The following is a 55,584-nucleotide window of genomic DNA, read 5'->3' on the forward strand; positions in this document are numbered from 1 at the left end:
TCGCTGTGGCAGCTGGCGGCCCACAATGCTGAGTATGCACAGTTAATGGAATCGATACTCGCGCGCTGGCATGACGCGCTGGTGGCTATTCTCACCGCGGGCGCGCAGGAAGGCGTGTTTCGCCACCTCAACGCCGCGCGTTTCGCAAGACAGCTGGACGCGATGCTGTTCGGCTACAGCGATCATCTCTACACGCTGCCTTCTGATGCGGCGCTCCGCCAGGCGCAGGAGGATATTGATGACTTTATCGGGCAGAATTTGCTGGTGTAGCGGTGCTGGTCGCTTTCCATAAGCGGGCCTGAGGATTGTGAAAATTCAGTAAACATACCCTTTCACACTCAGGCCTTTGTCACAAAACGGAAAACTCATTGTCCGTCTTTTCTGTGCGGCTTCATTCCGGCGATAATTGTTAAATCTTTGTATACAAAAGCGCTATGACAACAGAGCGCAGCATTAATGCGTGAAACGCATCGGCCAATGCGTTTATTACGCTTATTAAGTCGTTATTTCTGTTCCAGTCTTCAGAAAGAGGCGCAATCACAAGCGTCAATGACAAATGGAGACATCAATGCATTCCGCTACCTCACCTGTAAACACCCGTTCCCGGATCGGCGCTATTTTGCGCGTCACGTCCGGCAACTTTCTGGAGCAGTTTGATTTTTTCCTGTTCGGCTTTTATGCCACCTATATCGCGCACACGTTCTTCCCGGCGAGCAGCGAATTCGCCTCGCTGATGATGACGTTTGCGGTGTTTGGCGCAGGCTTTCTGATGCGCCCCATCGGCGCGATCGTGCTGGGCGCGTACATCGATAAAGTGGGCCGCCGCAAAGGGCTGATCATGACGCTCTCCATTATGGCGGCGGGCACCTTTCTGATTGTGCTGATCCCGTCTTATGAGGTCATCGGGCTGTGGGCGCCGCTGTTCGTGCTGATTGGTCGCCTGTTGCAGGGCTTTTCAGCGGGTGCCGAGCTTGGCGGCGTGTCGGTGTATCTCGCGGAAATCGCGACGCCGGGCCGCAAAGGGTTTTACACCAGCTGGCAGTCGGGCAGCCAGCAGGTCGCCATTATGGTGGCGGCGGCGATGGGCTTTGCCCTCAACGCGGTGCTGGATCAGTCGGCTATCAGTAGCTGGGGCTGGCGACTCCCGTTCCTCTTCGGCTGCCTGATTGTGCCGTTTATTTTCGTGCTGCGCCGCAAACTTGAAGAGACGCAGGAGTTCAGCGCGCGCCGTCACCATCTCGACATGAAACAGGTGTTCCGCATGCTGCTGACCCACTGGCCGGTGGTGATTGCGGGCATGATGATGGTGGCAATGACCACCACGGCGTTCTATCTCATTACCGTCTATGCACCTACCTTTGGCAAAAAAGTGCTGATGCTGAGCGCCTCCGACAGCCTGCTGGTGACGCTGCTGGTGGCGATTTCCAACTTTTTCTGGCTGCCGGTGGGCGGCGCGCTCTCTGACCGCTTCGGGCGTAAACCGGTGCTGATTGCCATGACGCTGCTGGCGCTGGCTACCGCGTATCCGGCGCTGATGATGCTGGCCGCGTCACCAGGCTTTTCCATGATGCTGGGCGTGCTGCTGTGGCTCTCTTTTCTGTATGGCCTGTACAACGGCGCGATGATCCCGGCGCTTACCGAAATCATGCCCGCCGAGGTGCGCGTCGCAGGCTTCTCGCTCGCCTACAGCCTGGCAACGGCGATTTTCGGCGGCTTTACGCCGGTGATTTCCACGGCGCTGATTGAGTACACCGGCGACAAAGCCTCGCCCGGCTACTGGATGAGCTTCGCCGCGCTCTGCGCGCTGCTGGCGACGCTGTACCTATACCGCCGCAGCACCATGACATTACAGACCGCAGGACGCCGCCATGCATAAGAGAATGACTACATGGATAGCCGCGCTGACGCTCTCGTCGCTAAGCAGCGTGGCGCTGGCGCAGGAGATCACGGTGATGATTTCAGGCGGCTTTAAGGCCGCGCTGGAACAGCTCCGCCCGGCGTATGAAACGCAGAGCGGCAACCAGATTGTGATCGTGCCCGGCCCGTCGATGGGCAAAACGCCGCAGGCAATCCCGAACCGGCTGGCGCGCGGTGAGAAGGCGGACGTGGTGATCATGGTGGGCGACGCCCTGACGAGCCTTGAAAAAGCGGGGCGTACCGCGCCGGGGTCGCGCACGGAGCTTGCGGATTCGCCCATTGGTATGGTGGTGAAACAGGGCGCGCCGGTGCCTGCGATAAACACCCCGGAAGCGCTGCGCCAGACGCTGCTGGCAGCGCGTTCCATCGCGTATTCCGACAGCGCCAGCGGCCGCTATGTCAGTACGGCATTGTTTAAGAAGCTGGGGATCGAGGCGCAGGTGGAGACCCGCGCGCGGATGGTGGAACGTATTCCGGTGGCGTCAGAAGTGGCGAAAGGAAAGTATGCCGTGGGGTTTCAGCAGGTCAGCGAACTGCTGCCGGAGCCGGGCGTGACGTTTGTCGGCGAATTGCCTGACAGCGTGCAGTACATCACCCGTTTTGCGGGCGCGGTAACGAACAACGCGGCGCATGCCGCCGAAGGCCGCGCGTTGCTGGCGTTTCTGGGGTCACCCGACGCGCAAAAGGTGATACACGCCACGGGGATGCGGTCGGTCGTGCAAAAAGCGCCGGTCAGGCTGGCGGATACTGTTCAGTGATGAGCTTTTCAAGTTCCGCCGCCACGTAAGACTGAATACGCCCGCTGCGGCGTATCAGCCCCACGCTGCGCGTGACGACCGGATCGACCAGACGCAGCGGCACCAGAACGGAGTGCCCGGCGGCGGGCATTGACATCGCAGGGACCGCGGCGATGCCGATGCCCGCTTCCACCATGCCAAGCACCGTTGTGACATGGCGGGTTTCGCAGATGCTCGGCCGTTCCGGGGTGATGTGCCCGAGCGCCTGGTCGAGCAGGGTACGGTTCCCGGAGACTTTATCCAGACTGATGTAATCCTGCTGAAAATAGTCCTGCCAGGTGAGCTGCCCTTTTTTCGCCAGCGGATGATCGCGCCGACAGGCCGCCACGTAAACATCCTCCACCAGCGGGACAAACTCAATATTCGGCGGCAGGTTTCTGCCAAAACAGATGCCGAAATCAGCCTGCCCGCTACTGACGGCGTCGATAACATTGCCGACGCTGCTGTCGATGAGTTTGATGCGCACGCGCGGGTAGCGCGCCTGAAACTGGCGGATGATGTCCGGCATAAAGTAATACGCGCCCGACGGCACCGTCGCGACGGTCACAAGCCCCGTGCGCTCCTGGCTTGCCTGCTGGATATCCGCCAGCACCGCTTCGACATTCGCCAGCAACTGTTCTGAGCGCTCGGCAAAACTCTGCCCGTAGAGCGTCAGCGCCACGCGTCGGGTAGTGCGATCAAAGAGCCGCGCGCCGAGCGCCGTCTCCAGCTTTTCAATCCGGCGGCTCAGCGCCGATTGCGACAGGCAGATGGACTCCGCCGCGAGCCGGAAACTGCCGTATTCCATTAATGCGCGAAACGCATAGATATCGTTCAGGTCAAAGTTCACAGGCATGGCAGCGGCATCCTTTCAGCGTCTCATAACGGCATTATAAAGCGGCGTTTATCATTCACGCCTTTTATCATAGATGACGCGCGGGCGTTTCTGAAAGCGGGTACCGGGAAGTGAGAAACCTCAGCCAGATTATCGCTTACAAATGCTGCGCCTCGACGCCCTGGAGAATTTCTTTAATCTCGAAGAAATCATTCCAGAACGGGGTGTCGCGAAGCGCTTCAGTAAAACCCTGCCAGACGGCATGGCTTTCGGCCTCCCAGATCCAGATATCGGAGATCCGCGCGGAGTAAAATTCGGTATCGAAACAGCGAAGCCTTAGCGTGCCCTCATATTGTGTGAGTAAAGGCGTAAGATGTGTGGCGATATTACGCTGGCGCGCTTCGGCGCTGGCGTCAAGCCAGCTGCGGTTGGCTTTCACCAGCATAAACAGCGTGACGGTCTCTGTTGCGGTATTCATAACGTTCTCCCTGAAAACTATTAATGCTTGTAGATGTGGTGTTGAGATGACGCCGTTATGATATCGGGACACGTTATATTCAGGGACTCGCGTTTATGCATGCCATTCAACCGCCGCTCACACCGCGTAAAGCGCCGCGCCAGGCGCGTTCACGCGCGCTGGTGGAGGCGATTGTCGAGGCGACCGCTCGCATTTTCGAGCGTGAGGGCGCGGCGGCCTGCACCACGAATGCCGTCGCGGAAACCGCAGGCGTCAGCATCGGTTCGCTGTATCAGTATTTCCCGAATCGCCACGCCTTAACCGCGGCGCTGGTGGCGCGCGAACATGAATCTCTGCTCACGGCCATGCACACTGCCGCCGCCCGGCCAGAGCTGGCAGACCGTCTTGATGACATGATTAACGCTGCCGTGGATTATGAGTTCTCGCGACCCGCACTTGCACGCACGCTGGATTTACAGGAGGCGGCACCGGAGTTTCAGGCACATCAGCAGGCGATGCTGGCCGCACTTCACTGCTGCGTCGCAACGGCGCTTGAAGAGAGTGAAACAAGAGCATGGGATGTCATCGCGCTGGCGCAGGGCATGATCGCGATGGCCGTCGCGCGAGGCGAGGATGACCCGGCTTCGCTGAAGCGCCGCATTCACCGCGCCGCCTTTGGCTATCTCGGCTGGCCTGTGCCTGATTAAGTACTAAATAAAGGAGAAAACATGATAGTCAGAACCTGGCATGGCTGTGTGCCGCTGGAACACGCCGACGGCTTCGCCGCGCATTTGCAGAAAACCGGTGTGGAGCATTCGCAGCGTACCGCCGGGAACCGCGGCGCGTTTGTCCGCCAGGAGACGCAGGGCGACTGGGCGCATTTTTTCCTGGCAACGTACTGGGAGGATCTGAATGCCGTTAAGGCGTTTGCGGGCGAGGATTATCAGGTGGCGGTAACGTACCCTGACGATGAACAGTTCGGCCTGCTCTCCGATCCGTGGGTCTTTCAGCATGAAGTCGAAACTATTTCGGCGCTGTAATCCCTCGGTTCACCACGTCGTATCTGTAAGCGATTAACGGCCGTTAACCGGCGAGACCGCAATAAAATGGCTGGCGAGCATGCCATTCTCAAGACGGTGCACCATCAGCGCAGGGGGATCGCAGACTTCAGGCACGTGCGCGCCGCCCAGCCATAACGGGTTCGCCGGGCAGACCGAACCGCAGATGTACGCCGGAATACCGGCCAGCATTCCCGCCGCCGGGCGGTGAACGTGCCCTGTGGCAATCGCGAGCGGTTTTGCCGGGTGATGCCGCAGCAGCGCGCCGAGCGCCTGCGCGTCGCGGCACGCCGCCGCATCCATCGACGGAATGCCGCTCACAAAGACATGATGATGCAGAAAAAGCAGCGTCTGTCGCCCGCCTGCCTCATCCAACTGACGCGCCAGCCAGTCGAGATGTGCGCCCACGCTGCCCGCCGTACTGCCTTCCACAGTGGAATCCAGCCCAATCATGCGAAGCGCTGGCGTATCGATCACTGCATTCAACGGCCCTTGCTGCGCCAGCGAAGGCCAGACCGCGCGCATGGCGGTGCGGTCATCAGAATTTCCCGGCAGGATCATCGTCCGACATGACAGTGTTTCCAGCCGCGCCGCAATGGCGGCATAGCCCTCGCGCCAGCCATCGTCGATGAGATCGCCGCTTATCACCAGCACATCGGGTTCGAACGGCTTAAGCCACGCCAGCGCGTTGTCAAAACGCGCCAGATGGTCGTTATCCGGTGCGGCGTGAATATCTGAAAGCTGCGCGATTATCATGAATTGCTCTTCTGTCTTATCGGTTTGGCCGTGAAATGATGATAGAAGAGGGAGGGGAAGTGTACACAAAAGAAAAAAGCCAGCCGGAGTGAGAGACGGGCTGGCTTTTAAAAGAAGGAATGCAACGTCAGGATCAGATGTCGTCTACGGTATGGTCGACAACGATTTCCAGCGTCTTGCGGATTACATCGGCCATCACCACATCATCGGTGGTTTCCAGCACGCCGATCAGCTGCAAAATAATCGCTTTATGGGTCAGGTGACCATCTGTGGCGAGAATATTGCTCACAACAGCGCCCAGCAGGGCAGATTCCTGCGCCAGCATATCACCGGCGTTACGGAAGTATTCAGACAGTGCCGTGTCGGGCAGATCTGCCTGCAAATCAATAGGTTTAAGCATCACCTGGCTCATGTACTGGCACCGTGTTTAGGTTGAAAGTTGCTGAATGTAGTCAGTGTTTTTTACTACCATCCGGCGAGGCACTCTCGCCAAACAGTGAATGGACGTTATCGCCGCTCCATTCTTTACGCTCACGCGTGCCATTACGCCGTCCGGACACCGTGGTCGCGCTGATCTCTGCAATGACACGGGCAATAGCCTCGCGCCGGTGAGGATCAGACTCACTGGTTTCCATTGAGCGCAGACGCGCAATCAGAACCCGCATATTGATCGGGCCTTTTTCTCTCAGAAGAGACAGTACTGCCTCTCCGATGATTTCATCTGTCAGTTGATCTTTTTCACTTCTGTTCATAAATGCGTCTCTGAATGCCGCATGTCCCGCGCCACACGCGCGGGATACAACTTCTTTCCGGTGGCGTCCTGCCACTGAAAATTGTCAGGCTGTGCTAAGGCCTGCAATATCCCTCCGCCACTATTGTCTTAATCATCAGGAAACGGTTCGGTGAAAGAACGCCCTGGTGTTAGCGATCGAAAAGCAGACCGATCAGCGTTTGATAATGACTTTCTTCTTCAACGCTGGACGCCATTTCAAGACGACTAAGCAATTTGGTGCAAATACTTTTTTTATTCAGGAGACGACCATCGCGCAGAATCTCTACAACGATTTGCCCTAAGGTTTCTTGCTGAGTCGGCAGAGCCGCTTTATCAAAGTATCGGGCAATGGCATTAGCTGTATCCGGAATGTAACCGTTCTGACGCATATGTCACTCCTGTTAAAATTTCGTAACTACGCAAGGAATAGTTAGCAGTATACTAATTACGTGAATCTTGTACACCGTTATTGTATAGGTTAGCGATCTTTTTTTGCGCAAATAATAACTACTTCATTAATTTCATGTGGTTACAGTGAAAATTATTTTTATCGTTTAGTCTGAAATTGTACTGGTTATGCATTTTCAGATGCAAATTACGCAAAACAGCTTGTACAAGGCTGACGAAACGTAAGCATTTTGTGAAAACCTGTACAGAAACCCACCTGATTATCTGTCGATAAAACCCTTATCTGGCTAATTAGCTGTCTCTTTATAAACAATCACTGCAAGACGCCCGACAGGTCATCTGTTAAGGTGGCTGCTTATTCACCTATTCACAGGATGCATGATGCTCACAACCATAATTTATCGCAGCCATATCTGCGACGACGTTCCGGTCACCGTACTGGAAGAGATGGTGAATGCGGCGAACAACAAAAACGGCCAGGCCGACGTGACCGGCATTCTGCTTTTCAATGGCCGCCACTTCTTTCAGTTGTTAGAAGGGCCGGAAGAGAATGTGAAAGCGATCTATCGCGCCATCTGCGCCGATACGCGCCATTACAATCTGGTGGAGCTGCTGTGCGACTACGCGCCGTCGCGCCGCTTTGGTAAATCGGGCATGGAACTCTTTGATTTACGCGATTATGAGCGCGACGAAGTGCTCCAGCATGTGCTGAATAAAGGCACGTCGAAATACCAGCTGGTGTACGGCGACCGCGCGCTGCAGTTTTTCCAGACGTTTGTCGAGGCCACTGAAAAAGAAAACTATTTTGAGATCCCGCCGGGCGACAGCTGGGATTTCATTACCGAAGACGACGGCGTTCAGGCGCCCGCGTCTGTCAGCGCGCGCACCGATTGTACCTTCGCGTTTCAGCCGATTATCGACCCGCTCTCCCGCGAAGTGGTCTCACTCGAAGCGCTGCTGCGTACCCCTGACGGCGCGCCGCCGCAAACCTTTTTTGAAGGGCTGGAAGGCGAGGCGCTGTATGAAGCCGATCTGAAAAGCAAAAAAATCGCGTTTGAAATCGCCGGCGCGCTGAATATTGGCCAGCAGACACTGTGCGTAAACCTTCACCCTATGACGCTGGTGAAAATTCCGGGCGCGGTGGAGTTCCTGTTGCAGGCCATCCACGCCAACGGGCTGGTGCCGGACCAGGTGATTGTTGAATTCACTGAAAGCGAAGTGATTTCGCGCCTTGATGAGTTCACCGGCGCGATTCGCCAGCTCAAAGCGGCGGGCCTGCGCGTGGCGATTGACCACTTCGGCGCCGGTTTCGCCGGGCTGCTGCTGCTGGCGCAGTTCCAGCCGGACCGCATCAAAATTAACCGCGAGCTTATCCGCGACGTGCATAAAAGCGGCCCACGGCAGGCGATTGTGCAGGCGCTGATCAAATGCTGCGCGTCGCTGGAGATCGCGATTTCCGCGGTGGGCGTGGAGAAAGCCGAGGAGTGGATGTGGCTCGAATCCGCAGGCATTACCCTCTTCCAGGGGCATCTATTCGCAAAACCGGCGCTCGGCGGTATTCCCGCCGTGGCCTGGCCTGAAAAAAAATTCGGTCTGTAACGGTTTGACCTTCTCTCTGGCGCATGTCACAGCCACATGCGCCATCTCTCTGTGATTTAATGCATTTTATGTACACTTTTTTGTTGCCCGCAGCACGTTGAATTCATACCCTTATCAACCAGACGGCTCTTAAATTAACTTCACGGTTGTACAATTATTAAAAATTGTACAAGCTAAGGAGAGTTAAATTTTTGAGAGATTCCTGTGTCGGTTTTGATCGTGAGTGAAGATCCTATGGCGTTTTACAGCATTGGCGAGATAGCAGAACGGTGCGGGATCAACCCCGTGACGCTACGCGCCTGGCAGCGGCGCTATGGCCTGCTAAAACCCCAACGCAGCGAAGGCGGCCATCGCCAGTTTGATGAAGACGACATTCAGCGTATCGAAGAGATTAAACGCTGGATCAAAAGCGGCGTGCCGGTTGGCAAAGTCAAAGCGCTGCTGGATAAAGACGTTGTGGTGGCACCGGAAGCGTGGAATGTGGTGCAGGAAGAGATGATGGGCGTGGTGCGCCAGGCGCGTCCGGCGACGCTGCGCGCCAAAATTACCGCGCTGGTGCGCGAAAACGCGGTTGACGGGCTTATCGATAACGTCTTTCTGCCGGTACGCCGCCGGTTAAGCCTCGATCAATACACAGCGCCATCGATGCGCAGCCTGATGGATGGCGCCCTTATCGAATACGCCACGCTGTTTCTTGCCGAAGCGCGCAAAAAAACCACCAAAGAAGCGCTGCTGATGGGCTGGGGAAAAGTCGATCGCGCCCGCCTGTGGCTGGAAGCCTGCCGCCTGGCGCAGCAGGGCTGGCATATTGACCTGCTGGCCGAACCGCTCGATCTGCCGCACCCGGAACTCTTTCCTAACCAGCACTTTTTCGTCTGGACTGACGAGCCGCTCAACGCTGAGCAGCAGGAGCGCGCCGCACACTGGAAAGCTCAGGGTTTCGCGATCACCTTTTTAACCGATTCGAAGCCAGAATAACGTAGCCGGTTCACGTTATGTCTGCGCTTCACTGAACAGCAAAAAGCCCGGCACTGGCCGGGCTTTTTATTCACCTGGGCGTGAATCAGAAGGTTTCCCAGCTTCCAGCGCCTTCGGCGACGAGCGTTCTTGTGGACGTGATTGCCGGTTTAACCAGCGGTTTTTTCACAATGGCGTCGCCCAGTTTGAAGCGCGAGATAAGCTGCGACAGTTCGCCCGCCTGTTGTTCTAGCGACGCGGCGGCGGCAGAAGATTCCTGCACCAGAGCGGCGTTCTGCTGGGTGGTGGAATCCAGCTCGCTGACGGCCTTGCTTATCTGGTCGATACCCCGGCTCTGCTCATCCGACGCGTGGGAGATTTCCGTCATGATCCCGCTCACGCCCTCCACGGAGGAGACGATATCTTTCATCGTTTCACCCGCCTGATTAACCATCGCGGAGCCGGAGCTGACGCGGTTAACCGATTCCTGTATCAGGCTTTCAATCTCTTTGGCCGCCTGCGCGCTGCGGCTCGCCAGGGTTCTCACTTCACCGGCGACCACCGCGAACCCACGTCCCTGTTCGCCGGCGCGTGCGGCTTCCACCGCGGCGTTAAGCGCCAGAATATTGGTCTGGAAGGAGATGCCATTGATAACCGTGATGATATCTTTGATCTTGTTGGAGCTGTCGGTAATGTTCTGCATGGTTTCAACCACATCCCAGACAATTTGCCCGCCGCTGCGTGCGTTTTGCGCGGCGGTATGCGCCAGCGTGCTCGCCTCGCGGGCGTTATCGGCGTTGCGTTTTACGGTCGAGGTTAACTCTTCCATGCTGGCCGCCGTTTCCACCACGGCCGCCGACTGCTCTTCGGTACGCGACGCCAGATCGGTATTGCCGATGGAAATCTGTGAAGACGCTGAGGCGACATACACCACCGACTCTTTAATCTGGGTAATCAGCTCGCGCAGTCTCAGGTTCATGGTCGCCATCGCGGCGCTCAGGCGGCCAAGCTCATCTGTAGAATTCGCTTCAATCTCCGCTGTCAGATCGCCTGCGGCGATACGCTCGGCAACGCTCAGGTTATAGCGGATTTGCGACGTCATCTGACGGGTAATCAGCCAGGCGATAAACAGGCCGATAACGACGGAACAGAGCGCGACAATCAGCACGATATAGATAACATGAGCGATTTTGGCACTGCTTTTATCCGCCTGAAGCTGCGCGAGTTCTGCGGTGGCGCTATTGAGTTTGTCGGCGAAGGCGGTCATGTTGTCCGCGCCGCCTTTCGCGTTTTTCAGCGCGAGGCTGTAGGCGTCAACGGCGCTGGCAAGCGTATTGAAAGCTGACTGCAGCGCGGTAACGGAACCCGCGAGAGGGGAGGTAGTGTCACTGTTCATGCTGGCGAGTAAAGCAAGCGCCTGCTGTGTGTCAGTCGTAAATTGCTGCTGCCCGCTGACGCCGCGTGATGAAACGATAACGCCTGCGTCTGAGCGAATTTTTTCCAGTATGTAGAGCATATTGGCGCTGCTTTTTGTCAGCGTCTCGCTATTACGCAACGTTTTCGTGACCTCATCAAAAACGGGCTGTTGGGTCGCGGCCAGTACGTTTTTGCTCTGCTCAATGCTGGCGCTTTCAAGGCTGATAAAATTACTGCGCGCCTCGCTGTATTCTTTTACCCGTGAGCCCAGCGCCTTAAATAACACACCGGCATCTTGTTCCCAGTTGAACTTATCGCCTTCCTTGATTTTTTCCGCCATTTTATTAATGGCGTTCAGGTTTTCCTGTGCCGCTTTTTCGTCATGTGACAACTGATAAATCAGGCGGTTGCGCCTGGCGGTGTTCAGGTCGTTATTGATTAGATTAACCAATTGTTCTTTATGGGCATGCTCGCTGATAGCCGAAAGCTGTTTAATATTAATGGCCGAAGAGATGATGATAACGCCAACTAATACTGAAAAACCGCCAAATAATTTCGCTGCTACGGAAAGATTTTTAAAAATACCTGGTTTGCCTGTCATTGTTGATTCCTCAGCTGCTCACATACTGTTGTCACCCGTGCTGACACCGCCTTCAGGCACGCCGGAAACGTTCGCGTGCTTATAACGCGTCGGGTCAATTATTTTTTGTTTAATCCATAAGGGTTATCGGCAGGGTATTATTTTTTATTCAGGATATATCTTTAATCTTTTTTACGTTTCAAATAAATCAATGGGTTGGTGATTTTTGTTGGCTTTCAGTTTGTGACGAGACTAACAATTACTGACCGGTGCGGTGTTATTTTTTAATGCTTTCTACAATAACCATAAGCCTGCTCAGAATATTATCTGGTGGCGACTTTATTAGCAGACTAATTCAGCGGAGCTGGTGCCAGCTAAAAAGCTTTTGAGGACAAGTGGCGCTGTGCATGACGGGTAAACTGGAGGCTCCTTCATTAACCATTCGGGATGGATATGTCTTTTACTCATATGCGCATCGCAAGGCCAGTCACCAGCCTGGAAACCTCGTACCGGCTCTGGTCGCACGGGCTGGGCCTGGCGCGGCTGGCGGAATTTACCGATCACGCGGGCTTCAGCGGTATTATGCTGGGGCGTAAGGATTTACCCTGGCATCTTGAATTTACGGTCTGTCTCGATAGTCCTGTTATACCGTCGCCCGGTCATGAAGACCTCCTGGTGCTCTATTACCCCGACCACGACGAATGGCAGCGCGTATGCCGCACGCTTGAAGAGGTTGGGTTTATGCGCACGCCGTCTTTTAACCCTTACTGGGATATGAACGGGCAAACCTGGATGGACCATGATGGTTATCGTGTAGTGGTGCAAAATCAGGCGTGGTAATGCGTAGTCCGGCGTTCTGGCCGACCTACCAGAATAAGTAAATCCTGATAAAGATCATGCTCTGCGGGGCGCGGAAGGCTACACTGCTTCTGCGCTTTTTTGCGCGTAATAACAATAAATTAATCCCGGTCAGTAAGGGAATGCAGGGGGTAAAATGAAATATACCGCGTTACTGACGCTCGCCATGTTTTGCATATACAGTGGCAATGCGTTATCGGCCGCACCTGCGTCAGCAGATCAGACGCCGGATCAGAGTTATCAGGAAACTATCAAAGCCTTACCCGCGCTTAAGCCTATTACCTTTAAAGCGGCGCATGAAACGCATCAGGTGCTGGTATTTATTGATAACCAGTGCGTGTATTGCACCAATGTCGTTAAAAACATTAATACCTATACCGATGCGGGTCTGACGATGTCTTTTTTAACCATCGCGCCTGGCGCTATCCGGGATTCCGTTATAACGGATATGGCCCGGGTGTGGTGCGCCACGGATAAACAGAAAAGCCTGAAGAATGCGATGGTGGGGTTTTTACCGGATAATGACGCCACGCCGGAATGTGAAAACCTGATCAAAGCGCAATCCGCTTTCGCGATTAAAAATGGCGTTGAAGTGACGCCAACCATGGTGGTGCTGGATAACCCGCCGCAGGTATTTCTGGGCTCTCTGACGGCTGAAACAATTCTGGCCCGTCTCTCCGCGCCGTCGCATAAATAATTATTTACCGCGGCGTCTCACAGGGCGCCGCGTACAGGCTAAAGCCGTAAGGCCATGGCGCAGCGGCTGTCACGCGTAAAGCCGTGCGCGGCTTCTTCCTTAAGCAGGCGTGCCAGATAGTCTGGCATGTCGGCGTCTGAAATGACGCTAAACCCCAGCCGCGCATAAAAGGGCTGGTTCCACGGCACGTTTCGGAAAGTCGTAAGCGTTAATGCACTTAGCTGCTTTGCCCGTGCATGGCAAATAGCGTCTGCCATCAGCCTTTTCCCAAGTCCCATTCCCTGACAGTCTCGCATCACCGCTACGCCCAGAATATGCAGCGCGCCGTCAATATAGTCGCCGTTAATAAACCCGACGGGAGCGTCATTCGCATTGACCACCACGGCGGAATAGCCCTGCTCACAAAGCCTGTGGTGTAAATCCTCAGGCTGAGCGCTATCAGATGCTACCCAGGCGAGCGCCGGGATCGTCTCAAAGACGCTGTCTGCCGAGCGCTCAATGGCCGCGAGACTGGCAATATCGCGTGTTGCGGTCTTTCTGATGCGAAATGTCATTTCTGGCTCCCTGTTATGCCGTATCCATATTTCGCCCGCGGGCGAAGCATCGTTTTTTCATCACTTTACACTGCAACGACATTCCGTGATGGAGAAAGCTCATGATAGCCGTTTTATTTGAAGCGCAGGCGCTGCCGGAGGCGCAGCAGCGTTATTTTGAACTCGCCGCCGCCCTTAAACCGCTGCTGGCGGATGCGCCGGGTTTTATTGACCTTGAGCGCTTTCAGAGTCTCACCGCGCCTGACAGAATTCTCTCACTCTCCTGGTGGGAAAGCGAAGCGGCGGTGCGCGCGTGGAAAGGTAACCTGATGCATCAGGCCGCGCAGCAGGAAGGCCGGGAACATATTTTCGCCCATTACCGTATCCGCGTGGCGCAGGTGCTTCGCGACTATTCCTCTGAGACAAAGGATAACTCACATGTATGATATCCACGTGATCATCAGTTACACGCCGGGCGCGCTGGCAACGCTCGGGACGCTGCTCGGTAAAAATGGCGTCGGCCTTGAAGGCGGCGGCGTCTTTTCACTGGCGCAGGAAAGCCATGCGCATTTTCTGGTGGAAGAGGGCGAAACGGCACGGCGCGTGTTGCAGGACGCCGGGTTTACGGTGCACAGCGTCACTCGTCCGCTTATCCGTAAACTGTCGCAGGCGCGGCCGGGCGAGCTTGGCGAGATAGCCCGCGCGCTCGCCGACGGCGGCGTGAATATTCTTGTGCAGTACAGCGACCACGCAAACCGGTTGATTCTTCTCACCGATAACCCTGAACAGGCGGAAAAGGTAACCAGACCATGGGCAATCCCGGACGACACTCCCTGACAGACGCCGACACCGCGCCAGACCTTGAACAGGCAATGTCGGGCGTCGCGGCGGCGATGGCCGATCCGTCGCGCGTCGCGATGCTTTGCGCGCTGATGGATGGCAGGGCGTGGACCGCGACAGAGCTTAGCGCGGTGGCGGATATCGCGCCGTCCACCACGAGCGCGCATCTCGCGCGGCTGCTCAGCCACGGTCTGGTGGTTTGCCTTTCTCAGGGGCGGCACCGCTACTACCGACTGGCGGGGCATGAGATCGCCGGGCTGCTGGAGACGCTGATGGGCGTTTCCATGAGCCCGCGCCGCCAGCCTGCGACCAGCACGCCCGGGCATTTACGTCATGCGCGCACCTGCTATGACCATCTGGCGGGCGAACTCGCCGTACAGCTCTACGCGTTTATGCTGGAGGAAAAATGGCTGTCACCGGACGGCGAGGCGCTCACCGAACGCGGGCGCGAGCGCTTTACGGCGCTTGGCGTGCCGCTTAATCCGAAACCCCGGCGCAAAGCGTGCTGCCCGTGTCTCGACTGGAGCGAACGGCGTTATCACCTGGGCGGTGATGCCGGTGCGGCGCTACTGACGCTCTTTTTGCAGGAAGGCTGGCTTCTGAGAATGCCAGGCTACCGGGAAGTGACTATCACTGCCGCCGGGCGCGCTGCGCTGCACCGCGTCTTCGCCATTCATAGTGCGGTAACAGTCTGAAAACCGCGCGATAATTCATCGTGCCGTCATGCAAACACTATACTTATCATCCCTGGACCATCGCGAAATGAGGAACCACTGATGAGCACGATCAAGACGCAGGACGGCACGCAGATCTATTACAAAGACTGGGGCGCAGGCAAACCGGTGCTGTTCAGCCACGGCTGGCCGCTGGATGCAGACATGTGGGATAGCCAGATGAATTTCCTGGCGGAGCGCGGCTACCGCGTGATTGCGTTTGACCGTCGCGGCTTCGGGCGTTCCGATCAGCCGTGGAACGGCTATGACTACGACACCTTTGCATCAGACATTAATGACCTCATTGAGGCGCTGGATCTTCACGATGTCACGCTGGTGGGCTTCTCCATGGGTGGCGGCGATGTGGCGCGCTATATCGGCAACTACGGCACGTCGCGCATTGCAGCGCTGGTGCTGCTGGGCGCCGTGACGCCCGTGTTCGGTAAAATCGGCGATTATAGCCAGGGCGTGGATCTCTCTGTTTTCGAAGGCATCCGCGACGGCCTGCGTAAAGACCGCGCGCAGTTTATCAGCGATTTCGCCGCAACGTTCTACGGCACCAACGCGGGCCAGACGGTGTCTGAAGGCGTGCTGACCCAGACGCTGAATATCGCGCTGCTGGCCTCGCTGAAAGGGACTATCGACTGCGTCACCGCATTTTCGGAAACTGACTTCCGCGGCGATCTGCAAAAAGTGGATGTGCCGACGCTGGTTATCCACGGCAGCAACGACCAGGTCGTGCCGTTTGAATCCACCGGTAAGGTGGCGGCGGAGATGATTGAGAACGCGGAACTGAAAGTGTATGACAACGGCCCGCACGGCTTTGCCGTCACGCATCAGGATCAACTGAACGACGATCTGCTGGCGTTCCTGAAATCCCTGTAAAACGGCTTTTGCTGGCCGGTTTTCCGGCCAGCGTATCACTCCGGCATTACGCCTCCCCGGAGGCCTCTTTCCCCACCAGCAGCGTGGTTAACACAAACGATATCACCAGCGCCATAACGACGCCTGCCAGCGCAAAGATAAAATACGGGCCGATGTAGGCGGGCAGACTAAAAATACTCGACAGAATGTAACCGTAAAGCCGCACGCCAAAGAACGCGATAAAGGCCGAGGCCAGCGAGCTTGCGATAGTCGCTGAAATAAACGCTTTTTTGTAGCGCGTCAGGACGCCAAAGAGTGCGGGTTCGGTAATGCCGAGCAACGCGGAAATCGCCGCGGAGAGCGTGACGGTTTTCTCCTGACGTTCTTTACTCAGACGCCAGATCGCAAATGTGGAGCCGGCAATGGCCATGTTCGCCATAAACATCATCGGCATCAGCATGTCGTAGCCACGATCGCTGAAGTTTTGCAGCGCAATCGGCGTCATGGCGTGGTGCATCCCGGTCAGTACGGCGACCGGGCGGATCGCGCCCACAATCAGACCGGCGAAACTCGCCGAGACGCTGAACAGCCCTTCGATAAACAGCGCCAGCCCTTTACCGAGCCAGATGCCAGTCGGGCCTATCACCACCAGCGCCGCCAGCGCGCCGATAAACAGCGTCAGCGTGGGCGTAAACACGGTTTTCAGCACGTCAGGCATGATGCGGTCGACCCAGCGGTAGATGTAGCTCAACGCCAGGACAGAGAAAATCACCGGGATAACGCTTGCCGAGTAGTTAAATACTGAGACCGGAATGGCATTGAGCAGCCAGAGCGCGCTGACCGCGCCTTCCTGATGCGTCGCCAGCGCTTTGGCGGCGTCAATCAGCGACGGATACATCAGGCACGCGGCGACGGCCGCCGCCAGGTATTCATTCACCTTAAAGATTCGGGCGGCAGAGACCGCAAGGAAAAAGGGCAGAAAGTAAAACACGCCGCTGGCGATAAGATCGATAATCACGACCGTATCGCTTCTGGCGGAAACCACTTTCAGGGCGACTAAGCCCGCCAGCAAGCCCTTGATCATCCCGGCTCCGGCAATCGCCGGCACAATCGGGCCAAATACGCCCGAGACAGTATCCATAAAAAGAGATACCAGACCTTTGCGCCCTTTTGCAGGAGCTACGGTACTGGCGTCACCGCCCAGGGCGCTGACCATCTGTTCGTACCAGCTATTCACCTTCGGCCCAATGATGACCTGAAACTGGTCGCTCTGAAGCTGCGCGCCCAGCACGCCGGGGAGCTTTTTGATCGCCTGCTGATCGACTTTATCATCATCAACTAAATCGAAGCGCAGCCGCGTCATGCAGTGCCAGACTTTATTAATATTCCCCTGGCCGCCGACCAGACGGATAATATTATTAATGGCTTCTTGCGTCCCCATAAAAACTCCTGCCGGATGTTGTTGTCGTTTTAATGTTCCTGTGAAGGATAATTAAACCTTTCTGACAAAACAAACCAATAAAAGTTGATACTGCTCACATCTTTCCTTCTGGTCTGGATTGAAAGCGGTGTAATGGTAAAATTGGTATGGTTTATTGATGATTTTAAGAAGAAATTACTGACCAAAATAAATAGTCAAAAAAAGGGTTTACCCGCCATTATTTTTAAGGTGATGATATTCGTATTGCGTATTCCCACAGTGCTGTAAAGGAGTTATTTCGTGACGCCTGTGAAAATCAAAAATATCGAATGTTTTATTACCCGCCCGGACAGACATAACCTGGTGACGGTCCGCGTGACGACCGACCAGGGCGTGACGGGACACGGCTGCGCCACGTTCCAGCAGCGGCCGCTCGCCGTTAAAACGATGGTAGAGGAGTATTTACAGCCGCTGCTGACGGGCCGTGATGCGAACAACATCGAAGATCTGTGGCAGATGATGAACGTTAACGCCTACTGGCGTAACGGCCCGGTAATGAACAACGCGATATCGGGCGTCGATATGGCGCTGTGGGATATTAAAAGCCAGCTTGCGGGTATGCCGCTGTATCAACTCTTCGGCGGCAAATCCCGTGACGCGATCCCGGCCTACAGCCACGCCAGCGGTGATACGCTGGACGCGCTTTTTGCGTCCGTGGATGCGCTCATCGAACAGGGGTATCGCCATATTCGCTGCCAGCTCGGTTTTTACGGCGGCACGCCTTCCGGCCTGCACGCGCCGGAAAACCCGACGCCCGGCGCGTGGTTCGATCAGCAGCAATATATGAGCAATACCGTCAATATGTTCCGCGCGCTGCGTGAGAAATATGGCTGGACGCTGCACTTTCTGCATGACGTTCACGAGCGTCTGTTCCCGCAGCAGGCCATACAGCTTGCGAAACAACTGGAGCCTTACCAGCCCTATTTTCTTGAAGATATTCTGCCGCCGCAGCAGAGCGCCTGGCTTGAGCAGGTGCGCCAGCACAGCTGCGTGCCGCTGGCGATGGGCGAGCTCTTTAATAATCCAAGTGAATGGCACGATCTGATCGTTAACCGCCGTATCGACTTTATCCGCTGTCACGTCTCGCAAATCGGCGGGATCACTCCGGCGCTGAAGCTCGCGCATCTGTGCCAGGCATTCGGCGTGCGTCTCGCGTGGCATGGCCCGGGCGATATGACGCCGATTGGCGTGGCGGTGAACACGCATTTAAACATTCACCTGCATAACGCGGCGATTCAGGAGTTTATCCCGCGCTCGGCCATGACGGACAAGATTTTCCCTGGCGCGCCGGAGGTGAAAGAGGGCTTTATCTATCCCCCGGTCAATGCCGGTATCGGCGTCGGGTTTAACGAAACGCTGGCGCGGGCGCATCCGGTGATGTATCGCCCGCATGAATGGACGCAAAGCCGCCTGCCGGACGGCACCCTTCACACGCCCTGATTCTGGCGGCGGGTTAGGGTGTCACGGTTATAGGGGATGACGTAGGTGCAGGTATAGTTGATATCAATAATATCGCTCACCTCAAACACGCGCCCGCCCTCCAGAATGCCGCGATTATTAATGTGCATGGCCGGGCTGCCCTTCCTGCAGCCCAGCAGTATCGCCTGTTCGCGGCTCACGCTCACGGCGCGGTAGGTGGTCAGCAGGTGTGAAATCGTCAGCCCTTTATTCAGCACATATTGCTGAATGGAATGCTCAATTACCTGTTGGTTAAGGTCAGGAAAATCCGCCGCCGGCATGCTGGAGATTTCCAGTTGAACCGGCGCGTCATCGACATAGCGCAGGCGGCAAAAATGCCAGATGAAGCTCTCTTCATCAATGCCGAAAATCTGCTGCGCCGCTTTGTCCGGGCGCTTTTTATGCAGGCTAATCATCCGGTAGCGAATTTGATCGAAGCGTTTTTCGGTAATCGAGTTATACACCAGCGGATTATTGCGCGCCTGCTCGTTGATCCAGGCGCCTGAGCCCTGAACAATCCGCACCACGCCGATGCTCACCAGCTTTTCCAGCGCCTGGCGAATGGTGAACCGCGATACGCCATATTCTTCCGCTAACTGTCTTTCAGGCGACAGCTTGCGCGGGCCGGGCGTGGTGTCCTGGTAGATTTTGCTGAGCAGATCCTGAGTTACGAACTCTGTTTTATTCATTATTTTTACCTGCATAACGTCGGCGGGGGAGCACGGGGTCAAGCGTATCATTCCATAACGCTTTTTTCAGGCTGGCGGGAGAAACGTGTGGAGGGTTAAGCATTGAATATGCGATGTGGGTAAGGCGCGAGGACAGCAGGACGTATAAAAGCCATTCCACACCAGCAGGGCAGGGAATGGCGTTAAGTTCAGGCGTTATCAGCCATATTTACGCGCAAAGTTTTCATCGGTATCACACAGATAAATGATGAATTCGACAAACGCGATAATCGAAGGAATAAAGGTCCAGCAGAAGATGAGATAAAGTAAGCCCTGCCCGATTTTCCCTAAATAGAATTTATGTGCTCCGAAACCGCCCAGGAAAAAAGCGAGTAACGCGGCGCTGATTCTGTTTTTATTCCCGCCAGTGAACTGCGTCGCACCGCACTGAGGGCAGGCTCTGGCCGATTCATGAATTTCTTTCCCGCACCCGCGGCAAAACACCATCGACATTTTGGTATCCTTATTGTCGTTATCGATTTCTACAAAACTATTGCTGTTCAGCACAATAATACGCGTTTAGTGCATTAAGGGATAACCCTAAATAAAGGGCTGAACGGCACTTATTTGCTGCGATCGAAAAGAGGCACCATGTTACTGGAAAGACTCATTACGCTCGAACAAAGCCTGCATGGCGACCAGCGACGCGACCGCGCCTGGCTTGAATATCTTCTTCACCCGCAGTTTTGCGAGGTGACACGCTCCGGCGTTCTGGTGAGTCGGGATGAAACGATTGACGCGCTGACACAGGAAACCGGCACCGCATGTATTGTGAGCGACAGTTTTACGCTGCTGTCGGTAAACGCCGGTAGCGCTATTCTGCGCTACCGCACGTGTACGCCCGAAGGCCAGCGGCCGGCATGGCGCGCGTCACATTGGGTGCGTGTGGATGAAACGCGCTGGCAGCTTATTTTTCATCAGGGCACGCCTGCCGTCTGAACATTATCCGTCATGTTACCGTTAACGGTGTGAGCCGGTGTTCCGCACTGTTAAATTATTGTCACCAGACGGGGGTAAGCCCCTCCAGAAACGGCCGCCGATACCGATAACCCCTGAAGCAACGTTGGTGATTACCGGGGAACCGTTTCGTGACTCTCAGGCAGTTTATTTCCTACCGACTTGGGTTAAGCACGTCGCTTGGCCGAAGCCTGGCTGTCTTACTTCTGTTCCTCCTGGTGGGCGGGATCGGCACGAACGTACTGGTGTTTATGCACTCCTGGGATGATGAGATTGCACAGGCGGCGAATAAAGCGGTAAACCTCTCCGTGGCCCAGGTGCGCCAGGCGGAAGATACCTTTATGGCGGTCGGCCAGACGCTTGACGACGTGCGCACGGCGGTAGGTGCCGGGCAGGCCACGACGTACCACAGCTATCTGGTGCGCCTCAAAGCCCGCCAGCCGCTGCTCGACGGCCTCTATTTCTACAACGCGCAGGGTGTCATTAAAGGCTCGTCTTCCGGTATCAGCGGCATCCCGGGCGATATTACGCACAAGGACTATTTTCGCTTTCACTATGAAAACCGCCAGACCGGTATTCATATCGGGCGCGTGATTAAAAGCCTGGCGTCCGGTGAGCTGGTGATCCCAGTATCGGTGCGGGTCAACGATCTCAGCGGTGGCTTTGCGGGTGTGGTGCTTGCCACCGTTAAGCTTGACTATTTCCGCCGCTTTTACAGCTATTTCGAGCTTGGCCCGCGCGACATGCTGGCACTGCTGCTTACCGACGGTTCGGTGCTTTGTGTGCGTCCCTACGATGAAGCGAAAATCGACATGAATATTTCCGGCAGTCCGCTGTTTACCCGCGAGCTTATCCGCGCCGACCGCGGCACCGGCACCTGGGTGGCGTCGCTGGATCATATTGAAAGGGTATTCGGCTTTGCCCGTACGGAAAAACTGCCGCTGGTGGTGGTCGCCGGTTACGATCGCGCCGAAGTGCGTATGCACTGGCTGCGCAATAACCTGCCGGGACTGCTCTCCAACTTTATGCTACTGCTCGGGTTTCTGCTGTTCAGTTCCGTCGTGTTTCGCAAGGTGCGCGGCAGCATTCGCGATCAGCAGGAGCTTAAGCAACTGCGCGACGAACTGCTGAAAGCAAACCAGACCTTTAAATCGATGGCGATGGCCGACAGCCTGACGGGGCTTGCCAACCGTCGCAAGTTCGACACCACGCTCGCGTCTGTGCTGGCGGATTCCGCGGCCTCCGGAAGCCCCGTGTCGCTGATTATGCTCGATATCGATTTCTTCAAGCGTTACAACGACAGCCGCGGCCATGCCGCCGGCGACGCCTGTCTGCGGCTTATCAGCAATACATTGCAGATGGTCACGCTGCGCACCTGCGATCTGGTTGCGCGCTACGGCGGCGAAGAGTTCGCGATCGTACTGCCGGATACCACCGGGGAAGAAGCGCTGGCGCTGGCGCAGCGGGCCGTCGCGATGGTCAGGGAAAAGCATCTGCCGCACCCGTCGACGGATCTGCCGGAGCAGATCGTCACCATCAGCGCCGGTTGCCATACGGTGCGGGGCAACGGGCGCGAGGACGCGTTCAGCGTACTCATTCGCGGTGCTGATACCGCGCTCTATCTCGCGAAAAACCACGGGCGCAATCAGGCATACCGGCTGTCGAATACTATCGCGACCGGTAATGATAAATCGATTTATGCGGCTTAAGGCGCGATGCCTGTTTTGTAAGGCAACGATGGGGCAGCAGAAGGGCAGGGGAGAGGTTCACCGCCAGTACCACACTCTCTGACGGTGCAAGGCTTAGTGCTTACTGACACGCGCCAGGAACATGTCCCACTGCGATTTAAGGGCATCGACATGCGCTTTTTCGAGCTGTTTTACTGGCATGGGATCACGGCTTTCATTCACTTTGCTCATAAAGCCGGAAAACCACTGCGGTGCGCTGGAAGAGCTTGCCGTCACGGCAAGTATATCGTTGCGCGCTTTCTGAGATTCCCCTTTACCGGCTTGCAGCAGGCTGAGCTGATTCTCATACTCCTTCAGGCTTGCCATATCGCCGTTCTGTTTTGCGATATCGATAAACGCCTGCGTCATGGTTTTCATCTCGTCATCCTGCGCGGCGGTTTTCTTTGTCATCCATGCTGTGACGATATCCTGCGCTTTGGCCTGGTTTTCCTGCGGCACATACTTCGCCACAAGATAATTCAGTTTGGCCTGCTGCATGGCGAGATCCATATCGCTGGTGGTCGAGTTGGACGTGCTCGCGGCGGGGGTGCTCAGCGCTTCGGAGAGCAGGGTGCCCATATCCAGAGACGAGAGCGTGGAGAGTTTAGAGAAATCCGCGAAGTTATCGGAAATCTCACTGTGCAGCACGAGGCCCGGCACGCTGCTGTTCGCCTGCTGCTCAAGCATGGCACGACGCTGCGCCAGCATGTTTTGCAGGCTTTTTTCGCGCTCTTCTTTGCTTTGCCCGGCACTGACGGGCGTGTCACTACCTGACTGCACGGCGCTGGCTTTGTCGGCTGAAATAGCGACCGTTTCCGGGGCTTTTTTACGGGTGTAATAATCACGGCTTACGGCGTAGCTGTCCTGCATGGCGGGTACGATGGTGGTCACTTTCCGAACTCCTTCCGGTTGAATTAGCATCAGGAAGCTTATCGGCCTGATAAAATAACCCTTTAGTGTTGTATGGTTTTCCCTACCTGTTCTGGGAGGGGCGGTATTTTTCTCCGCGATTAATTACATTATGAATACTTCATTTTCTATTAAATATGATATTTAAGATAAATCGCAGGTTCGTTTTTTTATTAGCAGGGAGGTCATGATAAAACCCTTTTGTTTTATAACGTATTCTTTCCAGCGCAACGCATCAGCAACAAGTATGATATTTTTTCCTTATTACCTTTAATAAACGTCATTGTGATTTCTCTTATCCTGATTTGGGTAATTTTTGTGAACTACTCCACATTTAATTCGTTCATAACGATTAATGCTCCTGCAATAAAAGTGAAACAAATACAGGATATACGCGGAAATAATTCGAATGAGATTCGTCTTAATTTCCGGAGCGGTATTGTTTAGCGTTTTGAATAAACTTACAGTGAAACTGAATTATTTGCCTGCGGGCTTTGCTTATTCTCACCTGCTATCTGATAACACGGAGTATTACATGGCTATTGATATGTTCCTGAAAGTGGAAGGCGTGACTGGCGAATCTAAAGATGCTAATCATGCCAGCTGGATCGATGTGCTTTCTTTTAACTGGGGCGCAGCGCAGCCGGGAAATATGGCAGTCGGCGGTGGCGGCGGTGCCGGTAAAGTTAACTTTCAGGATTTAGCCGTACAGGCCATTGTGGATAAAGGCACGCCCGCCATTCTTAAATTCTGTGCCAGCGGTAAGCACGTGAATAAGGTGGAGCTTTCTGTCTGTAAAGCCGGTGGCCAGCAGGTGGAGTATTCGAAAATTGTTCTTGAAGATGTGCTGGTGACCCGCACGGAATTCACGGGCGTTGGGCAGACAGATACGGTTCTTGTGAATTACTACTTCCAGGCTGCGAAAGTCAATTTCCATTACTGGGAACAGTCAAACCAGGGAACCAAAGGTGCGGAAACTAAAGCCGGTTGGGATATTAAACAGAATAAAGAACTCTGATAAGAAAGGAGTGGCAAGATGGCAGAAATTAACTCCATGATAAATGCCCTTCTTTCCGATCGGTCCCACTTTAATGAACAAGAAATACATACCATTATCGACTTCGTGAATGAACTCGATGATGACATGCTGTATCAGTTTGAAAATGCTGAAGAGCGCAGCGTGATGTATAGCTATGAGCAATTACTGGCCAGCTCCCGCCCTGTTGGCGTCAATAACGGCGGGCGCGATCTGGAAATGGGATTACTCAATTCCGGACCAAATAATACTATTCAGAATAACCGCCAGTTTTTTGACCGGTATAATACCCGCGTTCCTCGTATGGGCGGGCGCGGGGGCAACATTTATAATGAAGCCACTAAAATCAGCTATGATTTTGCCGGTAAAATTATCACAGGGCTTGGCGGGATGTTTGGCGCGTCCGCCGGTGTCGCCGCGACGGTCACATCCGGTAGCGCCGCGGCAAACGCGGCTTCCTCGCTGGGCGTGCGCACCGCATTTCTGGCCGCAGGGGGTGTTTGCGGCGTCGTGGGCGGGGTACTGGTGCTCCTGCGCAATACGTTGTCGGACAGACAGACGGCGAATAACAAACGCTTTCTGGAAACCGTCAAAAAAGCCGTGAAAGTGCGTAATAAAGTGAATAAGTTTTTCGAAGAAACCAATAACAAAGTGGTGAAAGATCCGGCGAAGGCGAAAACACAGCTTGAATCCGGTCTTGCCTCGCACCCGGCCCGCTTCGCGGCAGGGCCTGGCGGCTCAACGGTCTACGCTGATTTGTCGCCGGTGGAAAAGCTCCTCACTGAGGATTTCGCGACGCAGCATTATGATATCCGCTCAAAAGTGGTTATCAGTCGTGGCAATCCGTGGCACATCACGCTTAATACGCTGCGCGGCGGCACTAAGCAGTTTTCTCAGGAAGAGATGACCGTTCTGCAGAATATCGCAAGCCGGTTGTAAGATTGTATTTACGGCGTGTTTGCGCCGTACACCTCTTTCCGACGGCGGTGTCAACCACCGCCTGACGATATCACCGTCACCCGCGCACAATCTCACCATCTTCTTTTGTGAACGGGCCTTGCTGGGGATCGGGCAGAATAGCCAGGACTTCTTCTGACGGACGGCACAGTCGGGTGCCAAGCGGCGTGACCACAATCGGGCGGTTGATAAGAATCGGATGCGCCAGCATCGCGTCCAGCAGCGCCTCGTCACTGATTTTCTCATCGTCCAGCCCGAGCGCCTGATACGGCTCAACGTTCTTGCGCAGCAGTGCCCGCATGCTAATGCTCATATCCTTAATGAGTGTTTTCAGCGCGTCGCGCGTCGGCGGCGTTTCCAGATAAAGAATAATAGTTGGCTCCACGCCGCTGTTGCGGATAAGGCCAAGCGTGTTGCGTGAGGTGCCGCAGGCCGGGTTATGGTAAATCGTAATCGGTGTCATCAGGGTTCTCCGTCAGGGCGCGTTTTGCCGCGCCCTGGATCAGGTTAAAAGGAAAGGCGAAGGGCGAGGGCGGCAAGCGTCACCAGCAGCACCGGCAGGGTCATCACAATGCCCACCCGGAAGTAATAGCCCCAGCTAATCGCAATATTTTTCTGCGCCAGCACATGCAGCCACAGCAGCGTGGCGAGGCTGCCGATTGGCGTTATTTTCGGGCCTAAATCGCAGCCGATGATATTCGCGTAAATCATGGCGTCCCTGACAACGCCCGTAGCGCTACTTGTGTCTATGGAGAGCGCGCCCACCAGCACTGTCGGCATGTTATTCATTACCGAGGAAAGCGCCGCGGTCAGAAAACCGGTGCCGAGCGTCGCGCTCCATAGCCCATGCTGCGCGAAGACGTTCAGCAGGGCGGAGAGATAACCGGTCAGCCCGGCGTTACGCAGGCCATACACCACCAGATACATGCCCAGCGAAAAAATAACGATTTGCCAGGGCGCGCCTTTCAGCACCCGGCGCGTATCGATAACCTGCCCCTGACGCGCGACCAGCCAGAGCAATGCCGCGGCGGCGGCGGCGACCAGGCTCACCGGCACGCCGAGCGGCTCCAGCGCGAAAAAGCCCGCCAGCAGCAACACCAGCACCAGCCAGCCGGTCATGAAGGTGCGTCGATCGCGGATCGCCGTGTGCGGCGCGTTGATTTTTTCGCAATCGTAGGTGGCAGGGATCTCTTTGCGAAAAAAGAGGTGCAGCATGACCAGCGAGGCGGCTACAGAGGCAATATTCACCGGCACCATCACAGCGGCGTAATCGCTGAAGCTGAGCGAGAAGAAATCCGCCGTGACGATATTGACCAGATTCGAAACCATTAACGGCAGGCTGGCGGTATCGGCAATAAAGCCTGCTGCCATGACGAACGCCAGCGTCGCGCCGCGGCTGAAGCCGAGCGCCAGCAGCATTGCGATAACAATAGGCGTGAGGATCAGCGCCGCGCCGTCATTGGCGAACAGCGCTGCTACCATCGCGCCCAGTAAAATTATCCAGCTAAACAGCCGTGTTGCTTTGCCGTTGCCCCATTGCGCCACGTGCAGCGCCGCCCAGCGGAAGAAACCGCACTCATCCAGCAACAGGCTGATGATAATGACGGCGATAAACGTCGCGGTAGCGTTCCAGACGATATTCCACACCACAGGAATATCGCTGATGTGCACCACGCCGGTCAGTAGCGCCAGCGCTGCGCCTGCCGAGGCGCTCCAGCCTATGCCGAGACCTTTCGGCTGCCAGATAACCAGAACCAGGGTCAGGATAAAAATCGCACCCGCCAGAAACATGACACTCTCCTTGACTGAAAACTGCGGCTTTTACGCCGGAGTAACACAAAACAAATATGCTAAATCGTATATGTTAAGGGAAATTTTTTAACCGCAAGGTCTGCTGACTGATGCGTTTTGCATGATCAGAGACGTGATGGCTTCACGCTCGCATAAAAACGCCTGCTCAATCACCGCTGCAGCCCAGGCGGGCATGTGCGGCGAAAGCCGGTAGTAGATCCACTTGCCGTCGCGGCGATCGCAGAGAAGACCGCTGTCGCGCAGTAATGCCAGATGGCGGGAAATCTTGGGCTGGGAAAGGTTTAACGTCAATGAGAGTTCGCAAACGCACAGTTCACCCTGCGCGCGCAGCAGCAGCGCCAGGCGTAATCGGGTGTCATCAGCCAGCAGTTTGAACAGCTGTAACGGCATGAAAGACATCATTTACCCTCCATAAAACAGTGGAGGGTAGTGTGGATCGCTCATTCTCTGACGTCAATAACATATTCGAATATACGAATATGAGTGGTGCGTTAATGATATTCCTGCTGCTCCAGCACTGCCTGCAACTGCGCGCGCGCCTCGCCCTGCAGACTCAGCAGCGGCTCCGGCAGGCAGGGCGCGGCGGCGCGTCCGCAGAGTTCCGCAGCCGCCGCGATCACCCGCAAACTGCCGTGGCGGCGAAATAATTCCCACAGCGGTTCAAACTTCTCATTGAGCGCGGCGGCCTGCGCCTCGTCGCCCGCCAGCGCGGCGTCGGTCAGCGCCCGGATATCGCGTGGCCAGAGCCCGGCGGCGACCGAATAGAACACATCGGCTCCGGCCAGCAGCGCACTGCCGGCCTGCGGATCGCCGCTGGTGCCAAGGGTGACGGTGGCGGGGAGCTCGCGGCGCAGGGCGGGGATTTTCGCGGCCGCCTGGGCGGCATCGCTAAACGGGCTGAGTTTAATCGAGCCGATATTGGGCAGCCGCGCCACGGCGCACAGTAATTCCTGCGTAAAGGTAAAGCCCGTGGTGGCCGGATTATCATAAATGCACAGCGGTACCGAAACCGCGTGCGCGACACGCTCATAAAGCCGGTATGCCTCTTCCTGACTGAGCGGCTGATAGGAGAGCGGCGAGAGAAGCAGCCCACGCACGCCGGCGCGCTGGGCGTCATCGGCGAGCTGCAGGATATCGTCCAGACGCAGCGCGCCGATGCTCGTTATGACCGGAATATCCTCTGCGGCCGCGATCGACAGCGCCGTAATGCGGGCGCGTTGCTCCCGGGAGAGGTAGGCGTAGCTGCCGGTGGAGCCGAGCGGGGCAATAGTATCTACCCGCGCCGCCGCCAGATTTTCAATCAGCGACACAAAGGTTTTTTCATCCGCCCTGCCGTTAATCAGCGGCGTCAGCGGAAAAGCGGCGAGACCCTTAAACATGATATTTCCTTATTAAAGTGCCTATCAGCGCGCGAATTTCTTCGAGCCCGCCACGCAGAGGATCACCCCCAGCGTCACGACCAGCATCAGCGGGCTGACGTGTTCATTAAGCAGCGACGCGGCGAGCGCGAGGCCAAGAAACGGCTGTAAGAGCTGAAGCTGGCCGACGGCGGCGATCCCGCCTGCGGCAAGCCCACGGTACCAGAAGATAAAACCGATTAGCATACTGAACAGCGACACATACCCCAGCGACACCCAGGCGGCAGGCGCCACCGTACTGAACGTGGCGGGCCGCGTCAGCCAGGCGGCGCACAGCATCAGCGGCAGCGCGAGGATCAGCGCCCAGCCGATCACCTGCCAGCCGCCGAGCTGGCGCGACAGCGCCGCGCCTTCCGCATACCCTAACCCGCACAGCGCCACGGCGGCCAGCATCAGCAGGTCGCCCTGTAATGAGATCCGCACATCCCCGGTGAGGGCAAAACCCGCCACCAGCAGGCTGCCCAGTATCGAGAAAATCCAGAATGCCGGGCGGGGGCGTTCACCGCCGCGCAGTACGCCAAAGAGCGCCGTCGCGAGCGGCAGCAGGCCGATAAACACCATCGAATGCGCGGACGTCACATGCTGAAGCGCCAGCGCGGTCAGCAGTGGAAAGCCTACCACTACGCCGGCGCAGATTACCGCCAGCGACGCCGCCTGCCGCACCGTGGGGCGCGTTTCCCGTCGCAGCAGGATTAACAGTAGCGCCAGCCCTCCGGCGATGGAGGCGCGGGCGAACGTCAGAAAAAACGGCGACAAATCTTCCACGGCGACACGCGTGGCGGGCAGCGAACCGCTGAAAATAACCACGCCCAGCAGGCCATTGAGCCAGCCTGCCCACAGGCCAGGACGGGACGGATTCTCCATAACACTCTCCTGATAACATAACGACCATTGACGCTCGCCATAGTAGGACGCTAGATTCAGGACAATCAAAAAATTGTCATGGATACATTGCCGTGAAAGCGCGTTATAAAACCCTGGTCGATCGCTTTGCCGCGGCTATCCGAAGTGGTGAGTTAACCGCAGGCGTAAAGCTGCCGACGCACCGGCGGCTGGCGGTGGAACACCATGTCTCGCTTGCGACGGCGACGCGCGTTTACGCCGAGCTGGAGGCGATGGGGCTGGTGAGCGGTGAAACAGGGCGGGGAACCTTTGTGCGGGATATCGCGCTGCCGCCGGGGCTGGGTATCGATCAGCATGCCGTGGCGGCCGATGCGCTGGATCTCAGCTTTAACTATCCCGCGCTGCCAGGGCAGGCAGAGCGGTTGCGCGACGCGTTGCGCCAGCTTGCCTCGGCCGGGGATATCGAGGCGCTGTTACGTTATCAGCCCCACGCCGGGCGCGCGAAAGACAGAGAGACTATCGCCGCGTATCTGGCGGGCGCAGGGTTGAATACCGCGCCGGAGAACGTGCTGGTGGTGAGCGGCGCGCAGCATGGCCTCGCTGTATCGGTGATGAGCCTGTTACGGCCAGGTGATGTGGTGGCGGTGGACGCGCTGACTTATCCCGGATTTAAAGTGGCTGCACAGCTTTGTCACATTGAGCTTGTGGCGGTGCCGTGCACACCGCAGGGGCCGGATCTCGCGGCGTTGCAGGCGCTCTGCGAAAAGCGTCGCGTGCGGGCAGTTTACACCATGCCAACGCTGCACAACCCGATCGGCTGGGTAATGACGCCGCGCCAGCGACGCGCGCTGGTGGCGATTGCACGGCAATACGATCTGTTGCTGATTGAAGATGCGCCTTACGCCTGGCTGGTGAAGCCCGCGCCGGTGCCGCTCGCGGCGCTGGCACCAGAGCGAACGGTATATGTGACCGGGTTTTCGAAGAATATCGCGACGGGCCTGCGGGTTGGTGCGGTCGTCTGCCCGCCGCGTTTTCTGAGCGCGTTCGAGCGCACCATTCGCGCCACCGCCTGGAATACACCAGCGCTGATGACAACACTGGTGTGCGACTGGCTGCGTGACGGCACGGTAAACCGGTTTGAGACGCTGAAGCGCCGTGATGCTCGGGCTCGCCAGCGTCTTGCCAGAGAAGTGCTGGCCCCGCTGGAGGTCATGAGCCACCCGTCCTCCTATTTTATCTGGCTGCCGCTGCGGGAAGGCGTGCGGGCCGAACAGGTGGCTCAAAAACTGCTGCAAAAAAAGATCTCGGTGTCCACCGCCGAGCCGTTCAGCACGACATTCCATACACCCCACGCGATACGCCTCGCGCTCGGCTCTTTACCGCTGGAGACACTGCGCAACGCGCTTGAAACGATCCGGGAAACGGTACTTTATGAGGAAAATCTTTAGCGCCACGAGGCAGGGCTACGCGTTGCAGTAAAGGGCCACCCGCAAAGGTGGCCCTTTTTCATTACTTACAGGCCACCAGATCGGCCATCTGCTCGGCGTTCGGCAGACCGACAATCTGCTGAAGCAGCCGGTCTTTATTCAGATAGTAAATGGCCGGCGTGCCGTTCGCGCCCAGTTGCGCCATCAGCTGCTGGTTATACTGAATCTGCTTAAAGGCCGCAGGCGAGGTTTTCTCCGGCAGCACCGGTTTGGTTTTACCGGCTGAGCTTTCAAGAGCCTGCCAGGTTTTTTGCGGATCGTCGGAGGCCAGCACCGCCGCGGCATAGCGCCCGCTGTCCGGGCGGATCACGCCTACCAGCAGCGTTTTCAGGCTGATGCTCTTATCTTTAAGGTACGGCTGCGCTTGCTCCCAGAACTTATGGCAGTAAGGACAGAACGGATCGGCGAACACCACCACCTTGCAGGCGGCCTGCTCGCTGCCTTCCTGAATGCCCTTCGCCTGATCCAGCGTTTTCCACATTTCGCGGCCCGCCGGGATGTACAGCTCGTCGTTAATCAGCTTTTCGCTAAGATTATTGCCCTGCGCGTCGTACATATAGCCGGTGATGACATGCTTTTTGTCCGGCGTCAGATAGAGCGTCACGCCGGTGTCCTGATATTTACCAAGCCACGCCTGAACGCCGCCCGGCGCGGTGAAAGGCTTGATAATCGTAATGCCCTGTTTCTCCATCTGTTTTACCGGCTCCGGTAAATCATCAGCCTGCGCCTGGAACGCGGCGAGCAGTGCGCCCGCCATCAGTAACTTTTTCATTGTCTGTCCTTATTCATTGTCTGAGAGGTGGCCGCACCAGCGTTATCCAGCGCGTCAAGCAGTTCCGTTTTACTCAGCAGCGAAGAGAGCACTTCGCCATTGGGTGTCGTGGGGCCGAACACGGCGTTAAACGGAATACCACTTGCGCCGTGGCGGCGCAAAAATGTTTCAATTTCCGCAGATGGCTTGCTCCAGTTGCCCTGTAACAGCACCACGTCATCCTGATGCAACGCGTCCACCACGTCGGGGCGGTGCAGCACCATGACTTCATTGACCTTACAGTTCAGGCACCAGTCGGCGGTGATATCCACGAGTATCCGTTTATGCGCTGCAAGCGCGTTATCGAGCGCCGGCTGGCTGAAGGGCTGCCAGTGAAGCGGCCCTTCGCGGCGGCCGTCCGGTGTAGGTGCCAGAAACGCATATAACCCGGCGCCGAACAGGACGCCGAACGCCAGCGTTCGCAGGTTTTCCCGCTGGCGCGGCAGCATCACTGCGCAGCGCCAGAGAAACAGCGCAACCATCAGGCCGCCCGCGATCAGCACGTAGCGCGCCCCCCATTCCTTCGCCAGCAGCGACATCAGCCAGATACTGGAGCCAAGCATCAGCAGCACCAGCACCAGGCGCAGTTTGCCCATCCACGGGCCGGGCCGCGGCAGCCAGCGCGCCACGCCGGGCATCAGGCTGACAAGCAGCCACGGCAGGCTCATGCCGGTGCCGAGCGCGAGAAAAATCAGCCACAGCTGCGGTAATGGCGCTGCCAGCGCAAAAGCGACGGCGGTGCCGAGAAAGGGCGCGGTGCAGGGCGTCGCCAGCAGCGTCGCGAATGCACCCTCCAGGAAACTGCCGCCCACGCCCTGACCGCCCGCCGTGGCGAGCCGGGTAGTGAGCGCGGCGGGCAGCCTGATCTCCACCACGCCCGCGAGGCTGAAACAGAAAGCCCAGGTCACGACCGCCATGGTGGCGATAAACCCGGCATGCTGAAACTGAAAACCCCAGCCGGTCCACGCGCCCGAGAGCCGCAGCGCGCTCATCACGGCCGCCAGCACCAGGAACGAGAAAATCATCCCGGCGCTGGTGGCGAGAAAGCGGATGCGGGTCTGGCGGCGGTCCGCCTGCGCCAGCGTCATCAGCGAGGCGAGCTTCATGCCCATCACCGGCAGCACGCAGGGCATCAGGTTCAGAATAAGCCCGCCGAGCAGCGCCACCGCGACGGCCTGCCAGAACAGCGGCGCGCCGTCCGGTTTTACCGTCATCTGCTGGCTGGTGGCCCCACTGCTGAGCACCAGCGAAACCGCCTCAATACGACTTGCGTCTGTCGGTTCACCCCGGTCGTTGAGGGCCGTAAAATGCGCCGTGAGCGTGTCGCCGTCCGTTTCCAGTTGCGGAACCGAAAGCGAAACGTTGTCAGGGTTATCGGCAAACAGCGCCGGTTGCGGCCAGCCATCGGGTGAAGTCGCCGTCAGGCTGAGCGTTGAACCGCGAGCGGAAACGTTCGTCACCGTAATGTTGCCGGTGTCTGGCGGAACGGTCGCCATCGCCGCTTGCCAGTCATCATCGAAACCGGGCGACGAGCCATCGGCCAGATCGACATCCAGCGGGAAGGTGTTCACCACGCAGAGGTTGCTGCACAGCGAGAGCGTCAGCGTGCCGCGCAGCCGCGCGGTTTCAGCGGTAGTGACTTCAAGCGGAAAGGTCACGCCGTCATCATAGCCGACCGAACTGAACCCGGCGGCGTCGAAGCGTACCGGCTGCGGCCAGTGCCAGGTGGTCTGCGCTGGAGTTGACCAGTCGATAACGGGCCGGAACCCGCCGTCGCCTGGCGTCCGCCAGTAGGTTTTCCAGCCTTTATCGAGCGTGATAGGCAGCAGCAGACGCACTTTGCCGTCGGCGGGCGCGCCGCTGCGTACCTGAATATGGGCGTGGGAAGGCTGCGCCGGTGGCAGCCAGCCGCTGTCCGCAGCCCGGGCCGCAGACACGCTAAGCGCCAGAAGCCACAGGCTTCTGAAAAGCATTTTCATCTGTTTTCTCCATGAATAATTAACCGAACAGGACGAACCCGGTCAGTCATTCACGGAACACGCAGTTTTTGAGATGTATTCGTCGTTGGGGAGGGCGGGGGATCGCATCCGGCAGGGCGCGGACGTTCACAGCGATCAGCACAGCAAGCAGGATAACCAGCAGGCCGGGCCAGAGAATAATGGTGTCGAAGTGGAGCGGCTGCGCGGCAAGCAGCGAGTGCGCGCTGAGTTCACAGGGGGAGAGCGACGGCGTGGTCGCTTCATGACCACTGCTTTGCGTCGTCAGGCCGATTTCGGCCGCTTTGACCTGCATCTGATGCAGAATGCTGGCGCGCTGGGTCAGGCAAATCAGCATCACGCAACAGGCAATGACCAAAAGCAGGGTTGCTTTCAGTTGCCGGTTTTTTGTGTAAGCGGAGCCTGCGGTCGTCATCATCGGCAAAAGAATAGTGAGCGACCGGTTATCGGGCAAGCGCTGTTTTGTAAAGTAATCATGACAATTCACGCCAATTCATTCAGCGCGGCAATAAAACCCGCCCGAACGCAAACTCAGCCGCGATCGTCTTTTGGCCCCAGAAAGTAGAACGCGAAGGGAAGCGAGATGATAAACGAGAACGGCACGCTGTAAATCAGCACCCACGCGCCCTGCATGATAAACATCGACGCGCTCCAGTGTTCCATCGGCATGTTGTACTGCTCTTCCACGCCCTCAAACGTGACGCGGGAGACGACCGTCAGTACGGTGATGAAAACAATCACCAGTGCCGTCAGAAATTTTTTCCCGTCACGGGTACGCAGTTTTTCCAGCATGATCTCTCCGGTTTGGTTTTCCCGCGGTGTTTTGGCGTTTGTACCGGCTGGCGGCGCCATGTGGTTGCATAAACAGCGGGAATGAAAAGTGGCGCAAGTGTATCGTAAATGGCAGGCAAATGTTACGGTCTGGAGGGATATGTGGCGGCGCGCAAAGGTTTTTTTCAGTGCGTGCAATCTATCTTATGTTAAATGGCCGGTAGCTACGCAGGCTATGAACGCTCCTCCTGATAAATTCGATGCCTGTTACTCAAATACCACAGACCGTTTTTGAAAGCGAGTTGCACTGATTCAGCGGCATTACTGCAGGAGAGGAATACCTCTCCTGCCCTTTACTTAACGTGTTCTGCTAACCCGCGTTACGTCAGAAAACTTTTATATTCCGGCACATCGGAATCAGGCGACCACGGCTTCTGCGATGGAAACGTAGCATCCCGTTGTGATGACACGACTAAGCTTCAGCCCTGCACTTGCCAGCAGTGTGCGTAACGACGCTTCACTGCGTGTCTGTCCGCCGTCAAAACTTGCCAGGAGTAAGAGATCTATTTCATTACCGCCATGCCAGTGGTTCCCTTCAGGAATAATGGGTTCCATTATTAGCAGTTTCGATTTCTCATGCATGGCTTTCCGGCAGTTGAGCAGGATATTTCTGGCCTGCTTATCGGGCCAGTCCATTGTGATATATTTTAATAAGTAAAAATCTGCAGAAGGACAGGATTCAAAAAAACTGCCTGGTTGTATTCGCCAGCGCGTATCATCTCCAAGTTCGCCCAGCCGGTGTCTGGCCAGAATATCAGGCCGATCGAAAAGTATGCCGTGCAGTGTCGGATTACGCCGTAAAATGGCCAGCAATAACCCGCCCATTCCTCCCGCTATGTCTACGACTGTTGCATTTTCAGGAAAAGGATAGCTTTCCGATAAAAACCTATTTTCCACCGCTGACATGGATGACATACCGGTATGGAAATCGTAGCCTTCTCTTTGATTTCCTTTATCTGCCCAGTATTCATAGAAAGACATGCCGTACAGGTTTTTAAAGGAGGACGTGCTGCGCAGGCTCTCTGTCAGGTTGCCGGATGGCGACCAGAACGTTTTATCGGTCAGCATTAACACAGCCGCACGCAGTGAATAAGGATGATCCGAACAAAGGTACTCCGCTGCAGGGGTGAGGGAGAACCGGCCATCAGGAGCGGCTTCGAAAATATGTTTCGAAGCGAGCATACGCAGAAGACGATACAATCTGGCTCCGTCCACCTTCAGTTCTGTCGCGAGTTCCTCAGCGGTTTTCGCGCGTTCTTTCAGTTGGTCTGCCACTCCAGTTTCGGCGGCAGCACGCAGCGCGGCCTGAAAGGTAAACCCCATCGCCTGTTCCAGCAAATATGTTGCGGGATCATTTTTTTGACATTTATCTGTAGTTTCTAACATTTTGATATTCACTCCTCTGATTCATTATTTATACATATGAAAAATAAGTATTCAGAAAGGCGCAATATAATATATTTTATGAACGCTTCAGCATCGACGAGAAAACTTCTCCCCGCCACGCATGAAACAGAGATATATATTTATCCCCACGTTGTGTAATTGTTTCAGCTTTTGCCTGAAATATAATATCCCGGCGAAATAACTAGGGTTAATATCATTAACTTTCATTCTATTGATAATTCAGCGCCACAATCAAGTGTGGCTCCTCTTTAGTTAAAGTCAAATAGCGTTCTGTTTATATGCGCCATTGTTGTAAAAAATCAAAAAAATGATTCGGGGAATAAGATTTTTGGTCATGCCAGAGACTCATGGCTGATTTAAAACCCACCTATCCAGCTAGTGTCAGCCCGGCGAAATGCGTTTGGGGTTAATGCTGGATCTGGCGATAAAAACCAGATTATTCAATATGTTATATCCGATAAGAACAGGATGTGGCGAAACGGCATTTTTATCGTGTTTTGAAGCAATCTGGCCTGACATAAACTTTACCTGTCAAAAGAATATCTGTACTGGTAGATTAAAAAAGCCAGTCACTATAACTCAGAGAAGGAAAAACCATGCCAGTCTCCTGTGGAAAAATGATTACAGAAGCTGACATCCAGCGCCTGGAAAAAAGATACCGCATCAGCTTGCCTGAAGATTATAAAACGTTCCTTCTGTTAAATAATGGCTTTGTGGTAAAAAGCCCGGATTACTGTAATTTAACGTATCGCGGTGTCGATGAGGGCGCTATTGCGTTTAACGCTCTGTTTGGGATGCAAGCGAAAAACGATTATTATGATGTCATTTATAATAACGATGAGCTATTAAGTGAACTGGATTTTATCGACAGCAAATTAATCATCGGCGACGATCCGGGCGGTAACTATTTTTTGCTGCTGAATGGGGAACACCAGAAAGGCATATTTTACTGGGACAGAACGCATCTGCATGCGGAAGATACTCTTCAGGATTTTGAGATACCCGAGCAAAATGAGTGCGGGAACCTTTACAGGTTAAGCGACACGTTTACTGCATTTTTTGAAATGATATCCGAACAAACGCTTGCTCAGGGGATGAAGGTCAATCGTGATCTGTAAGAGTATCACTGACCCCGCGTCGCCATTTTCCGCGCCAGCGCGCTGCCAGAAATGGTACTATCTTACTCATAACGCCCTGTCCCGACAGGCATAAACACCACCATCAGGAACGCCCTATGAGTAATGATATTCCTATCAAGTTTTATGACATCGCTGACGAGTACGCGACGGAAACAGAGCTGCCGGTAAGCGCTGCGGAGCGCGATCGCCTGGCGCACTACTTCCAGCTGTTAATCACCCGACTGATGAACAACGAAGAGATCAGCGAAGAAGCTCAGCATGAGATGGCGCGCGAAGCGGGGATCCCTGAGGGGCGTATCGATGAAATCGCCAACTTCCTGAATCAGTGGGGCAACGAGTAACGCCCCTGCGCCGCTCAGCCTTTGCGAAAAAAAACGGCCCCTTTACGGGGCCGTTTTACGTTACGGTTTTTGATTAAACAAAGTGGATGTGCTTTTTGCCGTGATGGGGTGAAACCTCAATGCGCGCCTCCACCTTGAAGACCTCGCGCAGCATCGCTTCCGTCAGCACCTCATCCGGCGTCCCGCTCGCCACCACCTGCCCGCCCTGCATCACAATCAGCGCATCGCAGAACATCGCGGCGTGGTTGAGATCGTGCAACGCCACAATGCTCGTCACCGGCAGTTCGCTGATGAGGCGCATCAGGTGCATCTGGTGATGAATATCGAGATGGTTGGTCGGTTCATCCAGCAAAATCTCGCCGGGCGACTGCGCCAGCGCCCGGGCGATATGCACGCGCTGCCGCTCGCCGCCGGAAAGATGCTGCCACCCGTCGTCGCGGCGGTTGAACATATCCACGCGCTCCAGTGCCTGGCGCACAATCTCATCATCCTGGTGAGTCCAGGATGAGAGCGGCGAATGGTGCGGGATCCGTCCAAGCTTCACCACGTCGCGCACGCAAATATTGGCGTCGGTCATGGCGTGCTGTTCAACGAACGCCACGCGCTGCGCCAGCTTTTTCCTGGACAACCGCGCGATATCGCCATCGTCCAGCAACACCCTGCCCGCATCCGGGCGGCGAAGCCCCGCGAGAATGCGCAGCAGCGAGGATTTCCCGGAGCCGTTCGGGCCGAGCAGGCCAAGCGTTTGTCCAGTCGGCACGCTCAGCGACACGTTATTCACGATGCGCTTTTTACCCGCCGACCAGCTGATGTTTTCCGCGCGGATGCTCATGAGAATCTCCTTGAGCGATACAGAATCACCGCAAAGAACGGTACGCCGACCAGCGCGGTGACCACGCCCACCGGCAGGCTCTGCGGCGCTATCAGCGTGCGCGAGGCGATGTCCGCCAGCACCATCAGGATGGCACCCATCATCGCGCAGGCGATCAGCAACCGGCGATGCAGCGGGCCGAAGAAATAGCGCATCACGTGCGGCACCACCAGCCCGACAAAACCAATCGAGCCCGCCATGCTGACAATGGCCGCCGTCATCAACGCCGTTACCGCAAAGAGGATCAGGCGCACGTAACCGACCGGAATGCCGAGCGAGGCCGCCGCGTCATCGCCAAAGGTAAAGGCGTCCAGCGCTTTGGCGTGCCACAGGCAGACCGCCAGCCCAATGACGACAACCGCCAGGACGAGCTGAAATTCCGGCCAGCGCACGCCGCTGAAGCTACCGAGCAGCCAGAACATCACATCGCGCGCCTGTTGTGCGCTGGCGGCGGTGCTGATGGTATAGGCGGTGATGGCGTTGAAAAGCTGTGAGGCGGCGACGCCTGCGAGGATCGTGCGCTCATTGCCGCCGCGCGCGCCGTTGGTCAGCAGTGCCACGAACGCGAACGCGGCGAATGCCCCGGTAAACGCGCCCACAGAGAGCGACACCGCCCCGCTGCCGATGCCGAGCACGACGATTGACACCGCGCCGGTCGACGCCCCGGCGGAGACGCCGAGCACGTAGGGTTCCGCCAGCGCGTTTTTCAGCAGGCTTTGCAGCACCGCGCCGCAAATAGCCAGGCCCGCGCCGCTGCACGCGGCCACCAGCGCCCGGCTGAGACGGAAATCCCAGATAACCGTTTCATGGATGCGGTTAAGCGGCACGGCGGTCAGGCCGAGCTTGTTAGTCACCGCCGCAAAGGTGGTTTGCAGCGGAATGGAGAGTTCGCCGATGCCCACGCTCAGTGCGATCACCAGCGCGAGCACGACGACAGAAAGCGCCAGCAGGATGAACGACGGCAGACGCCGGGTGACGGTTAAAGAGACGTCCGCCATCAGTTCAGCCCGAGCTTCTCAAGCTGCGCCGCCACCTGCTCCGCGCCGTAGAGGGTGCGGATGGTCGGGTTCATCGCCTGGCCGTCCATCACCACGATATGCCCCTTTTTCACCGCGTCGAGCTGGCTGACCGCCGGATCGGTTTTCAGGAACTGGATTTTCGCGTCGGCGTTATCCAGCGCCCAGCGGTTGCGGTCAAGGCTGGAAACGACGATCACATCCGGGTTGGTGGCGATGATGCTCTCCCAGCTCAGCGTCGGCCATTCGCTTTCAGACGTGACGGCATTATGGCCGCCGAGCAGATGCGCGATGTAACCCGAAGCGCCGTTTTTGCCGCCGACATAGGCGTCAGCGGAAGGCGACGCGCTGGAGAACCAGAAGAGATACGACAGGTTTTTATGATTTTTGCCGAATTTTTCTTTCAGGGCCGCTTCGCGCGCTTTGAAATCTTTGGTGAGCGCCTCACCGCGCGCCTCGACGTTGAAAATTTTCGCCAGATCGTCGATTTCTTTATAAAGGTACGTCATATCCCACAGCTGGCTGCGGCTGCCGTAGATATCGCCAGTGTTTTTCTTCGTAACGCAGACGCCAGGTGACAGATAGCTGTTAATACCCACCGCCGCGAAATCTTCACGCTTCGCGACTTTACTGTCCGGGCCTAACAGCAGCGGGATCTGCGCGGCGACAAAATCCGGATTCTGCGCAAGGATCGACTCCAGCGTCGGGATCTCAACCGTCAGCAGTTTGACCTTTTCATTTTGCTTCGCGAGCTGCGGCAACACTTTTGTCGGCCAGAAGGCACTGGCGGCCATTTTGTCTTCAAGTCCCAGCAGCAGCATGATTTCGGCGGTGTTCTGCCCGAGCGCCACCATGCGCTCCGGCGCTTTCGTAAAGGTGACTTTCATGCCGCAGTTATCAAGGGTCAGCGGGTATTGTGTGGCAAGAACGGGCGCCGAAGCGGCGCAGAGCAGGCAGAGCGCCAGCGCGTTTTTTACTAAAGCATTCATCAACATCAACCTTAACGTGTTTTTATCGCCGCATGCCGCACGGGAATGGTTACGGGCCGGACAAATTAGAATTTGTATTATGCAAATGAAAATCATTCTTAAGAGGAGGTCTTATACCGGGGCGCCTGCGGGAAGTCAATATCGCCTCGTAAGCGGTTTTTGGCCGGTGAAAGTTGCCAGAGACGGCGCAAATATGTTTTATGAATGCCCTTACTTTTCTGAACAGTTATGCGGTCTTCATGTCCACTCATGCACCCCATGCCACGAGGCACACCTCTCCTTACCTGCTCTCCGCCAGCCAGCTGGTGTTTAACATCGGTTTTTACGCGGTGGTGCCGTTCCTGGCGATTTATCTGCGCGACGATATGCTGCTCTCCGGCGGGCTTATCGGCACCATCATCGGGCTGCGCACATTTTCGCAACAGGGCATGTTTCTGCTGGGCGGCGCGCTTTCCGACCGCTACGGTGCACGCACTATTATCCTGTGCGGCTGCGTGGTGCGTATAACGGGCTATTTGCTGCTGGCGCTGGGCGGCTCGCTCTGGGCGGTGGTGCTCGGCGCGTGTCTGACGGGCGTTGGCGGCGCGCTGTTTTCACCGTCGATTGAATCGCTGCTGGCGCAGGCCGGCACGCGCAGCGAGGCAGAAGGCAAGCGCAGCCGCGCCGAGTGGTTTGCGCTTTTTGCCGTCTGTGGCGAACTGGGCGCGGTGCTCGGCCCGGTACTTGGCTCGCTGATGGCCGGGTTTGGTTTTAAAACGATGGCGCTCGCGGGTGCGGGCGTATTTATTGTCGCGCTAGTGGCGCTGTTTATACTGCTGCCGCGCACGCCGCATCGCGACGGCCCGCTGCAGATTGTTCCCTGGTGGCAGACCTTTCATCAGCCGCGCTTTGTCGCGTTTATCCTGGCCTACAGCGCCTATCTTTACAGCTATAACCAGCTTTATCTGGCGCTGCCGGTGGAGCTGCGCCGCTCCGGCAGCAGCGATGCCGCGCTCGGGCCGCTCTTTATTCTCGCCTCGCTGCTGATCATTACGCTGCAACTGCCGCTCGCGCGCGTTTCGCGCCGTTTCGGGCCCGCGCGTATGTTACCGCTCGGTTTCGGGCTGCTGGCGGCTTCGTTTGTCAGCGTGGCGCTGTTTGCCCCGCTTCCGCCTTTTGCCGGCTGGCTGCGGCTGCTGCCCGCGGCGTGTATGGTGACGCTCCTGACGCTGGGCCAGATGATTATCGTCCCGGTGGGGATGGATCTGGTTCCCCGTTTCGCCGCCGGGCGCAATCTCGGGGCGCATTACGGCGCGCTGGCCTCGATGGGCGGCGTGGCGGTGCTGGCCGGGAATTTTCTGCTGGGCGACGCGCTGGATAACGCGCTGACGCCCGGCGTGCAGGCGGCGGTGCCGTGGCTGCTACTGGCCATCTTCCCGCTGTGCAGCGCGCTGGCGATGGCCGTGTTATGTCGCTTTTACGCGCCCAAGGCGTAGACGCGTTGTCTGGTTATTAAATGTCCATAGCCGCGCTGGCTCACGTTTTTCAGGAGGATATATTGAGCTGGTGAATAAAAGTGCTAAGGTGAGATAACTGGATTGTCACTGCTGCGGCAGGCAAAACCTGATTTCTGGCACTCGCCGGAGGTCAGGTTTTTTTGTTTTCGGGGTTCGGATGAAGATCGCCAAAATTCTTAATAACAATGCCGTGTTTGTGCTGGATGCGCAGGGGCGCGAGCAGGTCGTGATGGGCCGCGGCCTGGCTTTTCAGAAGCGTACAGGCGACGAGCTCGACGCCACGCGCATTGAAAAGGTGTTCGCGCTGCAAAGTGATGAACTGGTGCGCCGCCTCGGCGAACTGCTGGGCCAGATCCCGCTGGAGGTCATGACCACCTGCGATCGGATCATTGCGCTCGCCGCTGAACGGCTCGGCCGGTTGCAGGAGAGCCTCTACGTGACGCTGACCGACCACTGCCACTATGCTATCGAGCGCCAGAAAAAGGGCCTGGCGATCAAAAACGTGCTGCTGTGGGAGATAAAACGGCTCTACCCGAAAGAGTACGCGCTGGGTCAGGAGGCGCGGGCCATAATAGCCCGGCGGCTCAGTGTGGAACTGCCCGAGGATGAGGCGGGGTTTATCGCGCTGCACCTGGTGACGGCGCAACTCAACAGCGAAATGCCCGAGGTGATGCACGTCACCCGCGTGATGCAGGAGATCCTGCAACTGGTGAAGTATCAGCTTCAGCTGGAATACGATGAAGAGTCGCTGAGTTATCAGCGTTTTGTCACCCATCTGAAGTTTTTCGCGCAGCGAATGCTCACCCGCACCGTGGTGGCGGATGACGATCTCTCGCTGCATTCGGCGGTGAAAGATAACTATCCGCAGGCATGGCGCTGCGCGGAGAAGATTTCCGGTTATCTCAGTAAAAGCTATCAGCGCGAGCTGACGGCGGAAGAGATGATGTTTCTCGCGATTCATATCGAGCGGGTAAGAAAAGAAGGGCGTTAAGCCCCGGCCTCTGGGCCATATAAAAAAGGATTGTGACTGCTCCGGCAGGCAAAACCTGAGCGCGGCACCCGGTATTCGGGCGGCTGCTCTCGGGTTTTTTTATGTCTAAAACTCAGTTAACGCATTGAAGGAAAACGGAATGGACTATCAGGCATTAGCACAGGATATTCTCGCCCGCGTGGGCGGCAAAGAGAATATCAGCAGCGTCATCCATTGCGCCACGCGTCTGCGCTTCAGGCTTAAAGATAACGGCAGGGCCGATGCGCAGGGCCTGAAAGCGCATCCGGGCGTCATCATGGTGGTGGAGAGCGGCGGTCAGTTCCAGGTGATGATCGGCAATCATGTGCATGACGTCTGGCTGGCGGTCTGCCGCGAGGCGGGCATTACCGAAGACGCGGCGCCGGCGGCCGATGACGCGCCACGTGGCAGCCTGCTGGCGCGCCTTATCGATATCGTCTCCGGTATCTTTACGCCGTTTATCGGCGTGCTGGCGGCCTCGGGTATTCTGAAAGGATTACTGGCGATCGCGGTTGTCTGCGGCTGGCTCAACACCAGCAGCGCCACCTATAAAATCTGGTTTGCCGCGAGCGACGCGCTGTTCTTTTTCTTTCCGCTGGTGCTGGGCTATACCGCCGGGAAAAAGTTCGGCGGCAATCCATTTATCACCATGACTATCGGCGGCGCGCTGACGCACCCGACGATGATCGCCGCCTTCCAGGCGAGCCAGCAGGCGGGCGCGCTGACGGAGACGTTTCTCGGCGTGCCGGTTATCTGGTTCAACTACAGCGCCTCGGTGATCCCGATTATTTTTGCCGCCTGGGTAAGCTGCTGGCTGGAGAAACAGGGCAACCGGCTGTTGCCCTCCGCAGTTAAAAATTTCTTCACTCCCCTGCTCTGCCTGGGGGCCACTGTGCCGCTCACCTTTTTGATTATCGGCCCGGTCGCCACCTGGCTCAGCCAGATGCTCGCGAACGGCTATCAGTTTATCTACGCCTTCGCGCCGTGGCTCGCGGGCGCGGCGGCGGGCGCGCTCTGGCAGGTGTGCGTGATTTTCGGGCTGCACTGGGGGTTGGTGCCGCTGATGGTCAATAACCTCGCGGTGCTCGGGCAGGATTCGCTGTTGCCGATGCTGCTGCCGGCGATTATGGGCCAGGTGGGCGCGGCGCTGGCCATCTTTTTGCGCAGCCGCGACGCGCGGCAAAAAACGTTGGCCGGATCGTCTGTTACCGCCGGGATTTTCGGTATTACCGAGCCTGCGGTCTACGGCGTTAACCTGCCGCTGCGACGGCCGTTTATTTTCGGCTGCGTGGCGGGCGCGGTTGGCGGCGCGATTGTCGGCTTCAGCCACAGCCACGTTTACTCGTTCGGGTTTGCCAGCGTCTTTACGCTCGCGCAGATGATCCCGCCGGGCGGCGTGGACGCGACCCTCTGGGGCGGCGTATTCGGCACGCTGACGGCGCTGGTGCTCGCCTGCGGATTAACGCTCGCCGCCGGGCTGCCGGGACGTATCAAAGAGAGCAGCAACACTTCTCAGGCGCTTCCGCAGAACGCCGCGCTGGCACCGCTTAGCGGGACGGTGCTGGCGCTTGATGACGTGCCGGACCCGACCTTCGCCAGCGGCCTGCTGGGCGCGGGCGCCGCCATTATTCCTTCCGGTAACGAGGTGCGCGCCCCGTTCGCGGGCAGCGTGGCGTCGCTGTTCGAGACGCGGCACGCCATCGGCTTACAGGGCGATAACGGGATGGAGCTGCTGATCCATGTCGGCATCGATACCGTAAAACTGGAGGGTAAACCTTTCACCGCCCATGTGCGCGTCGGCGACCACGTACAGCCGGGCGACCTGCTGATCACCTTTGATCGTCAGAGCATCATTGACGCAGGCTATGATTTAACCACCCCGATTATTATCAGCAACAGCGACAGCTACCGCGCAGTGACGACAGTGGCGGCCACGGCCGTCACTGCTGGCATGCCGCTGCTGGCCGCTGAACCGGCTTAATCACAGGAGAACATCATGAAAACTTTCCCGGACGGCTTTCTGTGGGGCGGCGCCGTCGCCGCAAACCAGGTTGAGGGCGCTTATCTTACGGATGGCAAAGGGCTTTCCACCTCTGACGTGCAGCCTGAAGGCATTTTAGGCCCGGTGGTTGAGCGCGTGCCAGGCGACAGCGGCATTAAAGACGTGGCGATCGATTTTTACCACCGTTACCCGGACGATATCGCCCTGTTTGCCGAAATGGGCTTTAGCTGCCTGCGCGTTTCCATCGGCTGGACGCGTATCTTCCCGAACGGCGACGAACAGGAACCCAACGAGGCGGGACTGGCGTTCTACGATAAGCTTTTTGATGAACTGGCGGCGCATAACATCACACCGCTGGTGACGTTGTCACATTATGAGATGCCCTGGGGGCTGGTGACGCAGTACGGCGGATGGGGCAACCGCGAGACGATCGGTTTTTTCGAACGTTATGCGCGCACCGTGTTCACCCGTTACCGGAACAAGGTCAAACTGTGGCTGACCTTTAACGAAATTAATATGTCGCTGCACGCGCCGATGACTGGCGTCGGCCTGCCGGAAGAGAGCACGCAGGCGCAGATTTATCAGGCTATCCATCATCAGCTGGTGGCGAGCGCGCTGGCGGTGAAGGCGTGCCACGAGATAATCCCGGACGCGAAAATCGGCAATATGCTGCTCGGCGGCCTGATGTATCCGCTCACCTGCAAGCCGGATGATGTCTTTGCGGCATTGCAGGAGAACCGCACCTGGCAGTTCTTCGGCGATATCCAGTGCCGCGGCGCTTATCCTGGCTACATGCTGCGTTATTTCCGCGACAACGGTATCTCGCTGACTATTACCGAGGAAGATCGCGCGGCGCTGCGCTCAACGGTCGATTTCATCTCCTTTAGCTACTACATGACCGGCTGCGTGACGACTGACGAGGCGCTGAACCAGCAGGCGCGCGGCAACATTCTGAATATGGTGCCGAACCCGCATCTGCAAGGCTCTGAGTGGGGCTGGCAAATCGACCCTGTCGGGCTGCGCACGCTGCTGAATGTGCTCTGGGATCGCTATCAGAAGCCGCTGTTTATCGTTGAGAACGGACTTGGCGCGAAAGACCGCGTGGAGGAAGACGGCACCATTAACGATGATTACCGCATCAATTATCTGAACGATCATCTTGTTCAGGTGCGCGAGGCGATTGAGGACGGCGTGGAGGTGATGGGCTACACCAGCTGGGGGCCGATTGATCTGGTGAGCGCCTCGAAGGCCGAGCTGTCGAAACGTTACGGCTTTATCTATGTCGACCGCCACGACGACGGCAGCGGCACCTTCGCCCGCAGCCGCAAGAAAAGCTTTTACTGGTACAAAGACGTGATTGCCAGCAATGGCGGATCGCTGCGCTGAGGCGCATACCACGCTGGCGGGCTTTATGTTCGCCGCGTTTTTTCTTTTCCAGCCCTCTGCTTTTTTTGCCGCCTGTTTAAAAACAGCAGAATAATATTAGAAACGCTTAAGAATTTTCTTGGTTTATGAAACCGGTCTCAGCGGTTAAAACACTACGGGTGCTTATTTTGGCTTTTCTCTTAATGCTTACATTTCCTGATACTTTCCTGACAATATCTCCATAGTTTTTTAAACAGGCCAGCAGGATAAGCTTTTCATTAAACGATAAAACTCCGTTTTAAATAAATGGAATAAAAGACGTACCAATAAAAGCGGTTCGCTATTTAATCAGAATGATTAAATATAAAACAGTTAAACTGCTGAAAAAGGGACTTTTTTTGGTGAGAGCGGAAGCGTCGTCAACCCTGACAACGCTTCCGGGAGAGAGGTTTAACGGCGTTTGCCGCCACGTGAAGGCAGCGTGCGCGATTTCACCAGAACCGTATGCTTATAAAAGGCATAGGCGATGACAGCAACCAATAAGACAATCAATGCTATGGTCATTTTGACGATAACCTTCCTGATGGTGTGACTATTTTAATAATGACGGTATATCATACATGAATCTATATTACAGATGCATCTTTATTATTTTTGTGGCTGTTTAGCCAGCGTTTAATAATATTCTGTTCCGTATTTCATTATCAATAGCAGGTTAAACCTGTACAGGGTTCATCCTGAGGTTATTGGTAATAAGCATCCCTAAGAGGTGAGAAATTCGCCTGCCGCTTCAGACTACCACGACCGCTGCGTTCCATTGCCATAGCAAAAACGGATGACGCTTTGCTGCCATCCATTTCATTGCCCCGTTCGAACTGAAGGTGATGAAGGCTACTTATTAAAATGTACCTTTGAAAAAGTAGCTTTACCGAAACGCGAGGTTAAGGGGATAATCCTGCTACTTTTTACGAGGCGCAACATCGCGGATGCGTGCGTTTATGGAGGGGTGATGACGGAACTGCCTGACGACAACCTGCTGCCTGGCGCTTTTTCAGGAGAGCACTTCAGCGATCTCCGCCCGCTCGCCGTGGGTGGCGAGGCGCGGCCCCTCAACCCGGCGATGGCCTATCTTTTAAGCCTGCCGTCTGCCGCGAGCCGCCAGACCATGCGATCCTTTTTGCATATCGTCGCCGGCATGCTCGGTGCCCGCGCGATGCAGCACTGCCCGTGGGGCAGCCTGCGGCGGCATCATGTGCAGGGCTTACTGGAGATGCTTTCGGCATCCGGCCGCGCGCCTGCCACAATCAACACTTATCTGTCTGCGATGAAAGGCACCGCCCGCGAGGCGTGGATGATGAAGCTGATGGATACCGACAGCTATCAGCAAATCCTTGCCGTACGGGCGGTACGCGGCAGCCGTCTCACCCGCGGGCGGGCATTGACTGCACAAGAAGTTCGCGCGCTGTTTTTGCTCTGCGAGCAGGACAAAAGCTGTAAAGGCCCTCGCGACGCGGCGATGCTGGCGGTGATGCTGGGCTGCGGGTTGCGCCGCTCGGAGGTGGTCGGGCTGGATTATGCGAGCATCCTCGAGTCAGACCAGGCCCTGCGCGTGCTCGGTAAAGGCAATAAAGAGCGGCTGGCATTTATGCCGGATGCGGTCTGGCAGCGGCTCCGGCACTGGACTGACAGCGTGCGCGGCGAACACCCCGGCCCGCTCTTCACCCGCATTCGCGCCGGTGACGATGTCACGTCTGAGCGCCTGACCCCACAGGCGGTGTACCATATTCTGAACGAGCGCCGTATGCAGTGCGGCATCGATGACTGCGCGCCGCACGATCTTCGCCGCACGTTCGCCTCCATGATGCTCGATAACGGCGAAGATCTGATCACAGTGCGTGACGCAATGGGCCATGCCAGCGTCACGACGACGCAAAAATATGACCGCCGCGGCGATGCCCGCCTGCGCCGCGCGGCAAATAAAATCAAGCTTTGAAAACGTCTGGCTGTATGGCGTTTCGATACACCTCTACGGCGCAATCTCCCGCCCGCGGTAATCGATAAAGCGGCACTGCGGCTTATCCAGCGCGGCGTTAATAACGTCTTTCAGCCCTGCCGCGCTCTCGTCTACCGTCACCGGCGCGCGCTTGCCGCCCATATCGGTCTGGACCCAGCCGGGGTGGAGCAACAGCACGCTGCGTTTACCCGGCAGCGCTGTTGTCACGGCAAACGAGCGCGCCAGCGAATTCAGCGCGCTCTTACTGGCGCGATAGAGCGCCATGTCACCCGTATCGTTATTTGTGTAGCTGGCGGTGCTGGAGGACATAAAGGCTATAACACCGCCTTCACGTACCTGCGAGAGCATCATTTCCGCCAGCCGCACCGGCGCGATAGCGTTGGTCAGAAAGAGCGAGGCAATCTCCTGTTCGGTGGCCTGCGATACGCTCTGATGATTCGGCCCGAAGATACCGGCGTTAACGATGAGCGCATCGAAGGTTACGGCACTGAGCTGTTCATGAAGTCGGGCACAGCTCGCCGGGTCGGTCATGTCCAAGATTTGCGTCGTGATACGCGGATGGGTGTCCTCGCTTTTTTTCTCGCGCACGGTGGCAATGACGTCGGCGCCATCTCGCGCGAAAGTGTCTGCAAGACCACGGCCAATCCCGCGTGATGCGCCAATAATCAGGATATGCTGTACCGTCATGATTCTTTTACCTGCAATAATAATGAACCTATGCTGTTGGGTTTAATCACTCCGAAAGTCGATAAACCCCTGCTCCCCAGTAGTCTTCTTCGGATTTGCGGATTTCGCACCAGCCCTGACGAAGAAGGCGGCGGGCAATCAAACGATTCATAATGCCATGCCCCATCAGTAGCACCGGACCTTCCTTGTTGCTGGCAAGCGTTGCCAGGTTTTCCGCCGCCGTCGCCGCGCGCGCTTTTGCGGCATGCAGCGTTTCAGCATTGCCCAATAACCCGCACAGCCATAGCACGCGAAAAATGCCACTCCATGCCAGAGGCGACAAACGCAGCCCGCCGATACCATACGCCGGAAGCTCTGCCTCTCGGTATAAGGTATCGGTTTGCACTGGCTCATAACCGAGTGCTTTTAGTGAAGAGATTGCGCGCGGTAAGTCGCTGCTGATAACCGTATCTGCGCGGGCCGCCAGTTGACGGCTCGTGGAAGGGGGAACATCGCTCCCTGTATCAGCCTCGTTATAACGGCTTATCCAGCCTGGCATATTTCGGGCACCGATCACGCCTGAATTCGCTATATCAGGCCTGCCGTGGCGCATCAGAATGATTTCCATATCTTCCTTTCTACAGGTGAAACACCTGGGATGAGAAAAAATATCCCACCAGCGCCAGTACTACCACAATAACGCCTGAAAAAATCGCTCCGCTGGCCCATGCGAAGGGGGCGATCTCCTCTTCTTTTTTGATATCCGCGTAACGCTTTAGCGCCTGCTCTGCCAGGGCCGCGTCAATTTCTTCGAACTGTTTTTCGTAACCTTTGGCTTTCAGCCGCGAGGCTTTTTCAGTATCGGCTTTGTCGAGCGCAAAAAGCTGGCTGCCTTTTTTAAAGAAGACGAACGTGGTCATGGTGGACTCCTGTCGTGGTGACGCGCTATGCCTAACATACCGGAACGAAATGCATTTTGTATATTAATACCTTAAAGCGCATTTAACGGAAAAGCAGACCGTCGCTGATACATAAAACCATGAATAAGTGTCCATCAGTCGGGATGGGAAAACAGAGGAAGTGGTGGCGGGGAATTATTCGCAGTACGGTCGATCATGCCCTGGACGATCGGTAATCCGCCTGTAAAAACGCCCGGTACAGGTACCGGGCGTGGCGTAAAAAATAATCTTTTTTATCTGCTAATCAGAAGCTTTGCCAGTCGTTATCTGATACTGCGGCGGCGGCGGGCACCGGGCGCAGCGTTTTAATCGGCGTAACCGGTGCGGCGGCATGACGCGCCGCGCTTTTAACGTGACTTGTGGCGGCGATGGTAAATGCACCAACCAGCTGGTTCAGGGACGCGGCCTGCTCCATCAGCGACTGCGACGCCGCCGAGGCCTGTTCGACCAGCGCGGCGTTCTGCTGGGTCACATCGTCCATCTGGTTGACGGCCAGATGGACCTGGTTGATGCCCTGCGCCTGCTCCTGCGCTGCCACAGAGATCTCATCAACAATATCCGTTACCTGACGCACCGCCTCGGTCATCTTGCTGATGTTCTGGCCGACACCTTCCGCCTGGGTGGAACCCGTCTCGACATACTGCATAGAGTTTTCAATCAGCTCTTTGATTTCACGTGCGGAGGAGGATGAACGTTGCGCCAGCGTGCGCACTTCACCGGCCACCACGGCAAACCCTCTGCCCTGCTCGCCCGCACGCGCCGCTTCCACCGCAGCGTTGAGCGCCAGAATGTTGGTCTGGAAGGCAATCCCCTCGATCATCGCGATAATGTCGGTGATTTTCGAGGAACTATCGCGAATACTGCTCATGGTCGCCAGCATGGTATTAACGCGCGACTGGCTGTCTTCCGAAATATCGCGCGCGTTTTTCGCAAGCTGGCTTGCAAGCTGGGTATTTTCCGCGGTCTGACGCACGGTTTCGCTCAGCTCTGACATGCTGGCTGCAGTCTGCTCCAGCGAGGCGGCCTGTTCTTCAGTACGTGAAGAAAGATCTTCGTTACCGGCGGAGATCTGGCCGGAAGCAGAGCTGACCGACTGCGCGGACGCTTCGACAGCGGCGAGTGATGAAGCCACATTGGCTGCCAGCGTATTATATGCTTTGGCCGTCTGGCCTATCTCATCCTTACGGGAATCGTCAGCGCGCAGTGTCAGATCAAGATGCTCGCTCGCGGTTTCCAGCGTCTGGCGCATGCTGTTGAGCTGGTTGCGAATCGAGAAAATCGTCTTCAGCGTGAAGAAGCCGAGAATAAGAATGACCACTGCCGAGCCGCCAATCAGCGTCCAGAGCGTCTGGTAATAGGAGCTATCATTTTCCTTACGCAGCGTTTTGCCGACGTCAATGTTGACCCCCAGCTGTTTCTGATACAACGCGATAAGCTGACGCGCGGCTCCGCCGACACCGTTGTCATCACGCAGTGCGGCGAGCGCGACAGCGTTATTGTGCGCACGCGAGCTCTCTAAAAATGCCGGTAACCGGGACTGAAGCGTCTGGATCAGTGTGCCGGCGCTTTCAGAAATCTGCCGGTCTTCCTCGCTGGAGATTTCATTTTGCAGATAAAACTGGTTCTGCGTGGAGATGCGGTTAATGACCGTATTGATCTCTTTTTCAATCTCGGCCTGACCTGATGCGTCAGCGGTATTCTGGTGGCGGTAGAGCCAGATAATCAACGTATTACTACCATCAATCATTTTGCCGATATCAAGCACCGACGGAAGTGTGTTTTCCTGGACGTACTGGAACCTTGCCTGAAAATTGCTGACGACCACCACCGATGTGATCACCATAGCGATCAGCGCGGCAGAAAGTAATGAAAACGTCAGCATAAGACGTTGTGTAATGGACATGGAGTGTTTCCTCGGTGTTGCTTATTTTTGCTGTATGGAGCCAGTGCTTAAATCAAACCGGCACAACGAATATCGGCAGCCAGGCGGCCGATAATTAGCCCGGCCCGTAGGCTTTTTCGTATGATCATGATTCTCAAAACATTAAATTTTTTAAACTAAAGGCATGTTAATTATGTGGTAATTCGGTGCGGTGCTTTTTTTCGGCTCGCCACGTCAGTTTGCTCTAAGGTTTATGTCAGTAAGCGAAAGCCCGTGCACCGTTGCGCTGGCGTCGCCACACCTCAGGAGGCCTTTGTGATCACACTGTGTAACGCCTGCGGCACGTCATATCAGGTTGACAATGCCCGGCCACAGCGCTGCAAAATTTGCGACGATGAGCGGCAGTTTGTCCCGGTAACGGGGCAGCAATGGGTGGCGCGTGATGCGCTGCTGGCGACCCATTCCAATAAATGGAAGCAGCATACCCCGGATCTTTTCAGCATCCGGACGGTGCCGGATTTTGCGATTGGCCAGCGTGCGTTTCTGCTGCGTACCCCGCAGGGGAATATCCTCTGGGACTGCGTCGCCACGCTGGATGACGCCACAAAAACCCTGATTTCTGCGCTCGGTGGGCTGATGGCTATCGCCATTTCGCATCCGCACTTTTACACCACGATGCAGGACTGGGCGGCCGCTTTTAACGCGCCGGTGTATCTGCACGCCAGCGACCGCGAATGGATCATGCGCGACAGCCCATTTATCCGGCTGTGGGAGGGAGATGAAATGGCGCTTGCTGAGGATATTCGTGTGATTCGCCTCGGTGGGCATTTTGCCGGCGGCTGCGTGCTGCATGACGCGCGCGGCGATGGGCTGCTGCTGACTGGTGATATTTTGCAGGTGACACCGGGCGCGAACAGCGTCTCTTTTATGTGGAGTTACCCGAATATGCTGCCGCTCCCGGCAGCGACCGTCAGGGCAATGACCGACCGGCTCCGGGGCGTGACATTTTCGACGCTCTGGGGCGCGTTTGAAGGCCGTGAAATTACCGCCGACGCCAGCGAGCGGGTGCGCCGTTCGGGCGAAAAATATGTGGTTTGTCTGAATCGTGCGGATTAACGCGTTGAATGATGCTCAGTTCCGCTCATACGCGACCCGACCATCAACGTAAGTGCGGTATATCGCGCGATCGTCACCCAGCGTCATCATCACAAAAAGCTTATCAAACAGGGTCACGGAATTGTCATAGCGGAGCTGCTGCAGCGGCGTTGAGGTCGGCTCCAGCACCACAAAATCCGCCTCTTTGCCCGGCATAAAGTTGCCAATCAGATGATCAAGCCCCAGCGCCTTCGCGCCGCCCAGCGTGGCGAGATAAAAGGCCTCGTCAGCGGATAACGGATAGCGCTGCAACTGCCCGACTTTATACGCCTCGTTCAGCGTTTGCAGCATGTTGAATGTCGTTCCTGCGCCAATGTCCGTCCCGATACCGACGTTCACTTTTTTCTGCCACGCTTTGTGCAGATTAAACAACCCGCTGCCGAGATAGAGATTGGACGTAGGACAGAAAGCGATACTGGAGCCGGTGTGGTGCAGGCGATCCCACTCGCTGTCTTCCAGATGCACGCAGTGCGCAAAGATGCAGGTGTGCCCGGTCAGGCCATAGTGGTGATACACATCCAGATAGCCGTCACGCTCCGGATACAGCGTTTTCACCCACTCAACTTCGGCTTGATTTTCAGATAAATGCGTCTGGAACCAGGTATCCGGATATTCTTCGCGCAGGCGCTGCGCCATCGCCAGTTGTTCCGGTGTCGATGTCGGGGCAAAACGCGGCGTGATGGCATACAGCAGTCGCCCTTTCTTATGCCATCGCTCAATCAGCGCCCTGCTTTGTTCATAACTGCTTTGTGCATCATCCAGCAGCCAGTCCGGCGCGTTGCGATCCATCATGACCTTACCGGCGATGAGACGCATGTTTATCAGGCTGGCTTCCTCGAACAGCGCGTCCACCGACTGCGGATGAACCGAGCCAAAAACCAGCGCCGTGGTGGTGCCGTTACGTAATAGCTGCTTTATGAAAAAAGCGGACATCTCGCGTGCGTATTCCCGGTCTTCATAGCGCCGCTCGGCAGGGAACGTATATTTGTTCAGCCAGTCCAGCAGCTGTTCGCCATACGCGCCGACCATTTCACTTTGTGGGTAATGAATATGGGTATCGACAAAACCGGGCACAATGATTTTCCCGCGATAATCCCGTACGCGAACTGTCTCCGGAACCTGTTCTTTTCCTTTTTCCCACTCACCGAACCATTCAATTTTACCGTGGCGAATCAGCAATAAGCCGTCTTCAATAAACCGCAGCGCCGGTGCTATCTCCTGAGGGGTTTCAGCGGTCCGGGTGAAATCTATAAAACTGCCGCGTACGGCTGGTCTGTTCTACTGGCATCGGAAACTCCTGCGAGCTGTCTTTTTTTCTTCGGCGACTCTCTATTGATGGGTTTTAATGCACTTTTCGTAGTATAGGGTTTTATCTCAGAACGGCATTGCGATGGCGCAAGTCATGTCCGGCGCACAGGCTCAAACGGCGTGCCTTTACCCTGCTAAGCCAAAAACCATGCAGCGAATTGATGGTTTCACTACACCTTCGGAGTGGGACTGACGTAGTCAGGCCGTATCTCCGGCCTACGGGTCCGCAGGAGCCGTCTGGCGGTGTAGTTACAACATACGTTTAAGCGAATCCGGTTTACCCGCCCTTCGGGCGGGCGCGGGCGGCCCGGCAATGGGTGAGTGCGCGCTCAGGGGGTTCAGGAACAAATCTGACGCCACAACCGCGGCCGGAAGCGACACGAAGGTTTCAGAACAGCACATACGGTTTCAGTGACTATCCCGTATAGCTTCATTGTATGTTGTAACTATCAATAAGGCGTTTCTTGTGTGCTTTTACTGGTAATGGTGGCTGACAACGTCGATATAGTATTGCCGTCAGTAAACGTAAAAGTAACGGCCATCGCTACGCCAACAGGAGACACTACGTGATTGTTTATACTTATCCCAGGAGCCGCTCGCTCAGGGTGCTCTGGACGCTTGAAGAACTGGGCGTGCCGTATGAGTCCATCAAAGCCGATATTCTTTGCGACGCCCCGACGGTACCGTCGCCGCATCCACACGGTAAAGTCCCGTTTTTGACAGATGGCGACGTTTCTATCTCCGAGACGCTGGCCATCTGCACATGGCTTTGCGAAAAACAGCCTGCCACCGCGCTCTTTCCCGCCGATCCCGCCCGACGCGCCGCGATAAACAGCTGGATCAGTTTCGCCTTAACGGATCTGGAATCGCCGGTATGGAATTTACTTAAACAGATGATTTTTGTGCCGGAAGCGCAGCGGTCCGCCGCACTGACACATTATTTCAAAACCGAAGCCGCGAAAGCAGTGGCGATGGTGGATTTGGCGGACAACGCGCCGTGGATAACGGGCAACGATTTTACGCTGGCCGATATTTTTATGTCGCATACGCTTTTCTGGGCAAAACTGGGCGGTATTACGCTTGGCGAGACGCTCGAAAATTACGTGAATCGCGCCTTTTCCCGCCCCGCGTTTACCCAGGCCCAGTTGCGAAATAACCAGTGATGACGGGTCATCATTAACGCCGCCGCGTATGCCCTCACCGGCCGTAAAAGCCGTCCAGATAGGTCTGCGCCAGATCGTCACCCAGCATCCATTTTTCGCGCGGGCTGCTGTTGTCATCGAGAAACTGGCCGCGATGATTGGCAAATTCACTGGTGGTCTGCATACCGCCGGCATCAGCACGGTAAGCCTTCGCCTGGCGCTCTGCCCAAGCGACGTCGCGCCCCTGCGCTTTATCCGTTTTGCCCTGGTTATAAACACTGGTAAATGCAGGCAAAAGCGCGGCGATGCTGCCTGCTTTATCAACCCTTAAATTCG

At 56.4% G+C, this 55,584-nt stretch carries 58 protein-coding genes and 1 pseudogene (2 of these 59 running past the window's edge); 28 read left to right on the plus strand and 31 right to left on the minus strand.

The features are described from left to right. The 3 genes from AFK66_RS20270 to AFK66_RS20280 all read left to right on the plus strand — a co-directional run. Positions 1-270, plus strand: partial view of a TetR/AcrR family transcriptional regulator gene (locus AFK66_RS20270; RefSeq protein WP_007780750.1) — the 3' end only. It extends 288 nt beyond the left edge of the window; 270 of the gene's 558 nt are visible here — the last part of the coding sequence; its start codon lies off the left edge, out of view; its stop codon occupies positions 268-270. Between the two features lie 298 nt (positions 271-568). After that, positions 569-1,876, plus strand: coding sequence for an MFS transporter (gene tcuC, locus AFK66_RS20275; protein WP_007780748.1), 1,308 nt, complete (start codon positions 569-571; stop codon positions 1,874-1,876). Beyond that, positions 1,869-2,675 (plus strand): substrate-binding domain-containing protein, encoded by an 807-nt coding sequence (locus AFK66_RS20280; RefSeq protein WP_007780746.1) that lies wholly within the window; start codon positions 1,869-1,871, stop codon positions 2,673-2,675. Before tcuC ends, AFK66_RS20280 begins: the two co-directional genes overlap by 8 nt. Here AFK66_RS20280 and psrA read toward each other — a convergent pair. Together psrA and AFK66_RS20290 are read right to left on the minus strand one after the other, a co-directional pair. Further along, the gene (psrA, locus tag AFK66_RS20285) at positions 2,650-3,549 is read right to left on the minus strand and encodes an L-proline-binding transcription factor PsrA (RefSeq protein ID WP_023897640.1); all 900 of its coding nucleotides are present in this window, start codon (positions 3,547-3,549) and stop codon (positions 2,650-2,652) included. The genes AFK66_RS20280 and psrA overlap by 26 nt on opposite strands. 136 nt (positions 3,550-3,685) lie before the next feature. Continuing rightward, positions 3,686-4,006 (minus strand): darcynin family protein, encoded by a 321-nt coding sequence (locus tag AFK66_RS20290; protein WP_007780743.1) that lies wholly within the window; start codon positions 4,004-4,006, stop codon positions 3,686-3,688. Positions 4,007-4,101: 95 nt separating this feature from the next. Between AFK66_RS20290 and AFK66_RS20295 the strand changes: the two genes are divergently transcribed. Together AFK66_RS20295 and AFK66_RS20300 are read left to right on the plus strand one after the other, a co-directional pair. Further along, on the plus strand, positions 4,102-4,692 hold the full coding sequence (locus AFK66_RS20295) for a TetR/AcrR family transcriptional regulator (RefSeq protein WP_023897641.1): 591 nt from the start codon (positions 4,102-4,104) through the stop codon (positions 4,690-4,692). A gap of 21 nt (positions 4,693-4,713) precedes the next feature. Beyond that, complete coding sequence (locus AFK66_RS20300) at positions 4,714-5,025, plus strand: hypothetical protein (RefSeq protein ID WP_007780731.1); 312 nt, start codon at positions 4,714-4,716, stop codon at positions 5,023-5,025. 33 nt (positions 5,026-5,058) lie between these two features. Here the strand turns inward: AFK66_RS20300 and AFK66_RS20305 are convergent, their stop codons facing one another. The 4 genes from AFK66_RS20305 to ycgZ form a co-directional block, all read right to left on the minus strand. After that, positions 5,059-5,799 carry a metallophosphoesterase gene (locus AFK66_RS20305; protein ID WP_023897643.1) on the minus strand — a complete coding sequence of 247 codons (741 nt, stop codon included), beginning with the start codon at positions 5,797-5,799 and terminating at the stop codon, positions 5,059-5,061. A gap of 133 nt (positions 5,800-5,932) precedes the next feature. Next, complete coding sequence (locus tag AFK66_RS20310; protein WP_007705778.1) at positions 5,933-6,211, minus strand: biofilm development regulator YmgB/AriR family protein; 279 nt, start codon at positions 6,209-6,211, stop codon at positions 5,933-5,935. 40 nt (positions 6,212-6,251) lie between these two features. Next, complete coding sequence (locus tag AFK66_RS20315; protein WP_007780726.1) at positions 6,252-6,551, minus strand: hypothetical protein; 300 nt, start codon at positions 6,549-6,551, stop codon at positions 6,252-6,254. A gap of 169 nt (positions 6,552-6,720) precedes the next feature. Continuing rightward, on the minus strand, positions 6,721-6,960 hold the full coding sequence (ycgZ, locus tag AFK66_RS20320) for a regulatory protein YcgZ (protein ID WP_007670514.1): 240 nt from the start codon (positions 6,958-6,960) through the stop codon (positions 6,721-6,723). A gap of 400 nt (positions 6,961-7,360) precedes the next feature. On the opposite strand from ycgZ, the gene AFK66_RS20325 reads away from it, so the two are divergent. Together AFK66_RS20325 and AFK66_RS20330 are read left to right on the plus strand one after the other, a co-directional pair. Beyond that, positions 7,361-8,578, plus strand: coding sequence for a diguanylate phosphodiesterase (locus AFK66_RS20325; protein WP_032971777.1), 1,218 nt, complete (start codon positions 7,361-7,363; stop codon positions 8,576-8,578). Positions 8,579-8,812: 234 nt separating this feature from the next. Then, a complete protein-coding gene (locus tag AFK66_RS20330; protein WP_007780724.1) occupies positions 8,813-9,556 on the plus strand; it encodes a MerR family transcriptional regulator in 744 nt (247 codons plus the stop codon). A gap of 85 nt (positions 9,557-9,641) precedes the next feature. Here AFK66_RS20330 and AFK66_RS20335 read toward each other — a convergent pair whose 3' ends face one another. After that, entirely contained in the window at positions 9,642-11,552 is a 1,911-nt protein-coding gene (locus AFK66_RS20335; protein WP_007780722.1) for a methyl-accepting chemotaxis protein, read from the minus strand. 432 nt (positions 11,553-11,984) lie between these two features. Here AFK66_RS20335 and AFK66_RS20340 point away from each other — a divergent pair, with 432 nt between their 5' ends. Both AFK66_RS20340 and AFK66_RS20345 read left to right on the plus strand, forming a co-directional pair. Then, the gene (locus AFK66_RS20340; protein WP_032969125.1) at positions 11,985-12,371 is read left to right on the plus strand and encodes a hypothetical protein; all 387 of its coding nucleotides are present in this window, start codon (positions 11,985-11,987) and stop codon (positions 12,369-12,371) included. A gap of 154 nt (positions 12,372-12,525) precedes the next feature. Further along, positions 12,526-13,086 (plus strand): thioredoxin fold domain-containing protein, encoded by a 561-nt coding sequence (locus AFK66_RS20345; protein ID WP_023897647.1) that lies wholly within the window; start codon positions 12,526-12,528, stop codon positions 13,084-13,086. A 38-nt stretch (positions 13,087-13,124) separates the two neighbouring features. Here AFK66_RS20345 and AFK66_RS20350 read toward each other — a convergent pair whose 3' ends face one another. Next, a complete protein-coding gene (locus AFK66_RS20350; RefSeq protein WP_038882668.1) occupies positions 13,125-13,640 on the minus strand; it encodes a GNAT family N-acetyltransferase in 516 nt (171 codons plus the stop codon). A 101-nt stretch (positions 13,641-13,741) separates the two neighbouring features. Here AFK66_RS20350 and AFK66_RS20355 point away from each other — a divergent pair, with 101 nt between their 5' ends. From AFK66_RS20355 to AFK66_RS20370, 4 genes are all read left to right on the plus strand, one after another. Next, positions 13,742-14,065, plus strand: a complete 324-nt coding sequence (locus AFK66_RS20355; protein ID WP_007780712.1) for an antibiotic biosynthesis monooxygenase family protein — start codon at positions 13,742-13,744, stop codon at positions 14,063-14,065. Next, complete coding sequence (locus AFK66_RS20360) at positions 14,058-14,456, plus strand: hypothetical protein (protein ID WP_023897649.1); 399 nt, start codon at positions 14,058-14,060, stop codon at positions 14,454-14,456. Before AFK66_RS20355 ends, AFK66_RS20360 begins: the two co-directional genes overlap by 8 nt. Next, the gene (locus tag AFK66_RS20365; protein ID WP_007780707.1) at positions 14,429-15,154 is read left to right on the plus strand and encodes an ArsR/SmtB family transcription factor; all 726 of its coding nucleotides are present in this window, start codon (positions 14,429-14,431) and stop codon (positions 15,152-15,154) included. The genes AFK66_RS20360 and AFK66_RS20365 overlap by 28 nt, the downstream gene beginning before the upstream one ends. Before the next feature lie 81 nt (positions 15,155-15,235). After that, positions 15,236-16,057 (plus strand): alpha/beta fold hydrolase, encoded by an 822-nt coding sequence (locus AFK66_RS20370; protein WP_007780704.1) that lies wholly within the window; start codon positions 15,236-15,238, stop codon positions 16,055-16,057. A 46-nt stretch (positions 16,058-16,103) separates the two neighbouring features. Here the strand turns inward: AFK66_RS20370 and AFK66_RS20375 are convergent, their stop codons facing one another. Next, positions 16,104-17,477 (minus strand): PTS transporter subunit EIIC, encoded by a 1,374-nt coding sequence (locus tag AFK66_RS20375; RefSeq protein ID WP_007780702.1) that lies wholly within the window; start codon positions 17,475-17,477, stop codon positions 16,104-16,106. A gap of 279 nt (positions 17,478-17,756) precedes the next feature. Between AFK66_RS20375 and AFK66_RS20380 the strand changes: the two genes are divergently transcribed. Next, complete coding sequence (locus AFK66_RS20380) at positions 17,757-18,956, plus strand: enolase C-terminal domain-like protein (protein ID WP_023897651.1); 1,200 nt, start codon at positions 17,757-17,759, stop codon at positions 18,954-18,956. Here the strand turns inward: AFK66_RS20380 and AFK66_RS20385 are convergent. Together AFK66_RS20385 and AFK66_RS20390 are read right to left on the minus strand one after the other, a co-directional pair. Next, positions 18,944-19,663, minus strand: a complete 720-nt coding sequence (locus AFK66_RS20385) for a GntR family transcriptional regulator (RefSeq protein ID WP_032983082.1) — start codon at positions 19,661-19,663, stop codon at positions 18,944-18,946. The two genes, AFK66_RS20380 and AFK66_RS20385, sit on opposite strands and share 13 nt — an antisense overlap. A gap of 198 nt (positions 19,664-19,861) precedes the next feature. Continuing rightward, positions 19,862-20,155: a TM2 domain-containing protein gene (locus AFK66_RS20390; protein WP_007780690.1), complete on the minus strand. Its 294-nt coding sequence runs from the start codon at positions 20,153-20,155 to the stop codon at positions 19,862-19,864. A gap of 138 nt (positions 20,156-20,293) precedes the next feature. On the opposite strand from AFK66_RS20390, the gene AFK66_RS20395 reads away from it, so the two are divergent. Beyond that, positions 20,294-20,641, plus strand: a complete 348-nt coding sequence (locus tag AFK66_RS20395) for a nuclear transport factor 2 family protein (protein WP_007780685.1) — start codon at positions 20,294-20,296, stop codon at positions 20,639-20,641. 149 nt (positions 20,642-20,790) lie between these two features. After that, entirely contained in the window at positions 20,791-22,368 is a 1,578-nt protein-coding gene (locus AFK66_RS20400) for a sensor domain-containing diguanylate cyclase (RefSeq protein ID WP_032971797.1), read from the plus strand. A gap of 93 nt (positions 22,369-22,461) precedes the next feature. Here AFK66_RS20400 and AFK66_RS20405 read toward each other — a convergent pair whose 3' ends face one another. Next, a complete protein-coding gene (locus AFK66_RS20405; RefSeq protein ID WP_007780680.1) occupies positions 22,462-23,277 on the minus strand; it encodes a hypothetical protein in 816 nt (271 codons plus the stop codon). Positions 23,278-23,830: 553 nt separating this feature from the next. Between AFK66_RS20405 and AFK66_RS20410 the strand changes: the two genes are divergently transcribed. Then, the gene (locus AFK66_RS20410) at positions 23,831-24,313 is read left to right on the plus strand and encodes an Hcp family type VI secretion system effector (RefSeq protein WP_012815804.1); all 483 of its coding nucleotides are present in this window, start codon (positions 23,831-23,833) and stop codon (positions 24,311-24,313) included. Between the two features lie 18 nt (positions 24,314-24,331). Beyond that, the gene (locus tag AFK66_RS20415; protein ID WP_007705831.1) at positions 24,332-25,270 is read left to right on the plus strand and encodes a hypothetical protein; all 939 of its coding nucleotides are present in this window, start codon (positions 24,332-24,334) and stop codon (positions 25,268-25,270) included. A gap of 76 nt (positions 25,271-25,346) precedes the next feature. Here the strand turns inward: AFK66_RS20415 and arsC are convergent, their stop codons facing one another. From arsC to AFK66_RS20440, 5 genes are all read right to left on the minus strand, one after another. Beyond that, a complete protein-coding gene (gene arsC / locus AFK66_RS20420) occupies positions 25,347-25,751 on the minus strand; it encodes an arsenate reductase (glutaredoxin) (RefSeq protein ID WP_007780674.1) in 405 nt (134 codons plus the stop codon). Between the two features lie 44 nt (positions 25,752-25,795). Then, positions 25,796-27,079: an arsenic transporter gene (locus AFK66_RS20425; RefSeq protein WP_023897656.1), complete on the minus strand. Its 1,284-nt coding sequence runs from the start codon at positions 27,077-27,079 to the stop codon at positions 25,796-25,798. Positions 27,080-27,166: 87 nt separating this feature from the next. Further along, positions 27,167-27,502, minus strand: coding sequence for a metalloregulator ArsR/SmtB family transcription factor (locus tag AFK66_RS20430; protein WP_007780670.1), 336 nt, complete (start codon positions 27,500-27,502; stop codon positions 27,167-27,169). An 89-nt stretch (positions 27,503-27,591) separates the two neighbouring features. Further along, complete coding sequence (locus tag AFK66_RS20435; protein WP_023897657.1) at positions 27,592-28,479, minus strand: dihydrodipicolinate synthase family protein; 888 nt, start codon at positions 28,477-28,479, stop codon at positions 27,592-27,594. Positions 28,480-28,503: 24 nt separating this feature from the next. After that, the gene (locus AFK66_RS20440; RefSeq protein WP_023897658.1) at positions 28,504-29,382 is read right to left on the minus strand and encodes a DMT family transporter; all 879 of its coding nucleotides are present in this window, start codon (positions 29,380-29,382) and stop codon (positions 28,504-28,506) included. Between the two features lie 92 nt (positions 29,383-29,474). Here AFK66_RS20440 and AFK66_RS20445 point away from each other — a divergent pair, with 92 nt between their 5' ends. After that, on the plus strand, positions 29,475-30,809 hold the full coding sequence (locus tag AFK66_RS20445; RefSeq protein WP_023897659.1) for an aminotransferase-like domain-containing protein: 1,335 nt from the start codon (positions 29,475-29,477) through the stop codon (positions 30,807-30,809). 61 nt (positions 30,810-30,870) lie between these two features. On the opposite strand, the gene dsbG is transcribed toward AFK66_RS20445, so the two are convergent. The 5 genes from dsbG to AFK66_RS20470 form a co-directional block, all read right to left on the minus strand. After that, positions 30,871-31,620 carry a thiol:disulfide interchange protein DsbG gene (gene dsbG, locus AFK66_RS20450; protein ID WP_007780660.1) on the minus strand — a complete coding sequence of 250 codons (750 nt, stop codon included), beginning with the start codon at positions 31,618-31,620 and terminating at the stop codon, positions 30,871-30,873. Further along, entirely contained in the window at positions 31,617-33,638 is a 2,022-nt protein-coding gene (locus AFK66_RS20455) for a protein-disulfide reductase DsbD family protein (protein ID WP_023897660.1), read from the minus strand. The genes dsbG and AFK66_RS20455 overlap by 4 nt, the downstream gene beginning before the upstream one ends. Before the next feature lie 46 nt (positions 33,639-33,684). Further along, positions 33,685-34,143: a hypothetical protein gene (locus AFK66_RS20460; protein ID WP_007780656.1), complete on the minus strand. Its 459-nt coding sequence runs from the start codon at positions 34,141-34,143 to the stop codon at positions 33,685-33,687. Positions 34,144-34,187: 44 nt separating this feature from the next. Next, on the minus strand, positions 34,188-34,448 hold the full coding sequence (locus tag AFK66_RS20465) for a DUF2534 family protein (protein WP_007780653.1): 261 nt from the start codon (positions 34,446-34,448) through the stop codon (positions 34,188-34,190). A 396-nt stretch (positions 34,449-34,844) separates the two neighbouring features. After that, positions 34,845-35,873, minus strand: a complete 1,029-nt coding sequence (locus AFK66_RS20470) for a methyltransferase (protein WP_080630054.1) — start codon at positions 35,871-35,873, stop codon at positions 34,845-34,847. 617 nt (positions 35,874-36,490) lie between these two features. On the opposite strand from AFK66_RS20470, the gene AFK66_RS20475 reads away from it, so the two are divergent. Together AFK66_RS20475 and AFK66_RS20480 are read left to right on the plus strand one after the other, a co-directional pair. Further along, positions 36,491-37,012, plus strand: a complete 522-nt coding sequence (locus AFK66_RS20475) for an SMI1/KNR4 family protein (RefSeq protein WP_007780643.1) — start codon at positions 36,491-36,493, stop codon at positions 37,010-37,012. 116 nt (positions 37,013-37,128) lie between these two features. Beyond that, positions 37,129-37,374 carry a YmjA family protein gene (locus AFK66_RS20480; RefSeq protein ID WP_007780641.1) on the plus strand — a complete coding sequence of 82 codons (246 nt, stop codon included), beginning with the start codon at positions 37,129-37,131 and terminating at the stop codon, positions 37,372-37,374. A gap of 73 nt (positions 37,375-37,447) precedes the next feature. Here AFK66_RS20480 and eitC read toward each other — a convergent pair whose 3' ends face one another. Genes eitC through eitA form a run of 3 tightly spaced genes read right to left on the minus strand, consistent with a single transcriptional unit; the run spans position 37,448 to position 40,250 of the window. Then, on the minus strand, positions 37,448-38,206 hold the full coding sequence (gene eitC, locus AFK66_RS20485; RefSeq protein ID WP_007775695.1) for a siderophore ABC transporter ATP-binding protein EitC: 759 nt from the start codon (positions 38,204-38,206) through the stop codon (positions 37,448-37,450). Then, a complete protein-coding gene (locus AFK66_RS20490) occupies positions 38,203-39,243 on the minus strand; it encodes a FecCD family ABC transporter permease (protein ID WP_007775694.1) in 1,041 nt (346 codons plus the stop codon). The genes eitC and AFK66_RS20490 overlap by 4 nt, the downstream gene beginning before the upstream one ends. Beyond that, entirely contained in the window at positions 39,243-40,250 is a 1,008-nt protein-coding gene (gene eitA, locus AFK66_RS20495; RefSeq protein WP_032968240.1) for a siderophore ABC transporter substrate-binding protein EitA, read from the minus strand. Before eitA ends, AFK66_RS20490 begins: the two co-directional genes overlap by 1 nt. 239 nt (positions 40,251-40,489) lie before the next feature. Between eitA and AFK66_RS20500 the strand changes: the two genes are divergently transcribed. The 5 genes from AFK66_RS20500 to AFK66_RS20520 all read left to right on the plus strand — a co-directional run bounded on the left by AFK66_RS20500 (position 40,490) and on the right by AFK66_RS20520 (position 48,115). Next, complete coding sequence (locus AFK66_RS20500) at positions 40,490-41,725, plus strand: MDR family MFS transporter (protein WP_050505975.1); 1,236 nt, start codon at positions 40,490-40,492, stop codon at positions 41,723-41,725. Between the two features lie 178 nt (positions 41,726-41,903). Further along, positions 41,904-42,737, plus strand: coding sequence for a BglG family transcription antiterminator LicT (licT, locus tag AFK66_RS20505; RefSeq protein WP_023897666.1), 834 nt, complete (start codon positions 41,904-41,906; stop codon positions 42,735-42,737). Between the two features lie 139 nt (positions 42,738-42,876). Further along, positions 42,877-44,736: a PTS beta-glucoside transporter subunit IIABC gene (gene bglF, locus AFK66_RS20510; RefSeq protein WP_032983409.1), complete on the plus strand. Its 1,860-nt coding sequence runs from the start codon at positions 42,877-42,879 to the stop codon at positions 44,734-44,736. Positions 44,737-44,751: 15 nt separating this feature from the next. Beyond that, positions 44,752-46,143 carry a glycoside hydrolase family 1 protein gene (locus AFK66_RS20515; protein ID WP_007780970.1) on the plus strand — a complete coding sequence of 464 codons (1,392 nt, stop codon included), beginning with the start codon at positions 44,752-44,754 and terminating at the stop codon, positions 46,141-46,143. 988 nt (positions 46,144-47,131) lie between these two features. Next, complete coding sequence (locus AFK66_RS20520; protein ID WP_032983408.1) at positions 47,132-48,115, plus strand: tyrosine-type recombinase/integrase; 984 nt, start codon at positions 47,132-47,134, stop codon at positions 48,113-48,115. Between the two features lie 33 nt (positions 48,116-48,148). Here AFK66_RS20520 and AFK66_RS20525 read toward each other — a convergent pair whose 3' ends face one another. The 4 genes from AFK66_RS20525 to AFK66_RS20540 all read right to left on the minus strand — a co-directional run bounded on the left by AFK66_RS20525 (position 48,149) and on the right by AFK66_RS20540 (position 51,664). Continuing rightward, the gene (locus tag AFK66_RS20525; RefSeq protein ID WP_023897669.1) at positions 48,149-48,823 is read right to left on the minus strand and encodes an SDR family oxidoreductase; all 675 of its coding nucleotides are present in this window, start codon (positions 48,821-48,823) and stop codon (positions 48,149-48,151) included. A gap of 46 nt (positions 48,824-48,869) precedes the next feature. Beyond that, the gene (locus AFK66_RS20530; protein ID WP_032968600.1) at positions 48,870-49,430 is read right to left on the minus strand and encodes a histidine phosphatase family protein; all 561 of its coding nucleotides are present in this window, start codon (positions 49,428-49,430) and stop codon (positions 48,870-48,872) included. Between the two features lie 10 nt (positions 49,431-49,440). Beyond that, positions 49,441-49,722 (minus strand): hypothetical protein, encoded by a 282-nt coding sequence (locus AFK66_RS20535; RefSeq protein WP_007780985.1) that lies wholly within the window; start codon positions 49,720-49,722, stop codon positions 49,441-49,443. 283 nt (positions 49,723-50,005) lie between these two features. Then, positions 50,006-51,664 carry a methyl-accepting chemotaxis protein gene (locus tag AFK66_RS20540; RefSeq protein WP_032983405.1) on the minus strand — a complete coding sequence of 553 codons (1,659 nt, stop codon included), beginning with the start codon at positions 51,662-51,664 and terminating at the stop codon, positions 50,006-50,008. Positions 51,665-51,958: 294 nt separating this feature from the next. Between AFK66_RS20540 and AFK66_RS20545 the strand changes: the two genes are divergently transcribed. Then, positions 51,959-52,759, plus strand: coding sequence for an MBL fold hydrolase (locus AFK66_RS20545; RefSeq protein WP_007780989.1), 801 nt, complete (start codon positions 51,959-51,961; stop codon positions 52,757-52,759). Positions 52,760-52,774: 15 nt separating this feature from the next. Here AFK66_RS20545 and guaD read toward each other — a convergent pair. Beyond that, positions 52,775-54,067: pseudogene (gene guaD, locus AFK66_RS20550) on the minus strand (guanine deaminase); the annotation flags it as partial. Positions 54,068-54,672: 605 nt separating this feature from the next. Between guaD and AFK66_RS20555 the strand changes: the two are divergent. Continuing rightward, positions 54,673-55,269 (plus strand): glutathione S-transferase family protein, encoded by a 597-nt coding sequence (locus AFK66_RS20555; protein WP_032968603.1) that lies wholly within the window; start codon positions 54,673-54,675, stop codon positions 55,267-55,269. A 34-nt stretch (positions 55,270-55,303) separates the two neighbouring features. On the opposite strand, the gene AFK66_RS20560 is transcribed toward AFK66_RS20555, so the two are convergent. Next, positions 55,304-55,584, minus strand: partial view of an Exc2 family lipoprotein gene (locus AFK66_RS20560; protein ID WP_007780998.1) — the 3' portion only. Its footprint extends 121 nt past the window's final position; only the last 281 of its 402 coding nucleotides appear in the window; the start codon falls outside the window, past its right edge; it ends in the stop codon at positions 55,304-55,306.

The organism is Cronobacter malonaticus LMG 23826 (genome assembly GCF_001277215.2).
Lineage (GTDB): Bacteria > Pseudomonadota > Gammaproteobacteria > Enterobacterales > Enterobacteriaceae > Cronobacter > Cronobacter malonaticus.

Bases quoted from the DNA above. Each gene is read 5' to 3' on its own strand.
- AFK66_RS20410 (WP_012815804.1), top strand. From the start codon at position 23,831: ATGGCTATTGATATGTTCCTGAAAGTGGAAGGCGTGACTGGCGAATCT.
- AFK66_RS20280 (WP_007780746.1), top strand. From the start codon at position 1,869: ATGCATAAGAGAATGACTACATGGATAGCCGCGCTGACGCTCTCGTCG.
- AFK66_RS20300 (WP_007780731.1), top strand. From the start codon at position 4,714: ATGATAGTCAGAACCTGGCATGGCTGTGTGCCGCTGGAACACGCCGAC.
- AFK66_RS20360 (WP_023897649.1), top strand. From the start codon at position 14,058: ATGTATGATATCCACGTGATCATCAGTTACACGCCGGGCGCGCTGGCA.
- AFK66_RS20470 (WP_080630054.1), bottom strand. From the start codon at position 35,873: ATGTTAGAAACTACAGATAAATGTCAAAAAAATGATCCCGCAACATAT.
- psrA (WP_023897640.1), bottom strand. From the start codon at position 3,549: ATGCCTGTGAACTTTGACCTGAACGATATCTATGCGTTTCGCGCATTA.
- AFK66_RS20375 (WP_007780702.1), bottom strand. From the start codon at position 17,477: ATGGGGACGCAAGAAGCCATTAATAATATTATCCGTCTGGTCGGCGGC.
- licT (WP_023897666.1), top strand. From the start codon at position 41,904: ATGAAGATCGCCAAAATTCTTAATAACAATGCCGTGTTTGTGCTGGAT.
- AFK66_RS20500 (WP_050505975.1), top strand. From the start codon at position 40,490: ATGTCCACTCATGCACCCCATGCCACGAGGCACACCTCTCCTTACCTG.
- AFK66_RS20520 (WP_032983408.1), top strand. From the start codon at position 47,132: ATGACGGAACTGCCTGACGACAACCTGCTGCCTGGCGCTTTTTCAGGA.
- AFK66_RS20530 (WP_032968600.1), bottom strand. From the start codon at position 49,430: ATGGAAATCATTCTGATGCGCCACGGCAGGCCTGATATAGCGAATTCA.
- AFK66_RS20310 (WP_007705778.1), bottom strand. From the start codon at position 6,211: ATGAGCCAGGTGATGCTTAAACCTATTGATTTGCAGGCAGATCTGCCC.
- AFK66_RS20370 (WP_007780704.1), top strand. From the start codon at position 15,236: ATGAGCACGATCAAGACGCAGGACGGCACGCAGATCTATTACAAAGAC.
- AFK66_RS20290 (WP_007780743.1), bottom strand. From the start codon at position 4,006: ATGAATACCGCAACAGAGACCGTCACGCTGTTTATGCTGGTGAAAGCC.
- ycgZ (WP_007670514.1), bottom strand. From the start codon at position 6,960: ATGCGTCAGAACGGTTACATTCCGGATACAGCTAATGCCATTGCCCGA.
- AFK66_RS20535 (WP_007780985.1), bottom strand. From the start codon at position 49,722: ATGACCACGTTCGTCTTCTTTAAAAAAGGCAGCCAGCTTTTTGCGCTC.
- arsC (WP_007780674.1), bottom strand. From the start codon at position 25,751: ATGACACCGATTACGATTTACCATAACCCGGCCTGCGGCACCTCACGC.
- AFK66_RS20490 (WP_007775694.1), bottom strand. From the start codon at position 39,243: ATGGCGGACGTCTCTTTAACCGTCACCCGGCGTCTGCCGTCGTTCATC.
- AFK66_RS20335 (WP_007780722.1), bottom strand. From the start codon at position 11,552: ATGACAGGCAAACCAGGTATTTTTAAAAATCTTTCCGTAGCAGCGAAA.
- AFK66_RS20515 (WP_007780970.1), top strand. From the start codon at position 44,752: ATGAAAACTTTCCCGGACGGCTTTCTGTGGGGCGGCGCCGTCGCCGCA.
- AFK66_RS20435 (WP_023897657.1), bottom strand. From the start codon at position 28,479: ATGTTTAAGGGTCTCGCCGCTTTTCCGCTGACGCCGCTGATTAACGGC.
- eitA (WP_032968240.1), bottom strand. From the start codon at position 40,250: ATGAATGCTTTAGTAAAAAACGCGCTGGCGCTCTGCCTGCTCTGCGCC.
- AFK66_RS20395 (WP_007780685.1), top strand. From the start codon at position 20,294: ATGTTACTGGAAAGACTCATTACGCTCGAACAAAGCCTGCATGGCGAC.
- AFK66_RS20455 (WP_023897660.1), bottom strand. From the start codon at position 33,638: ATGAAAATGCTTTTCAGAAGCCTGTGGCTTCTGGCGCTTAGCGTGTCT.
- AFK66_RS20385 (WP_032983082.1), bottom strand. From the start codon at position 19,663: ATGAATAAAACAGAGTTCGTAACTCAGGATCTGCTCAGCAAAATCTAC.
- AFK66_RS20465 (WP_007780653.1), bottom strand. From the start codon at position 34,448: ATGCTGGAAAAACTGCGTACCCGTGACGGGAAAAAATTTCTGACGGCA.
- AFK66_RS20340 (WP_032969125.1), top strand. From the start codon at position 11,985: ATGTCTTTTACTCATATGCGCATCGCAAGGCCAGTCACCAGCCTGGAA.
- AFK66_RS20345 (WP_023897647.1), top strand. From the start codon at position 12,526: ATGAAATATACCGCGTTACTGACGCTCGCCATGTTTTGCATATACAGT.
- eitC (WP_007775695.1), bottom strand. From the start codon at position 38,206: ATGAGCATCCGCGCGGAAAACATCAGCTGGTCGGCGGGTAAAAAGCGC.
- AFK66_RS20525 (WP_023897669.1), bottom strand. From the start codon at position 48,823: ATGACGGTACAGCATATCCTGATTATTGGCGCATCACGCGGGATTGGC.
- bglF (WP_032983409.1), top strand. From the start codon at position 42,877: ATGGACTATCAGGCATTAGCACAGGATATTCTCGCCCGCGTGGGCGGC.
- AFK66_RS20475 (WP_007780643.1), top strand. From the start codon at position 36,491: ATGCCAGTCTCCTGTGGAAAAATGATTACAGAAGCTGACATCCAGCGC.
- AFK66_RS20430 (WP_007780670.1), bottom strand. From the start codon at position 27,502: ATGATGTCTTTCATGCCGTTACAGCTGTTCAAACTGCTGGCTGATGAC.
- AFK66_RS20350 (WP_038882668.1), bottom strand. From the start codon at position 13,640: ATGACATTTCGCATCAGAAAGACCGCAACACGCGATATTGCCAGTCTC.
- AFK66_RS20440 (WP_023897658.1), bottom strand. From the start codon at position 29,382: ATGGAGAATCCGTCCCGTCCTGGCCTGTGGGCAGGCTGGCTCAATGGC.
- AFK66_RS20295 (WP_023897641.1), top strand. From the start codon at position 4,102: ATGCATGCCATTCAACCGCCGCTCACACCGCGTAAAGCGCCGCGCCAG.
- tcuC (WP_007780748.1), top strand. From the start codon at position 569: ATGCATTCCGCTACCTCACCTGTAAACACCCGTTCCCGGATCGGCGCT.
- AFK66_RS20330 (WP_007780724.1), top strand. From the start codon at position 8,813: ATGGCGTTTTACAGCATTGGCGAGATAGCAGAACGGTGCGGGATCAAC.
- AFK66_RS20355 (WP_007780712.1), top strand. From the start codon at position 13,742: ATGATAGCCGTTTTATTTGAAGCGCAGGCGCTGCCGGAGGCGCAGCAG.
- AFK66_RS20540 (WP_032983405.1), bottom strand. From the start codon at position 51,664: ATGTCCATTACACAACGTCTTATGCTGACGTTTTCATTACTTTCTGCC.
- AFK66_RS20315 (WP_007780726.1), bottom strand. From the start codon at position 6,551: ATGAACAGAAGTGAAAAAGATCAACTGACAGATGAAATCATCGGAGAG.
- dsbG (WP_007780660.1), bottom strand. From the start codon at position 31,620: ATGAAAAAGTTACTGATGGCGGGCGCACTGCTCGCCGCGTTCCAGGCG.
- AFK66_RS20425 (WP_023897656.1), bottom strand. From the start codon at position 27,079: ATGTTTCTGGCGGGTGCGATTTTTATCCTGACCCTGGTTCTGGTTATC.
- AFK66_RS20325 (WP_032971777.1), top strand. From the start codon at position 7,361: ATGCTCACAACCATAATTTATCGCAGCCATATCTGCGACGACGTTCCG.
- AFK66_RS20390 (WP_007780690.1), bottom strand. From the start codon at position 20,155: ATGTCGATGGTGTTTTGCCGCGGGTGCGGGAAAGAAATTCATGAATCG.
- AFK66_RS20365 (WP_007780707.1), top strand. From the start codon at position 14,429: ATGGGCAATCCCGGACGACACTCCCTGACAGACGCCGACACCGCGCCA.
- AFK66_RS20305 (WP_023897643.1), bottom strand. From the start codon at position 5,799: ATGATAATCGCGCAGCTTTCAGATATTCACGCCGCACCGGATAACGAC.
- AFK66_RS20480 (WP_007780641.1), top strand. From the start codon at position 37,129: ATGAGTAATGATATTCCTATCAAGTTTTATGACATCGCTGACGAGTAC.
- AFK66_RS20415 (WP_007705831.1), top strand. From the start codon at position 24,332: ATGGCAGAAATTAACTCCATGATAAATGCCCTTCTTTCCGATCGGTCC.